The sequence below is a fragment of the Streptomyces sp. NPDC006326 genome, assembly GCF_040612915.1.
Lineage (GTDB): Bacteria > Actinomycetota > Actinomycetes > Streptomycetales > Streptomycetaceae > Streptomyces.
Window position 1 is genome coordinate 1 of sequence record NZ_JBEXRC010000006.1, and the last position, 55106, is coordinate 55106.

At 72.3% G+C, this 55106-nt stretch carries 55 protein-coding genes and 1 pseudogene (1 of these 56 running past the window's edge); 31 read left to right on the plus strand and 25 right to left on the minus strand.

Annotation, left to right across the window (positions count from 1 at the left end):
- Window positions 1–49: 49 nt before the first annotated feature.
- The 3 genes from ABZ128_RS06580 to ABZ128_RS06590 form a co-directional block, all read right to left on the minus strand.
- A complete protein-coding gene (locus ABZ128_RS06580; protein ID WP_356846413.1) occupies window positions 50–949 on the minus strand; it encodes a Yip1 family protein in 900 nt (299 codons plus the stop codon).
- Between the two features lie 192 nt (window positions 950–1141).
- Entirely contained in the window at window positions 1142–3727 is a 2586-nt protein-coding gene (locus ABZ128_RS06585; RefSeq protein ID WP_356846414.1) for a (Fe-S)-binding protein, read from the minus strand.
- A gap of 110 nt (window positions 3728–3837) precedes the next feature.
- Window positions 3838–4416 carry a sugar transferase gene (locus ABZ128_RS06590; RefSeq protein ID WP_356846416.1) on the minus strand — a complete coding sequence of 193 codons (579 nt, stop codon included), beginning with the start codon at window positions 4414–4416 and terminating at the stop codon, window positions 3838–3840.
- A gap of 270 nt (window positions 4417–4686) precedes the next feature.
- On the opposite strand from ABZ128_RS06590, the gene dnaK reads away from it, so the two are divergent.
- From dnaK to ABZ128_RS06610, 4 genes are read left to right on the plus strand one after another with little or no spacing between them, the layout of a single operon-like run.
- Window positions 4687–6534 (plus strand): molecular chaperone DnaK, encoded by a 1848-nt coding sequence (gene dnaK, locus ABZ128_RS06595; protein WP_356846417.1) that lies wholly within the window; start codon window positions 4687–4689, stop codon window positions 6532–6534.
- Entirely contained in the window at window positions 6534–7193 is a 660-nt protein-coding gene (grpE, locus tag ABZ128_RS06600; protein ID WP_356846419.1) for a nucleotide exchange factor GrpE, read from the plus strand. Before dnaK ends, grpE begins: the two co-directional genes overlap by 1 nt.
- Window positions 7194–7232: 39 nt before the next feature.
- Window positions 7233–8411, plus strand: coding sequence for a molecular chaperone DnaJ (gene dnaJ, locus ABZ128_RS06605; RefSeq protein ID WP_356846420.1), 1179 nt, complete (start codon window positions 7233–7235; stop codon window positions 8409–8411).
- A gap of 1 nt (window position 8412) precedes the next feature.
- Complete coding sequence (locus ABZ128_RS06610; protein ID WP_356846421.1) at window positions 8413–8883, plus strand: helix-turn-helix domain-containing protein; 471 nt, start codon at window positions 8413–8415, stop codon at window positions 8881–8883.
- An 89-nt stretch (window positions 8884–8972) separates the two neighbouring features.
- Here the strand turns inward: ABZ128_RS06610 and ABZ128_RS06615 are convergent, their stop codons facing one another.
- Window positions 8973–9986: a helix-turn-helix transcriptional regulator gene (locus ABZ128_RS06615; protein WP_356846423.1), complete on the minus strand. Its 1014-nt coding sequence runs from the start codon at window positions 9984–9986 to the stop codon at window positions 8973–8975.
- Between the two features lie 102 nt (window positions 9987–10088).
- On the opposite strand from ABZ128_RS06615, the gene ABZ128_RS06620 reads away from it, so the two are divergent.
- Both ABZ128_RS06620 and ABZ128_RS06625 read left to right on the plus strand, forming a co-directional pair.
- On the plus strand, window positions 10089–10313 hold the full coding sequence (locus ABZ128_RS06620) for a hypothetical protein (protein ID WP_356846424.1): 225 nt from the start codon (window positions 10089–10091) through the stop codon (window positions 10311–10313).
- A complete protein-coding gene (locus tag ABZ128_RS06625) occupies window positions 10310–10624 on the plus strand; it encodes a (2Fe-2S)-binding protein (RefSeq protein WP_356846426.1) in 315 nt (104 codons plus the stop codon). Before ABZ128_RS06620 ends, ABZ128_RS06625 begins: the two co-directional genes overlap by 4 nt.
- 167 nt (window positions 10625–10791) lie before the next feature.
- Here the strand turns inward: ABZ128_RS06625 and ABZ128_RS06630 are convergent, their stop codons facing one another.
- Window positions 10792–11205: a TIGR03618 family F420-dependent PPOX class oxidoreductase gene (locus ABZ128_RS06630; RefSeq protein ID WP_356846427.1), complete on the minus strand. Its 414-nt coding sequence runs from the start codon at window positions 11203–11205 to the stop codon at window positions 10792–10794.
- 123 nt (window positions 11206–11328) lie between these two features.
- Between ABZ128_RS06630 and clpB the strand changes: the two genes are divergently transcribed.
- Window positions 11329–13914: an ATP-dependent chaperone ClpB gene (clpB, locus tag ABZ128_RS06635; RefSeq protein ID WP_356846429.1), complete on the plus strand. Its 2586-nt coding sequence runs from the start codon at window positions 11329–11331 to the stop codon at window positions 13912–13914.
- Between the two features lie 101 nt (window positions 13915–14015).
- On the plus strand, window positions 14016–14558 hold the full coding sequence (locus ABZ128_RS06640; protein WP_356846430.1) for a YbjN domain-containing protein: 543 nt from the start codon (window positions 14016–14018) through the stop codon (window positions 14556–14558).
- 28 nt (window positions 14559–14586) lie between these two features.
- On the opposite strand, the gene ABZ128_RS06645 is transcribed toward ABZ128_RS06640, so the two are convergent.
- The 3 genes and pseudogenes from ABZ128_RS06645 to ABZ128_RS06655 all read right to left on the minus strand — a co-directional run bounded on the left by ABZ128_RS06645 (window position 14587) and on the right by ABZ128_RS06655 (window position 17570).
- The gene (locus tag ABZ128_RS06645; protein ID WP_356846431.1) at window positions 14587–15744 is read right to left on the minus strand and encodes a glycosyltransferase family 39 protein; all 1158 of its coding nucleotides are present in this window, start codon (window positions 15742–15744) and stop codon (window positions 14587–14589) included.
- 236 nt (window positions 15745–15980) lie between these two features.
- A pseudogene (locus ABZ128_RS06650) lies at window positions 15981–17171 on the minus strand (pyridoxal phosphate-dependent aminotransferase).
- Window positions 17172–17237: 66 nt separating this feature from the next.
- Window positions 17238–17570: a hypothetical protein gene (locus ABZ128_RS06655; protein WP_356846433.1), complete on the minus strand. Its 333-nt coding sequence runs from the start codon at window positions 17568–17570 to the stop codon at window positions 17238–17240.
- A gap of 319 nt (window positions 17571–17889) precedes the next feature.
- Between ABZ128_RS06655 and ABZ128_RS06660 the strand changes: the two genes are divergently transcribed.
- The 6 genes from ABZ128_RS06660 to fbaA all read left to right on the plus strand — a co-directional run bounded on the left by ABZ128_RS06660 (window position 17890) and on the right by fbaA (window position 23921).
- Window positions 17890–18432: a DUF2617 family protein gene (locus tag ABZ128_RS06660; protein WP_356846435.1), complete on the plus strand. Its 543-nt coding sequence runs from the start codon at window positions 17890–17892 to the stop codon at window positions 18430–18432.
- Between the two features lie 140 nt (window positions 18433–18572).
- Complete coding sequence (locus ABZ128_RS06665; RefSeq protein WP_356846436.1) at window positions 18573–20219, plus strand: polyamine aminopropyltransferase; 1647 nt, start codon at window positions 18573–18575, stop codon at window positions 20217–20219.
- Between the two features lie 91 nt (window positions 20220–20310).
- Window positions 20311–21231 (plus strand): SRPBCC domain-containing protein, encoded by a 921-nt coding sequence (locus tag ABZ128_RS06670; protein ID WP_356846437.1) that lies wholly within the window; start codon window positions 20311–20313, stop codon window positions 21229–21231.
- Window positions 21232–21264: 33 nt separating this feature from the next.
- Window positions 21265–22062 (plus strand): aldose 1-epimerase, encoded by a 798-nt coding sequence (locus ABZ128_RS06675; RefSeq protein WP_356846438.1) that lies wholly within the window; start codon window positions 21265–21267, stop codon window positions 22060–22062.
- Window positions 22063–22083: 21 nt separating this feature from the next.
- Window positions 22084–22623, plus strand: coding sequence for an orotate phosphoribosyltransferase (pyrE, locus tag ABZ128_RS06680; RefSeq protein ID WP_356846439.1), 540 nt, complete (start codon window positions 22084–22086; stop codon window positions 22621–22623).
- Between the two features lie 275 nt (window positions 22624–22898).
- The gene (gene fbaA, locus ABZ128_RS06685) at window positions 22899–23921 is read left to right on the plus strand and encodes a class II fructose-bisphosphate aldolase (RefSeq protein WP_356846440.1); all 1023 of its coding nucleotides are present in this window, start codon (window positions 22899–22901) and stop codon (window positions 23919–23921) included.
- Window positions 23922–24095: 174 nt separating this feature from the next.
- On the opposite strand, the gene ABZ128_RS06690 is transcribed toward fbaA, so the two are convergent.
- A complete protein-coding gene (locus ABZ128_RS06690; protein WP_356846442.1) occupies window positions 24096–25361 on the minus strand; it encodes a transposase in 1266 nt (421 codons plus the stop codon).
- 236 nt (window positions 25362–25597) lie between these two features.
- On the opposite strand from ABZ128_RS06690, the gene ABZ128_RS06695 reads away from it, so the two are divergent.
- The 4 genes from ABZ128_RS06695 to ABZ128_RS06710 all read left to right on the plus strand — a co-directional run bounded on the left by ABZ128_RS06695 (window position 25598) and on the right by ABZ128_RS06710 (window position 29484).
- A complete protein-coding gene (locus tag ABZ128_RS06695) occupies window positions 25598–26011 on the plus strand; it encodes a DUF3151 domain-containing protein (RefSeq protein WP_356846443.1) in 414 nt (137 codons plus the stop codon).
- 255 nt (window positions 26012–26266) lie between these two features.
- Entirely contained in the window at window positions 26267–27112 is an 846-nt protein-coding gene (locus tag ABZ128_RS06700; protein WP_356846445.1) for a tryptophan 2,3-dioxygenase, read from the plus strand.
- A 52-nt stretch (window positions 27113–27164) separates the two neighbouring features.
- Entirely contained in the window at window positions 27165–28403 is a 1239-nt protein-coding gene (kynU, locus tag ABZ128_RS06705) for a kynureninase (protein WP_356846691.1), read from the plus strand.
- Between the two features lie 166 nt (window positions 28404–28569).
- Entirely contained in the window at window positions 28570–29484 is a 915-nt protein-coding gene (locus ABZ128_RS06710; protein ID WP_356846446.1) for an alpha/beta hydrolase, read from the plus strand.
- On the opposite strand, the gene ABZ128_RS06715 is transcribed toward ABZ128_RS06710, so the two are convergent.
- Window positions 29409–29894 (minus strand): hypothetical protein, encoded by a 486-nt coding sequence (locus tag ABZ128_RS06715; RefSeq protein ID WP_356846448.1) that lies wholly within the window; start codon window positions 29892–29894, stop codon window positions 29409–29411. The two genes, ABZ128_RS06710 and ABZ128_RS06715, sit on opposite strands and share 76 nt — an antisense overlap.
- Window positions 29895–30016: 122 nt before the next feature.
- Between ABZ128_RS06715 and ABZ128_RS06720 the strand changes: the two genes are divergently transcribed.
- The 3 genes from ABZ128_RS06720 (at window position 30017) to ABZ128_RS06730 (ending at window position 31974) form a co-directional block, all read left to right on the plus strand.
- A complete protein-coding gene (locus ABZ128_RS06720; RefSeq protein WP_356846450.1) occupies window positions 30017–30850 on the plus strand; it encodes a helix-turn-helix transcriptional regulator in 834 nt (277 codons plus the stop codon).
- Complete coding sequence (locus ABZ128_RS06725) at window positions 30850–31089, plus strand: DUF397 domain-containing protein (RefSeq protein ID WP_356846452.1); 240 nt, start codon at window positions 30850–30852, stop codon at window positions 31087–31089. The genes ABZ128_RS06720 and ABZ128_RS06725 overlap by 1 nt, the downstream gene beginning before the upstream one ends.
- A gap of 411 nt (window positions 31090–31500) precedes the next feature.
- Window positions 31501–31974: a carboxymuconolactone decarboxylase family protein gene (locus tag ABZ128_RS06730; protein WP_356846453.1), complete on the plus strand. Its 474-nt coding sequence runs from the start codon at window positions 31501–31503 to the stop codon at window positions 31972–31974.
- A 49-nt stretch (window positions 31975–32023) separates the two neighbouring features.
- Here the strand turns inward: ABZ128_RS06730 and wrbA are convergent, their stop codons facing one another.
- Window positions 32024–32635: an NAD(P)H:quinone oxidoreductase gene (wrbA, locus tag ABZ128_RS06735; protein WP_356846455.1), complete on the minus strand. Its 612-nt coding sequence runs from the start codon at window positions 32633–32635 to the stop codon at window positions 32024–32026.
- 84 nt (window positions 32636–32719) lie between these two features.
- Here wrbA and ABZ128_RS06740 point away from each other — a divergent pair, with 84 nt between their 5' ends.
- Complete coding sequence (locus tag ABZ128_RS06740) at window positions 32720–33310, plus strand: helix-turn-helix domain-containing protein (RefSeq protein ID WP_356846456.1); 591 nt, start codon at window positions 32720–32722, stop codon at window positions 33308–33310.
- A 52-nt stretch (window positions 33311–33362) separates the two neighbouring features.
- Here the strand turns inward: ABZ128_RS06740 and ABZ128_RS06745 are convergent, their stop codons facing one another.
- Entirely contained in the window at window positions 33363–34646 is a 1284-nt protein-coding gene (locus ABZ128_RS06745) for an adenylosuccinate synthase (RefSeq protein ID WP_356846458.1), read from the minus strand.
- A gap of 184 nt (window positions 34647–34830) precedes the next feature.
- On the opposite strand from ABZ128_RS06745, the gene ABZ128_RS06750 reads away from it, so the two are divergent.
- The gene (locus ABZ128_RS06750) at window positions 34831–35649 is read left to right on the plus strand and encodes a diacylglycerol kinase (protein ID WP_356846692.1); all 819 of its coding nucleotides are present in this window, start codon (window positions 34831–34833) and stop codon (window positions 35647–35649) included.
- Window positions 35650–35685: 36 nt separating this feature from the next.
- Here ABZ128_RS06750 and ABZ128_RS06755 read toward each other — a convergent pair whose 3' ends face one another.
- The gene (locus tag ABZ128_RS06755; protein ID WP_356846460.1) at window positions 35686–36177 is read right to left on the minus strand and encodes a MarR family transcriptional regulator; all 492 of its coding nucleotides are present in this window, start codon (window positions 36175–36177) and stop codon (window positions 35686–35688) included.
- 63 nt (window positions 36178–36240) lie between these two features.
- Between ABZ128_RS06755 and ABZ128_RS06760 the strand changes: the two genes are divergently transcribed.
- Window positions 36241–37197 (plus strand): ABC transporter ATP-binding protein, encoded by a 957-nt coding sequence (locus tag ABZ128_RS06760; RefSeq protein ID WP_356846461.1) that lies wholly within the window; start codon window positions 36241–36243, stop codon window positions 37195–37197.
- The gene (locus tag ABZ128_RS06765; protein WP_356846463.1) at window positions 37194–38774 is read left to right on the plus strand and encodes an ABC transporter permease; all 1581 of its coding nucleotides are present in this window, start codon (window positions 37194–37196) and stop codon (window positions 38772–38774) included. Before ABZ128_RS06760 ends, ABZ128_RS06765 begins: the two co-directional genes overlap by 4 nt.
- Before the next feature lie 28 nt (window positions 38775–38802).
- Here the strand turns inward: ABZ128_RS06765 and ABZ128_RS06770 are convergent, their stop codons facing one another.
- The 11 genes from ABZ128_RS06770 to ABZ128_RS06820 all read right to left on the minus strand — a co-directional run bounded on the left by ABZ128_RS06770 (window position 38803) and on the right by ABZ128_RS06820 (window position 48405).
- The gene (locus ABZ128_RS06770; protein WP_356846464.1) at window positions 38803–40005 is read right to left on the minus strand and encodes a cytochrome P450; all 1203 of its coding nucleotides are present in this window, start codon (window positions 40003–40005) and stop codon (window positions 38803–38805) included.
- A gap of 61 nt (window positions 40006–40066) precedes the next feature.
- A complete protein-coding gene (locus ABZ128_RS06775; protein WP_356846466.1) occupies window positions 40067–40741 on the minus strand; it encodes a response regulator transcription factor in 675 nt (224 codons plus the stop codon).
- Complete coding sequence (locus ABZ128_RS06780; protein ID WP_356846467.1) at window positions 40738–42072, minus strand: histidine kinase; 1335 nt, start codon at window positions 42070–42072, stop codon at window positions 40738–40740. The genes ABZ128_RS06775 and ABZ128_RS06780 overlap by 4 nt, the downstream gene beginning before the upstream one ends.
- 87 nt (window positions 42073–42159) lie before the next feature.
- Window positions 42160–42840, minus strand: a complete 681-nt coding sequence (locus tag ABZ128_RS06785) for a response regulator transcription factor (protein ID WP_356846469.1) — start codon at window positions 42838–42840, stop codon at window positions 42160–42162.
- Complete coding sequence (locus ABZ128_RS06790) at window positions 42837–44144, minus strand: sensor histidine kinase (RefSeq protein WP_356846470.1); 1308 nt, start codon at window positions 44142–44144, stop codon at window positions 42837–42839. The genes ABZ128_RS06785 and ABZ128_RS06790 overlap by 4 nt, the downstream gene beginning before the upstream one ends.
- A gap of 10 nt (window positions 44145–44154) precedes the next feature.
- On the minus strand, window positions 44155–45369 hold the full coding sequence (locus ABZ128_RS06795) for an acyltransferase (protein ID WP_356846471.1): 1215 nt from the start codon (window positions 45367–45369) through the stop codon (window positions 44155–44157).
- Window positions 45362–46393: an alpha/beta hydrolase gene (locus ABZ128_RS06800; RefSeq protein ID WP_356846473.1), complete on the minus strand. Its 1032-nt coding sequence runs from the start codon at window positions 46391–46393 to the stop codon at window positions 45362–45364. Before ABZ128_RS06800 ends, ABZ128_RS06795 begins: the two co-directional genes overlap by 8 nt.
- A gap of 258 nt (window positions 46394–46651) precedes the next feature.
- The gene (locus ABZ128_RS06805) at window positions 46652–46894 is read right to left on the minus strand and encodes a nuclear transport factor 2 family protein (RefSeq protein WP_356846474.1); all 243 of its coding nucleotides are present in this window, start codon (window positions 46892–46894) and stop codon (window positions 46652–46654) included.
- The gene (locus ABZ128_RS06810) at window positions 46891–47040 is read right to left on the minus strand and encodes a hypothetical protein (RefSeq protein WP_356846476.1); all 150 of its coding nucleotides are present in this window, start codon (window positions 47038–47040) and stop codon (window positions 46891–46893) included. The genes ABZ128_RS06805 and ABZ128_RS06810 overlap by 4 nt, the downstream gene beginning before the upstream one ends.
- A gap of 119 nt (window positions 47041–47159) precedes the next feature.
- Window positions 47160–47672, minus strand: a complete 513-nt coding sequence (locus tag ABZ128_RS06815) for a MarR family winged helix-turn-helix transcriptional regulator (RefSeq protein WP_356846478.1) — start codon at window positions 47670–47672, stop codon at window positions 47160–47162.
- The gene (locus ABZ128_RS06820) at window positions 47665–48405 is read right to left on the minus strand and encodes a DJ-1/PfpI family protein (RefSeq protein WP_356846480.1); all 741 of its coding nucleotides are present in this window, start codon (window positions 48403–48405) and stop codon (window positions 47665–47667) included. The genes ABZ128_RS06815 and ABZ128_RS06820 overlap by 8 nt, the downstream gene beginning before the upstream one ends.
- A 204-nt stretch (window positions 48406–48609) precedes the next feature.
- Here ABZ128_RS06820 and ABZ128_RS06825 point away from each other — a divergent pair, with 204 nt between their 5' ends.
- From ABZ128_RS06825 to ABZ128_RS06840, 4 genes are all read left to right on the plus strand, one after another.
- Window positions 48610–49983 (plus strand): aspartate aminotransferase family protein, encoded by a 1374-nt coding sequence (locus ABZ128_RS06825; RefSeq protein ID WP_356846482.1) that lies wholly within the window; start codon window positions 48610–48612, stop codon window positions 49981–49983.
- 144 nt (window positions 49984–50127) lie between these two features.
- The gene (locus tag ABZ128_RS06830) at window positions 50128–50808 is read left to right on the plus strand and encodes a GntR family transcriptional regulator (RefSeq protein ID WP_356846484.1); all 681 of its coding nucleotides are present in this window, start codon (window positions 50128–50130) and stop codon (window positions 50806–50808) included.
- Window positions 50805–52760, plus strand: coding sequence for a glycosyltransferase family 2 protein (locus ABZ128_RS06835; protein ID WP_356846485.1), 1956 nt, complete (start codon window positions 50805–50807; stop codon window positions 52758–52760). The genes ABZ128_RS06830 and ABZ128_RS06835 overlap by 4 nt, the downstream gene beginning before the upstream one ends.
- Window positions 52761–52877: 117 nt before the next feature.
- Entirely contained in the window at window positions 52878–53528 is a 651-nt protein-coding gene (locus ABZ128_RS06840) for a hypothetical protein (RefSeq protein ID WP_356846487.1), read from the plus strand.
- Between the two features lie 66 nt (window positions 53529–53594).
- On the opposite strand, the gene ABZ128_RS06845 is transcribed toward ABZ128_RS06840, so the two are convergent.
- On the minus strand, window positions 53595–54359 hold the full coding sequence (locus tag ABZ128_RS06845; protein WP_356846488.1) for an SLATT domain-containing protein: 765 nt from the start codon (window positions 54357–54359) through the stop codon (window positions 53595–53597).
- 254 nt (window positions 54360–54613) lie between these two features.
- On the opposite strand from ABZ128_RS06845, the gene ABZ128_RS06850 reads away from it, so the two are divergent.
- Window positions 54614–54958, plus strand: a complete 345-nt coding sequence (locus ABZ128_RS06850; protein ID WP_356846490.1) for a YbaB/EbfC family nucleoid-associated protein — start codon at window positions 54614–54616, stop codon at window positions 54956–54958.
- A gap of 88 nt (window positions 54959–55046) precedes the next feature.
- A protein-coding gene (recR, locus tag ABZ128_RS06855; RefSeq protein ID WP_356846491.1) for a recombination mediator RecR crosses the window boundary here: on the plus strand, window positions 55047–55106 show its start. 540 nt of this gene lie beyond the right edge of the window; only the first 60 of its 600 coding nucleotides appear in the window; it begins with the start codon at window positions 55047–55049; its stop codon lies off the right edge, out of view.

Genomic DNA, 55106 nt, shown 5'->3' on the forward strand with positions numbered 1-55106 from the left:
GCCCGCGCCACCGGCGCGGGCCCCTCGTCCGTGTCCGTCGTGCGGGCGGCTAGATCGTGCCCAGCTTGATGATCGACAGGAGGGCGATCAGCTGGATCGCCGAGGCGCCCAGGGCCTTCGGCCAGGGCAGGTCGTGCGACTTGCTGATCAGCGAGGTGAACAGGGCGCCGGCCGCCACCCAGGTCGCCCAGCCCAGGATCTGCACCAGCATGTTGTCGCCGCTCAGGAACACCGCGAAGAGCAGGCGCGGGGCGTCCGTGATGGACATGACCAGCATCGACAGGCCCACGGTGGGCTGCCAGGCCCCGTCACCGCCCATCTGGCGGGCCAGGGTGTGCGTGACGACTCCCAGCAGCAGACCGCAGACGACGAAGGCCACACCGGCGCTGAGGACGATCGGGACGGCCTGGGAGAGGGTGGCGTTGATGACGTCCTTGCGGGCGTCGTCGAGGCCGAAGACCGCCAGCAGCCCGTACAGGAACGTCACGATCAGCGCGGGGCCCCACACGGGGTGGTCGCGCATCTGCAGGAAGGTCGGCCCGGGCCGCATCACGATGCCGCGCAGCAGCTCCTTCCAGGGCAGTCTCGGGCCGGCCGGCGCGGCTGCCCCGGCGCCCGCCTGGTAGGTCGAGCCCTGGCCGTACGGGTCCTCGCCGTACGCGAAGACCTGGGTGTGCCCCGGGTTGTCGTTCGCGTACGAGCCTCCGTGGCCGTACGGGGGCTGCGCCGCCTGCGGGGCCGGCGGCTGCTGGCCGTACGGGTCGAAGTACTCGGGCTCGCCGTGGCCTCCGGCGGTGGCGCCCTGCTGGGGCCACTGCTGCTGGGGAGGGTAGGGCTGCCCGCCGTACGGTGCCTGCTGCGGTTGCTGCTGACCGTACGGCTGCTGCCGCGGGGGTTGTTGGGGAGCGCGGTTGTTGTCCCGGCCGCGTCCGATCCTGAATCCAGCCACGTGATCGAACGTACCTGGTCCGCCGGATCCCGGTGGACGGGCGGCCGGATTATGCACCGTTTGCGGCTGACCTGTGACATCCCCTAGGGGAGGAACGGGGGGCGTCCCCGGGTCCGCCCCCTGGACCCCGTGACGCGGAACGGCCGGTCCCCGAGCGGGGACCGGCCGTTGCTGCGTCGTACGCGGGCCTGCCTACTTGGCGCCGTCGCCGGCGGTCTCCGGCTTCGCCTCGGGCTCGGCCTCGGCGGCCGGCTCCGTCTCGGCCTCAGCCTCGACCGAGGGCTCGGCCTCGGCCTCGGCCTCGGCCGCAGGCTCTGCCTCAGCCTCGGCCTCGGCGGCAGCAGCGGCAGCAGCGGCAGCCTCGGCCTCCGCGGCGGCGGCAGCCTCGGCCTCGGCGGCGGCGGCAGCCTCCGCCTCCGCCTTCGCGGCAGCCTCCGCCTCCGCCTTGGCCTTCGCTTCGGCGGCGGCCTTGGCCTCGGCCTCGGCCTCCGCGGCGGCAGCGGCAGCCTCGGCCTCCGCTGCGGCCACGGCCTCGGCCTCCGCGGCGGCAAGCGCCTCCGCGTCCGGCTCCGGGGCCTTCACCGACTCCAGCAGCAGCTGGGCCACGTCCACGACCTGGACGGACTCCTTCGCCTGGCCGTCGTTCTTCTTGCCGTTGACCGAGTCCGTCAGCATCACCAGGCAGAACGGGCACGCCGTCGACACGATGTCCGGGTTGAGGGAGAGGGCCTCGTCGACGCGCTCGTTGTTGATGCGCTTGCCGATCCGCTCCTCCATCCACATCCGCGCGCCACCGGCGCCACAGCAGAAGCCGCGCTCCTTGTGGCGGTGCATCTCCTGCTGGCGCAGGCCCGGGACGGCGCTCATGATCTCGCGCGGCGGCGTGTAGACCTTGTTGTGCCGGCCCAGGTAGCACGGGTCGTGGTACGTGATCAGCCCGTCAACCGGCGTCACCGGCAGCAGCCGGCCCTCGTCGATCAGGTGCTGGAGCAGCTGCGTGTGGTGGATGACCTCGTACTCGCCGCCCAGCTGCGGGTACTCGTTCGCGATGGTGTTGAAGCAGTGCGGGCAGGTGGAGACGATCCGCTTCGCCGACTTCGGCTTCCTGGTCGACGGGTCCTCGTCGTCCTCACCGAAGGCCATGTTCAGCATGGCCACGTTCTCCTGCGCGAGCTGCTGGAACAGCGGCTCGTTGCCGAGGCGGCGCGGGGAGTCGCCGGTGCACTTCTCGTCGCCGCCCATGATCGCGAACTTCACGCCCGCGATGTTCAGCAGCTCCGCGAAGGCCTTCGTGGTCTTCTTGGCCCGGTCCTCCAGCGCGCCGGCGCAGCCGACCCAGTAGAGGTAGTCGTACTCGGACAGGTCCTCGGCGTCCTTGCCGACGATCGGGACCTCGAAGTCGACCTCCTTGGTCCACTCCACGCGCTGCTTCTTGGCGAGGCCCCAGGGGTTGCCCTTCTTCTCCAGGTTCTTGAGCATCGTGCCCGCCTCCGACGGGAACGCGCTCTCGATCATCACCTGGTAGCGCCGCATGTCGACGATGTGGTCGATGTGCTCGATGTCGACCGGGCACTGCTCCACGCACGCACCGCAGGTGGTGCAGGACCACAGCACGTCCGGGTCGATGACGCCGTTCTCCTCGACGGTCCCGATCAGCGGGCGCTCGGCCTCGGCCAGCGCGGCGGCCGGGACACCGGCGAGCTGCTCCGCCGTGGCGCGCTCCTCGCCCTCCATCGTCTTGCCGCCGCCCGCGAGCAGGTACGGGGCCTTGGCGTGCGCGTGGTCGCGCAGCGACATGATCAGCAGCTTCGGCGACAGCGGCTTGCCCGTGTTCCAGGCGGGGCACTGCGACTGGCAGCGGCCGCACTCGGTGCACGTGGAGAAGTCGAGGATGCCCTTCCAGGAGAACTGCTCGACCTGGGAGACGCCGAAGACGTCGTCCTCGCCGGGCTCCTCGAAGTCGATCTCCTTGCCGCCGCTGGTCATCGGCTGGAGCGCGCCGAGGGCGGTCGCGCCGTCCGCGTTGCGCTTGAACCAGATGTTCGGGAAGCCGAGGAAGCGGTGCCAGGCGACACCCATGTTGGTGTTGAGGGAGACGACGATCATCCAGATCAGCGAGACGCCGATCTTGATCATCGCGGTGAAGTAGATGGCGTTCTGCAGGGCGCCGAGCGAGAGTCCCTTGAAGGCCAGGACCAGCGGGTACGAGGCGAAGTACGCGGCCTCGTAGTGGTCCACGTGGTGGATCGCGCCCTCAAGGCCGCGCAGCGTCAGGATCGCGAGGCCGATGGTGAGGATCACGTACTCGACGAAGTACGCCTGCCAGGCCTTGGAGCCGGCGAAGCGCGACTTGCGGCCCGCCCGGGAGGGCAGCGACAGCAGGCGGATGGCGATCAGCACGGCGATGCCGAGGATCGTCATGATGCCGATGAACTCGATGTAGAGCTCGAAGGGCAGGAAGCCGCCGATGACCGGCAGCGTCCAGTCGGCCTGGAAGAGCTGCCCGTACGCCTGGACCAGCGTCGGGGGCAGGGTCAGGAAGCCGATCGCGACGAACCAGTGCGCGAAGCCGACGATGCCCCAGCGGTTCATCCTGCTGTGGCCGAGGAACTCCCGGACGAGGGTGAGCGTTCGGGCCTTCGGGCGGTCCGTGCGGCTGCCTGCCGGCACGGGCTGTCCGAGCTTCACGAACCGGTAGATCTGCGCCACGGCTCGGGCGAGCAGCGCGACGCCGACCACGGTGAGGACCAGCGACACGATGATCGCGGCGAGTTGCATGGGAGGGCTCCTCGGGCGGGACTTACTAAGCGGTAACTTATTGAGTCAAGGCTTGAGATTACCCATTCTCCGCCGCGCAATGTAGGTGAGCGTGCGGTGATCTGTGTCGCTCAGGCATGCCTGTGTCGGCAGGCCGCCCGAGGGGTCCGGGCGAGGATCGCCAGATCCATCCCAAGCCAGTGGCTCTCCACATAGTGCCGGTCCAGCAGGGCCATCTCCTCCCAGGGGAGGTCGGAGCGCGCGCTCACCTGCCACAAGCCGGTCATTCCGGGCCGTACGAAGAGCCGGTCCGGGCAGTCCGTACGCGGCTGCGGGCGCGGCCCGACCAGTGACATCTCCCCGCGCAGTACGTTCAGCAGCTGCGGCATCAGGTCCAGGGCGCACCACTCCACGGCCGCCCCGGCCCGCCCCGCGCCCCGGGTGCGCAGCCGCCAGGTGCGAAACGGCCGCCCGCCGAGTCCGGCGGCCGGCTCCCGTACGAAAACCCGTCCGCCCTGGGTCGCGTACAGCAGTCCGGCGGCGAGCAGGAGCGGGGCCAGGACGACCGGGAGCAGCGCGAGGGCCCCGAGGAGGTCGCACACCCGCTTCGCCGAGCAGTCCGGAAGGGCGCTCCGCGCGGACGGCCGGGCGGGGGGACCGCCCGTCCCCGGGTCGGACGGCAGGCGCGGCGGGAGCAGGCGCAGGGGCATGGGGGCACGGTGCCAAGCGGCCCGCGGGGATCCGGTGCGCCGCGCGGCGGGGCCGCCCGCCGTCGCCCGCTCGGCCCCCTTGGCGCGTCCGCCGAGCTTCCGGGTGACGGCCCGGCCGTGGGTGCGGACCGGCCGGAATGCCTGCTCACGGCCGGGGTGAGCGTAAGGGTGGCGTAAGAGTTGAGCCACATGGACTCAGGTCTGTTGACGCGGCGGCGGCGGTACTGCATCCTTGAGTCTGTTGCACTCAAGTCAGCTGGAGGAATCAAAATGGCACGTGCGGTCGGCATCGACCTGGGCACCACTAACTCCGTCGTCAGCGTTCTCGAAGGCGGCGAGCCCACCGTCATCACCAACGCCGAGGGCGCCAGGACCACGCCGTCCGTCGTCGCCTTCGCCAAGAACGGCGAGGTCCTCGTCGGCGAGGTCGCCAAGCGCCAGGCGGTCACGAACGTGGACCGCACCATCCGCTCGGTGAAGCGCCACATGGGCACCGACTGGAAGATCAACCTGGACGGCAAGGACTTCAACCCGCAGCAGATGAGCGCCTTCATCCTGCAGAAGCTGAAGCGTGACGCCGAGGCGTACCTGGGTGAGAAGGTCACCGACGCGGTCATCACCGTCCCCGCGTACTTCAACGACTCCGAGCGCCAGGCGACGAAGGAGGCCGGCGAGATCGCGGGTCTGAACGTCCTGCGCATCGTCAACGAGCCGACCGCGGCCGCCCTGGCCTACGGCCTGGACAAGGACGACCAGACCATTCTCGTCTTCGACCTCGGTGGCGGCACCTTCGACGTGTCGCTGCTGGAGATCGGCGACGGTGTCGTCGAGGTCAAGGCCACCAACGGCGACAACCACCTCGGCGGCGACGACTGGGACCAGCGCGTCGTCGACTACCTGGTCAAGCAGTTCGCCAACGGCCACGGCGTGGACCTCTCCAAGGACAAGATGGCGCTGCAGCGTCTGCGCGAGGCCGCCGAGAAGGCGAAGATCGAGCTGTCCTCCTCCACGGAGACCACGATCAACCTGCCCTACATCACGGCCTCCGCCGAGGGCCCGCTGCACCTGGACGAGAAGCTCACGCGCTCGCAGTTCCAGCAGCTGACCGCGGACCTCCTGGAGCGCTGCAAGACCCCGTTCCACAACGTCATCAAGGACGCCGGCATCCAGCTGTCCGAGATCGACCACGTGGTCCTGGTCGGCGGCTCCACCCGCATGCCGGCCGTCGCCGAGCTCGTCAAGGAGCTGACCGGCGGCCAGGACGCCAACAAGGGCGTCAACCCGGACGAGGTCGTCGCCATCGGCGCCACCCTCCAGGCCGGTGTCCTCAAGGGTGAGGTCAAGGACGTCCTGCTCCTCGACGTGACCCCGCTGTCCCTCGGCATCGAGACCAAGGGCGGCATCATGACCAAGCTCATCGAGCGCAACACCACGATCCCGACCAAGCGGTCCGAGATCTTCACGACGGCCGAGGACAACCAGCCGTCCGTGCAGATCCAGGTCTACCAGGGCGAGCGCGAGATCGCGGCGTACAACAAGAAGCTCGGCATGTTCGAGCTGACCGGCCTGCCCCCGGCCCCGCGCGGCGTCCCGCAGATCGAGGTCTCCTTCGACATCGACGCCAACGGCATCATGCACGTCACGGCCAAGGACCTCGGCACGGGCAAGGAGCAGAAGATGACCGTGACCGGCGGCTCTTCGCTCGGCAAGGACGAGGTCGACCGGATGCGCCAGGAGGCCGAGCAGTACGCGGAGGAGGACCACCGCCGCCGCGAGGCCGCCGAGACCCGCAACCAGGCCGAGCAGCTCGTCTACCAGACGGAGAAGTTCGTCAAGGACAACGAGGACAAGGTGCCGGCCGAGGTCAAGACCGAGGTCGAGGGCGCCGTCGCCGAGCTGAAGGAGAAGCTCAAGGGCGAGGACACGGCGGAGATCCGCACCGCGACCGAGAAGGTCGCCGCGGTCAGCCAGAAGCTCGGCCAGGCGATCTACGCCGACGCGCAGGCCGCCCAGGGCGCTGCGGGTGCGGCCGGCGACGCGGGCCAGGCCAAGGCCGACGACGACGTCGTCGACGCCGAGATCGTCGACGACGAGAAGCCGAAGGGCGGCGCTGCCTGATGTCGGAGGAGACCCCGGGTTTTGAGGAGAAGCCCGAAGTCCCCACCGGCGCCACGGCTGACGACGCCGAGCCGAAGGCCGCCGACTCCGCCAAGGCGGATGCGGCGGCCCCGGCCGGGGACTCCGGAGCACAGGATGCTGCGCTGCTGGCGCAGCTGGACCAGGCCCGTACGGCACTCGCCGAGCGGACCGGGGACCTCCAGCGGCTCCAGGCCGAGTACCAGAACTACCGCCGCCGGGTGGAGCGGGACCGGATCGCCGTCAAGGAGATCGCGGTCGCGTCCCTCCTGACGGAGCTGCTCCCGACCCTGGACGACATCGGCCGGGCGCGGGATCATGGCGAGCTGGTCGGCGGCTTCAAGTCGGTGGCCGAATCGCTGGAGACCGCCGCCGCCAAGATGGGGCTCCAGCAGTTCGGCAAGGAGGGCGAGCCCTTCGACCCGACGATCCACGAGGCCCTGATGCACTCGTACGCGCCGGACGTCACCGAGACGACCTGCGTGGCGATCCTGCAGCCGGGGTACCGAATCGGCGAGCGCACGATCCGCCCCGCGCGGGTCGCGGTGGCCGAGCCCCAGCCGGGCGCGGCCCCCAAGTCCGAGTCGGCCGAGGCCGACACGCCGTCGGACAAGGACACGGATGCCCCCGACAAGGGCTGATGTTGAACCAGTAGGGGCACGAGAGGAGGGACACCGGGGATGAGCACGAAGGACTTCGTCGAGAAGGACTACTACAAGGTCCTCGGTGTCCCGAAGGACGCGACCGAGGCCGAGATCAAGAAGGCGTACCGGAAGCTCGCACGCGAGTTCCACCCGGACGCCAACAAGGGCGACGCCGCGGCCGAGGAGCGCTTCAAGGAGATCTCCGAGGCGAACGACATCCTCGGCGACCCCAAGAAGCGCAAGGAGTACGACGAGGCCCGCACCCTGTTCGGCAACGGGGGCTTCCGCCCCGGCCCGGGCGGGGGCGGCTCGTTCAACTTCGACCTGGGCGACCTGTTCGGCGGTTCCCAGCCGGGCGGCGGCGCGGGCGGCGGCTTCGGCGGCGGCCTGGGCGACGTCTTCGGCGGACTGTTCAACCGGGCCGGCGCGGGTGCGGGCACCCGTACCCAGCCGCGCCGCGGCCAGGACATCGAGTCGGAGGTCACCCTCTCCTTCACGGAGGCGGTGGACGGGGCCACGGTCCCGCTGCGGATGTCCTCGCAGGCCCCCTGCAAGGCCTGCTCGGGCACCGGCGACAAGAACGGCACGCCCCGTGTCTGCCCGACCTGCGTCGGTACCGGCCAGGTCTCCCGGGGCAGCGGCGGCGGCTTCTCCCTGACCGACCCCTGCGCGGACTGCAAGGGCCGCGGCCTGATCGCCGAGAACCCCTGCGAGGTCTGCAAGGGCAGCGGCCGGGCCAAGTCCTCCCGCACCATGCAGGTCCGGATCCCGGCGGGCGTCTCCGACGGCCAGCGGATCCGGCTGCGCGGCAAGGGCGGACCGGGCGAGCGCGGCGGCCCGGCCGGCGACCTGTACGTGGTGGTCCACGTGGACAGCCACCCGGTCTTCGGCCGCAAGGGCGACAACCTGACGGTGACCGTGCCGGTGACGTTTGCGGAAGCGACGCTGGGCGCCGACGTCAGGGTCCCGACCTTGAACGGCCCCGCGGTGACCCTGAAGCTGCCGCCCGGCACCCCCAACGGCCGTACGATGCGGGCCCGCGGAAAGGGCGCGGTCCGCAAGGACGGCACCCGCGGGGACCTGCTGGTGACGGTGGAGGTCGCGGTCCCGTCGGAGCTGTCGGACAAGGCCCGCGAGGCGCTGGAGATGTACCGCGACGCGACGGTGTCGGAGGACCCGCGCGCCGTGCTGTTCGAGTCCGCGAAGGGAGCATGACATGGACGGCCGCCGACGACAGGCCCGGTTCGGCAGCGGGGCGTACGAGCTGACCGACGAGACCCCGGTCTACGTGATCTCGGTGGCCGCCCAGCTCTCGGGGCTGCACCCGCAGACCCTGCGCCAGTACGACCGCCTGGGCCTGGTGTCCCCGGACCGGACGGCCGGCCGCGGCCGGCGCTACTCGGCCCGTGACATCGAGCTGCTCCGCACGGTGCAGACGCTGTCCCAGGACGAGGGCATCAACCTGGCCGGAATCAAGCGGATCATCGAGCTGGAGAACCAGGTCGCCGCGCTCCAGCAGCGCGTGGCCGAGCTCTCGGCGGCGGTGGACGGCGCGGCGGCCGTGCTCCAGCAGCGCGAGGCCCAGGTGCACGCCTCGTACCGGCGGGACCTGGTCAAGTACCAGCCGCCGGTGCCGGGCAACGCCCTGGTCGTCTGGCGGCCCGCGCCGAAGCGCCAGGCCGACTGAGCGCGGGCGGCTGAGCCCAAGGCGACGCACCCGACCGTTCGCTGACGCACACTCAAGGCCCCGTCCGGTCCCCGGGCGGGGCTTCGGCGTCAGTCGTTCTCGTCCTCCAGGATCCCCGAACGGGCTATCAGGAAGCCCAGTTGGGCCCTGCTGCCGCTGCCGAGGTGGCTGGCGAGCTTGGCGATGTGCGCCCGGCAGGTCCGTACGTTCATCCCCAGCCGGCGGGCTATGGCCTCGTCCACGTGCCCCTCCACGAGGAGTTGGGCGATGGTGCGCTGCACCCCGGAGATGCCGCTGCGGGTGTGCTGGTACGTCACTTCCTCCTGGAGCGGCACGGCCCGGTGCCACAGCTGCTCGAACACCTTGATGAGGTAGTCGACCAGTCCCGGGTGGCGCAGCTCCAGGGCGACCTGCCGGTCGTCGCTGGCCGGGATGAAGGCGACCGTCCGGTCGAAGATGATGAGGCGCTCGAACAGCTCCTCCAGGGTGCGCACTTCGACCTTGCCGGCCTTGAGGTGGTCGACGTAGGCGAGCGTGCCGCGGCTGTGCCGGACCGTGTGCTGGTAGAGGGTGCGGATGCGCACGCCGCGGTCGGTCAGCGGCTGGTCGCGCTCCAGGGCCTCCGTCAGTTCCAGGCTCGGGCGGGCGCCGCCGGGCTGGATGGTGAGCATTTCCGTGTGACACTCGGCGGTGGCCAGGTTGAGGGCCGCGTTGATGGGGTCGAAGCCTTCGAGCACGGTGATGGCGTGGGTGCTGGCCGGGTTCTGCGCGCTGATGGCGAGAAACGGCTCGAAAGCCTCGGACAGTTCGAGGGAGTCGCGGCGCCGGTCGCGGATCTCCCGTTCGATCGGATGCAGCCGCTGTGCGAGGGCGACCGCCGGGGGAACCGGACGGAGCGAGTTGACGTCATCAGGGTCTGGCTGCAACAACGCCAGATCGAGCAGACAAGGTGCCGTTTTCACGTCCCCACGTGCAATGCGTCCCGTGCGCAGTGCGCTGGTGTAGAGCCGCGCCCCCTCACTGCACAGCTCGGTGACCGAGTGGGGATGTGTCGCTTTTGTTCTGTTTGTAGTCAAATCTCCACCCCCCAGGGTCCTGAACATGCAAGAACATGATGCATCGTCCCTGTGGCAGCAACGTGCCTGAATGAGCCATCGTCTGACAGGCGGGGGAGAGGATTTCATCAAGTGAGGACGAAGCCGACCATGAACAAGAGAATGCTTCGCTCGGCGCTTGCCACCGTCATCTTCTCGGCGCTGGCCGGTCTGGGACTTGCCGGAGTCACCTTGGGGGGCGCCGCGGGAGGTGCCGCGGACGTGCAGGCGGCGCAGCTGGAGGACAGTGGATGGCGTGCGGCACCGCTGGACAGCGGATGGCGGTCCGCGCCCGCCGATGCCGGTTCCGCCCTTGTCGTGGAGAACGCGGGATGACCCCCGACGACCGCGGTTTCCGACGTGAAATGGCTTCCGCCTACCGATCCGGTTGGCAGTTCATCGATCTCGCCACGGCCATCCCCCACCCGGGCGACTCGTTGATGGTCACCCTGTTCGGCCAGCCGATCGTCGTCACGCGCGAGGAGGACGAGGACGTCCGGGCGTACCGCTGCCTGCGCCGCCCCCGCGGCGCGCCGCAGCCCGTCCGCTGCGAGGTGCGCTACGGCATGGTCTTCGTGAACCTTGATCAGCGCGACCACCAGCTCTTCGAACCCGATATCACCACCGCCACCCCCCGCAGTGCCTGAAGCGATTCCCCCGTCGTTGCAGATCGCTCCAGGTGCTTCCCCCACACAACGGCGCCATCGTGGACCTGACCACGGTGGCGCCGTTGTGATGTCCGCGTCCAGGGGTCGGACGCGACTTCTTCGGCCGGCCGTCACCGTCGACGGCCCGAATGAGCAGGGGCGTGCGCTCAGGCGCGTCCCATCGCCCGGTCGAGGGTGATCTCCAGGACGACCCGGTCGGGGTTGGGCGAGGGCATCCGCCCGTACCGCTCGGCGTAGCGCGCCACCGCCTCGGCCACCGAGGCCTCGTCCGTGCGGATCACCGCGCGGCCCTCCAGCGTCGCCCAGCGGCGGCCCTCCATCTGGCACACCGCGACCCGGGCCGAACCCGGTGCCGTCGCCTGCGCCGCCAGGACGTTGCGGACCTTCTTGCTGTTCTTGTTGCTGATCACCCGCGCCAGGCCGGCCTCCGGGTCGTACGTCACGCCCACCGGCACCACGTGCGGGGAGCCGTCGGGCCGGGGCGTGGTCAGCGTGCAGACGTGCCGCTCCCGCCAGAAGGCGAGGTATTCGGGCGTCGGGTTGAGTACGTCGTGGGACATGCGCCGCAGCGTATCCACGGGCGGCGGCTACCCTCACCACCTTGAGTGGAATAGACTCAACTTTGCGCACGTTGAGCTTGTCAGTATCCGTATGGAGATGGAGAGGGAGAGGAGAAGCCGCACGTGGACGCCGAGCTGACCAACAGGAGCCGGGACGCGCTGAACGCGGCCACCAGCCGGGCCGTCAAGGACGGCCACGCCGACCTGACCCCCGCACACCTGCTGCTGGCCCTCCTCGCCGGCGAGGACAACGAGAACATCACCGACCTGCTGGTCGCGGTCGACGCGGACCAGGCGGCCGTACGGGCCGGGGCCGAGCGGATCCTCGCAGGCCTGGCCAGCGTCACCGGCTCCACGGTCGCGCCCCCGCAGCCCAGCCGCGACCTGCTCGCCGTACTGGCCGAGGCGGACGCCGAGGCCGGGCGCCTCGGGGACGACTACCTCTCCACCGAACACCTCCTCATCGCCGTCGCCGCCAAGGGCGGCGCGGCCGGGGAGGTCCTCACCCGGCAGGGCGCGACCGCGCAGAAGCTGCTGGACGCCTTCGAGAACGCACGAGGAGGACGGCGGGTGACCACCCCCGACCCGGAGGGCCAGTACAAGGCCCTGGAGAAGTTCGGCACCGACTTCACGGCGGCGGCCCGCGAGGGCAAGCTCGACCCGGTCATCGGCCGCGACCAGGAGATCCGGCGCGTGGTCCAGGTCCTGTCGCGCCGTACGAAGAACAACCCGGTGCTCATCGGCGAGCCCGGCGTCGGCAAGACCGCCGTCGTCGAGGGACTCGCCCAGCGCATCGTCAAGGGCGACGTCCCCGAGTCCCTGAAGAACAAGCGGCTCGTCTCCCTCGACCTCGGCGCGATGGTCGCCGGCGCCAAGTACCGCGGCGAGTTCGAGGAACGCCTCAAGACCGTCCTCGCCGAGATCAAGTCCAGCGACGGCCAGATCATCACCTTCATCGACGAGCTCCACACCGTCGTCGGCGCGGGCGCCGGCGGGGACTCCGCCATGGACGCCGGCAACATGCTCAAGCCCATGCTGGCCCGCGGCGAGCTGCGCATGGTCGGCGCGACCACCCTCGACGAGTACCGCGAGCGCATCGAGAAGGACCCGGCGCTGGAGCGGCGCTTCCAGCAGGTGCTGGTCGCCGAGCCGACCGTCGAGGACACCATCGCCATCCTGCGCGGCCTCAAGGGCCGCTACGAGGCCCACCACAAGGTCCAGATCAACGACAGCGCACTGGTGGCCGCCGCGACCCTCTCGGACCGGTACATCACCTCCCGCTTCCTGCCCGACAAGGCCATCGACCTGGTCGACGAGGCCGCGTCCCGGCTGCGCATGGAGATCGACTCCTCCCCGCTGGAGATCGACGAGCTCCAGCGCGCCGTGGACCGGCTGCGCATGGAGGAGCTGGCGCTGAAGAACGAGTCCGACCCGGCCTCGCGCGAGCGCCTGGACAAGATCCGCAAGGACCTCGCGGACAAGGAGGAGGACCTGCGGGGACTGACCGCCCGCTGGGAGAAGGAGAAGCAGTCCCTCAACCGCGTCGGCGAGCTCAAGGAGCGCCTGGACGACCTGCGCGGCCAGGCGGAGCGCGCCCAGCGCGACGGTGACTTCGACACCGCCTCCAAGCTGCTGTACGGGGAGATCCCGACCCTGGAGCGCGAGCTCGCGGAGGCCACCGAGGCCGAGGCGGAGGCCTCCAAGGGCACCATGGTCAAGGACGAGGTCGGCCCCGACGACATCGCGGACGTGGTCGGCGCCTGGACCGGCATCCCGGCGGGCCGGCTCCTGGAGGGCGAGACCCAGAAGCTGCTGCGCATGGAGGCGGAGCTGGGCCGCCGCCTGATCGGCCAGACGGAGGCCGTGCGGGCGGTCTCGGACGCCGTGCGCCGCACCCGGGCGGGCATCGCCGACCCGGACCGGCCGACCGGCTCGTTCCTCTTCCTCGGCCCCACGGGGGTCGGCAAGACGGAGCTGGCCAAGGCCCTCGCGGACTTCCTCTTCGACGACGAGCGGGCCATGGTGCGCATCGACATGTCGGAGTACGGCGAGAAGCACAGCGTGGCCCGTCTCGTCGGCGCGCCCCCCGGCTACGTCGGCTACGAGGAGGGCGGCCAGCTGACGGAGGCGGTCCGCCGCCGCCCGTACAGCGTCGTGCTCCTGGACGAGGTCGAGAAGGCCCATCCGGAGGTCTTCGACATCCTGCTCCAGGTCCTGGACGACGGCCGCCTCACGGACGGCCAGGGCCGCACCGTGGACTTCCGCAACACCATCCTGATCCTGACCTCGAACCTCGGCAGCCAGTTCCTCATGGACCCCCTGTCCTCCCCGGAGGACAAGAAGGCCAGGGTCCTGGAGGTGGTCAGGGCCTCCTTCAAGCCGGAGTTCCTCAACCGCCTGGACGACGTGGTCGTCTTCTCGGCCCTCGGCGCCGACGAGCTCGCGCACATCGCCCGGCTCCAGATCGGCCGTCTCGCCCAGCGCCTGGCGGACCGCCGCCTGAGCCTGGACGTCACCCCCGAGGCGCTGGCCTGGCTGGCGGACAAGGGCAACGACCCGGCGTACGGCGCCCGGCCGCTGCGCCGCCTGATCCAGACGGCCATCGGAGACCGGCTGGCCAAGGAGATCCTGGCGGGCGAGGTCAGGGACGGGGACACCGTCCGGGTGGACGTGGCGGCCGACGACCTCCTGGTCGGCAAGGCCCTCTGAGCCCGGCTCTGTCCGCCCGGAGCGGATCGGGCGTGGAGGGCTGGACACGGGGTGGGAGCGATGGTGGAGGATGGCAGTATCCGCACGAAGGGAAGTACACGGTGAGCATCGACCCGGCCTCGATTCCGAACTTCGGAGGGCAGCAGCCCGATCCGCAGGCCACAGGACCGGCGGGCCCCGTCGTCCCCGACCAGGATCTGGTCAAGCAGCTGCTTGACCAGATGGAGCTCAAGTACGTCGTCGACGACGAGGGTGACCTCGCGGCGCCGTGGGAGGAGTTCCGGACGTACTTCATGTTCCGCGGCGAGGACGAGCAGCAGGTCTTCTCGGTGCGGACCTTCTACGACCGCCCGCACGCCATCGAAGACAAGGCGCAGCTCCTGGAGTCGATCGACGACTGGAACCGCCGCACGCTGTGGCCCAAGGTCTACAGCCACACGCACGACGACGGCTCCGTCCGCCTGATCGGCGAGGCGCAGATGCTGATCGGCACCGGCGTCAGCCTGGAGCACTTCGTCTCCTCCACCGTCAGCTGGGTCCGCGCCTCCATCGAGTTCGACAAGTGGCTCGTGGAGCAGCTCGGACTGGAGAAGGACATCGAATCCTCCGCCGACGGCGACGACCAGAACGGCGACGACGACTGACCGTCGTCCTCCGGCGCGCCGCACGCCGTCACAGCGGTACGCGGGCCACGAGCAGCAGATACAGCCCGTAGCCGTACGAGAGCCCGGCCAGCCCCGCGGTCACCACGACCGCGGAGCGCGGCCGGGCTCGCGCCATGGCGGCCGCGACCGGCAGCAGCAGCGGGAACGCCGGCAGCAGGAAGCGCGGCTTCGACTCGAAGAACCCGGCCCCGCCGAAGGTGATCACCAGCAGGACCGCGGTGTGGACGAGCAGCGGCAGCGGCGTCCGGTCGAGGACCAGCAGCACCGCCATGAGGGCCGCCACGGCCAGCACCGCCACCGTCACGACGGTGGCCAGCGGGACCTGCCCGCCGCTCAGCACCCGCCCGACCGAGTCCAGCGCGCCGACCCCGAAGTCGAAGCGCGAGCCCCAGCGCCGCTGGACGGTGAAGTACCCGGCGGGATCCCCGGTGCGCACCCCGACGGCCAGGACGTACGCGGCCCAGCCCGCGGGGGCGAGCAGCCCGGCCGCCCACACCTCGGGCGCGCGGGACCTGCGGACCCACAGCGCGTGCAGCGCCGTCACGGACACCGCCGCGGCGACGGCGATCCCCGTCGGGCGGGTCAGCCCGGCGAGCACCGCCAGGGCCGCGGCCCACAGCCAGCGCCCCCGCAGCAGCGCGTACAGCGCCCAGGCGGCCAGCGCCGACAGCAGCGGCTCGGTATAGGCCAGGCTCAGCACCACCGCGTGCGGCACCACGGCCCACACCGCCACCAGCAGCACCCCGACCCGGGGGCCGTACACCAGCTCCCCGACCCGGTACACCCCGACGGCGGCCACGGCCGCGGCGGTCCAGGCGACCAGCAGCGCCGCCCACGGGGTGGCGCCGGCCAGCCGCACCAGCAGCGGGTACAGCGGGAAGAAGGCGCAGTCGCTCTGCACCCAGCCGCCGTCCGCCCACATCTGGGTGCGGCCGTATCCGTGCGAGGCGATGGCGAGGTACCAGACGGAGTCCCAGGAGGACCCGAGTACCCGTACCGGGCTGCGCCCCGCCCACCACGAGCCCAGGGCGAGCAGCAGGGCCCCGGCCCCGCGTACGGCGGCGAACACCCCGAGCGCGACCACGGGGGCCGGCAGGGCCCGCACGGCGGCCGTGCGCACCTGGCGCGGACGTACGGAAGCCGACGCACTGCCCGTCGCCGTCATGAACCCCGTCTTTCAGCCGTTGGTGGAGAGAGCTTCGGGCACGCGTGAGGCCGTCCGTCGTGCTGCGGCGGGAATCGCTCCTGAACCTTCGGTGAAGAGCGTGCTCCCGGTCGGCGTCGCCATGATGGAGAAACCCTACGAGGACGTGCCGCGGCGCGCCGTCCGACGCCGCCGACCGGGTCCGCCGCCCGAAGGACCCCCGGAAGGCGCCCGGAGGGTCCCCGAGGACCGGGGTGTCAGAGCCGGCGCAGCCGGTCGGCGGCCTCCTGGAGCACTCCCGTCCTCTTGCAGAAGGCCCACCGCACCTGGGTGGCCCCCGCCGCCCGGTCGTCGTAGAAGACCTGGTTCGGGATGGCGACGACACCGCAGCGCTCGGGCAGGGCGCGGCAGAAGGCGAGGCCGTCCTTCTCGCCGAGGGGGGAGATGTCGGTGGTGATGAAGTACGTGCCCTGCGGGCGGAAGACCTCGAAGCCGGCCGCGGTGAGGCCGTCGGCGAGGATGTCGCGCTTGGCGGCCAGATCGGCGCGGAACGCCTCGAAGTAGCTGTCGGGCAGGTGCAGGGCCTGGGCGATCGCGTACTGGAAGGGGCCCGACGCGACGTAGGTCAGGAACTGCTTCGCCGAGCGGACCGCGGAGACGAGCGCGGGGGTGGCGGTGATCCAGCCGACCTTCCAGCCGGTGAACGAGAAGGTCTTGCCGGCGCTGGAGATGGTGACCGTGCGCTCGCGCATGCCGGGCAGCGAGGCCAGCGGAGTGTGGGCCCCCTCGAAGACCAGGTGTTCGTAGACCTCGTCCGTGACGACGAGGAGGTCGCGGGAGACGGCCAGTTCGGCCACGGCGGCGAGCTCGGCCGCCGTCAGCACCGTGCCCGTCGGATTGTGCGGGGTGTTCAGCAGGATGAGGCGGGTGCGCGGGGTGACCGCGGCGCGCAGTTCGTCGAGGTCGAGGGCGAACGCTCCGGCGTGCGGGCGCAGGGTGACCGGGACCCGGGTGGCCCCGGCCATCGCGATGCAGGCCGCGTACGAGTCGTAGTACGGCTCCAGGGCGATGACCTCGTCACCCGGTTCGAGCAGTGCGAGCAGGGAGGCCGCGATGGCCTCGGTGGCGCCCGCGGTGACCAGCACCTCGGTGTCCGGGTCGTAGGCCAGGCCGTAGAAGCGCTGCTGGTGGTGGGTGATGGCGGTGCGCAGCTCCGGGACGCCGGGGCCGGGCGGGTACTGGTTGCCCAGGCCCGACAGCACCGCGCGGGAGGCCGCCTCGGCGATCTCCGCAGGGCCGTCGGTGTCGGGGAAGCCCTAGCCGAGGTTGATCGACCCGGTGCGGGCGGCCAGGGCCGACATCTCCGCGAAGATCGTCGTGCCGAAGGCCGCGAGCCGGCGGTTGAGGAAGGGGCGGCTGCCGCCCGCGGGTGCGCTCATGGCGGCCATCCTGCGGGGAACCTCTGGACTTGCTCAAGTGTGCTTTGGCCGGGGTGGCCTGGGGGCATCCCCCTCTCACGCGGGACCGCGGCCCGCGAACGACCGCAGTTCGGCACCTCGGGGGAACCGGGGCCGTGAGGGGAGGGTGAGGGCGATGGTGGTCTTCGTTGTGCTGTTCGTCGCGCTGGTCATCGCAGGTTTCGTGTTCCTGGTGAAGAAGGCGTCCGGCGGGGGTTCGGGCTCCGGTTCCGGCTCCGGTTCGGGCTCTTCGTGGTGGGCGGGGGACGGCGGTTCGTCCTCCTCCTGCGGTTCGTCCTCGTCCTGTGGTTCTTCCTCGTCCTGCGGTGGATCGTCGTCCTCCTGCGGTGGCGGGGGCTGCGGTTCCAGCTGACACGGGGCAGCTGGCACCGCGTACGTCAGGGCGCCCGGCGGCGCGTGCCGCCGTCGGGCGCCCTCACGTCCGTGGGCTCCCCCGATCGGCCGTATGACGACGCGCGGGACGGACGGTGTTGAACACGTGAACTGAGTAGCCCCCGGGGGGATGTAAACCCAATCAAGTTGGGTAAAAGCGCTGTGAGTGCCGTGCCTTTCATGATTCCCTCGGTTGAGTAGACCAGTCCTCGGACCCTCCTGGACTTCCTGTGGACCCGTGCCGGTGTCCCCCCACCCGTTGACCACCGCTGGCGGGCCCCGGCCCATCTCCCTCGCGCGTTTGCGGAGCCGACTCATGCTCACGACCCTCCAGACCTCCTACACCGACACGCGTGCCGCCGACCTCGCCTGGGCTCTGGGGCGGGACCGGCTGCCCGCCCTGGCCGTACTGAACCTCGAACTGAGCGGCGCCAAGGTGGAGTTGCGCCTGCTCGGGGCCTCTCACCAGGTGCTCTTGGAGGAAGGGGCGGTGCTCTGCTCGGAGACGGTCGCCTGCATGCCCGGCAGCAGCACGCCGCTGCCGCTTGGCGTGGCGAAGCGGATGGGTGACTGGGAGTACGAGTTCGCCGCGCGGGTCGAGAAGCTGTCGCGGGGCTCCTTCGCGGGGCGGGCGCAGGAACTGCTCGCCCTGGTCGCGGACCACCCGAACGGCCTGGCCGGGACCTTTCCGGGCAGCCCGCACGCCTTCACCGCGATGCTCGCCCAGCGCCACGAGGGCCAGGTGCGCTGGCGCACCTGGCACGCGTACCCGCAGGAAGGCCAGTTGGTGGCCACTCGTACGAGGGTCGGTGTGCGGATGGGTGCGCCTGCCGGGAGCCTGGAGCCCGCCGTACTTTAGACGGCGGCGGGACAAGGCCTCTCCACGGCGCGGACCGTGCGGACCGTACCCGGCGGTTGGGCCAACTGGCTGAAACTGCAAGGAGGTTGCACCCATGTGGGTGACGGGATGCAAGTGGGCGGTGACGTACGGTTCGCTGCATGATCGACCGTTCCGTCCCGCGCCGGGTGCTCCCGGCTCCGGAGCCGCGGGGCGCGGCGACCCGTCCGGCGGCCGCCCTGCCCGTACGGCCCCGGACCGGCCGACTCCTCGTCCTGGCCACCGTGTTCGTCTGCGCCGCCTGCGGTCTGGTGTACGAACTGGAGCTGCTCGCCCTCGGCTCGTACCTCATCGGCGATTCCGTCACGCAGGCGTCCGTCGTGCTGTCCGTCATGGTTTTCGCCATGGGCGTCGGATCCCTCCTCGCCAAACAGCTGCGGACCCGGCCCGCCTTCGGGTTCGCCGCCATCGAGGCGGGTCTCGCGCTCGTCGGCGGGCTGTCGGCGATGGCGCTGTACGCGAGCTTCGCCTGGCTGGGGGAGTCCCGGCCGGCGCTCGTCGCCTTCTCCTTCGTGATCGGCGTGCTCATCGGCGCGGAGATCCCGCTGCTGATGGTGCTCATCCAGCGGATCCGCCGCCAGGACGCGGGCGGCGCGGTCGCCGACCTGTTCGCCGCCGACTACGTGGGCGCCCTGGTCGGCGGACTGGCCTTCCCCTTCCTGCTGCTGCCGGTGCTCGGCCAGCTCACCGGCGCCATGCTGACCGGCACCGTCAACGCCGTCGTCGGCGGCGGTCTCGTGCTGTGGCTGTTCCGCCGCGACCTGAGCCGGCGCGGGCGCTGGGTGCTCATCGCCTCGAACCTCACCGTGCTCGCCGTCCTCGCCTGCACGACCGCCCTCGCCGCCGACTTCGAGCGGGAGGCCCGGCGCGCCGTCTACGGGGGGGAGGTGCGCGTCGCCCGGCAGACCGGTGTGCAGGAACTGGTCCTGACCGGCCCCGCCGGCGGTTCCCCGCGCTCGCTGGACCTGTTCCTCGACGGGCGGCTGCGGGTCAGCGGGTACGACGAGTACCGGTTCCACGAGGCCCTGGTGCACCCCGCGATGACCGGCCCGCACCGCCGGGTGCTGGTCCTCGGCGGCGGCGACGGGCTCGCCGCCCGCGAGGTGCTGCGCTATCCGGACGTCGCCTCCGTCACCGTCGTCGAGCTCGACCCCGGTGTGGTCCGGCTCGCCCGCACCGACCCCGTGCTGTCCGCGCTCAACGGACGGGCCTACGAGGACCCGCGGCTCGGCGTCGTCACGCAGGATGCCTTCCGCTGGCTGCGGGGGCCGGCCGCCCGGGACCGGTTCGACGTCATCGTCTCCGACCTGCCCGACCCGGGCATCACCCCCAGCACGAAGCTGTACTCCCAGGAGTTCTACGGGCTCGCCGCGCGGGCCCTGAGCCCCGGCGGGCGGATCGCCGTGCACGCCGGGCCGATGGCCACCCGCCCGCACACGTACTGGACGGTCGAGGCCACCCTGCGCGCCGCCGGCCTGCGGACCTCCCCGTACAGCGCGGGCGGACGCCTCTCCGGCTTCGCCGCGGGCCCGGACCGCCGCAGCCGCGGGGCGACCGGGGCGCAGCCCCTGGACTGGGGCTTCGTCCTGGCCGGCCGCGACCGTGCCCCCGAGCTGCGGGTGGACCGCAACACGCCCGGCCTGCGCTCGGTGTCCACGCAGTCCCTCCAGGACGCGGCGCGCGACGCACAGCGGGCTCGGCCGGCCGGAGTCCTGCCGTCCACGCTCCCGCACCCCCGGTATTCCTGAGGACCCCCCGGTATTCCTGAGCCGCGGGCTCGCGGGATTGGTCGGTGCCGGACCGCGTACGGGAGGGGCTCACGTCGGTAGGCTCGACCGCATGGAGCATCAGGTGTTCGTTCCGGTACCGGCAGACGACCTCCGCGCCGTGCTGCGCGACCCCGCCCGGGTGGCCCGCTGCGTCCCCGGCCTCCAGCAGGACGCCGACGCCGCGTCCGGCGCCCTGGAGGGCCGGCTGAAACTGCGGGTCGGCGGGCACACCGTCACCTACCGCGGGGCGCTGGGCATCACCGAACGCGGGCCCGACCACTTCGCGGTGACCGGTGAGGGCACGGAGATCCGGGGCAGCGGCACGGTCAAGCTGTCGCTCGGGCTGCGCCTGACGCCGGTGGACGGCGGGACCCGGCTGGAGTTCACCGCCGAGGCCGCGGCCGACGGGCGCGCCGCCGCCTTCGCACCGGAGGCCACGGTGACGGCCGCCCAGCGGCTGCTGGACCGGGCCGCGCAGCAGCTGGCGGCGGTGGCCACGGCGGCGGAGCCGGTGACGGACGTGATCGCGCAGGCCGAGGAGGCCGAGGAGGCCGAGCGGGCTGCGGGCCATGCGGCCGCACCGGAGGCCGACGGGGCTGCGGAGGACGACACCGGCGAGGTCACGGCCTCGGTCTTCGACACCGAGGTCCCGCCGCCCTCCCTGGATCCGGCTGCGCCCCTGGATCCGGCCGCGGAGCGCTCCCTGGACCCCTTCCTGGAGAGCGATTTCGGCGAGCTCAGCGACTTCGGGGAACTCGATGAGCTCGGCGGCTCCGCCCAGCCCCCCGCCGAGGCCGCCCACGCCCGCCGCACCATGATCGGCCGCAGCGCCGAGGAGGTCGACCACGCACCCCCGCGCGGCCGCTACGCCCCGGTCCCGGCCCCCTCCGCGGGAACCGCCGGAGCGAGCCTGCGCTGGATCGCCCCGGCCGCCGCCCTCGCCCTGGCCTCGGCGGTCGTCGTCGGCCGCGCCCTGCGCCGCCGACGCTGATCCCTCGGCACACCACCGCCTAGGCTCGGCTGCATGAGTACGCAACTGAGCGCCGGGGGCGCCGAGGTGACCGTCGACCAGGAGAACGGCTGCCGGATCAGCAGTCTGCGCATCGACGGGACGGAGCTGCTGCGCCAAGGCCCGCGCTACGGGTGCTTTCCGATGGTCCCGTGGTGCGGCCGCACCGCCCACGGGCAGTTCCGCGACGGGGCCACCGTTCACCAGCTGCCGATCAACCAGCCGCCGCACGCCATCCACGGCTTCGGCCGGGACGCGCCCTGGCGCCGGGCCCGGGCCGGCGCCACCGACGCGGCGTTCACGTACGACCTCACCGATCCCTGGCCGTACCCCGGCCGGGTCACCCAGCTCGTCTCGCTGGACACCGACTCGCTCACCCTCACCCTGGGGGTGGAGACGTACGGCGACTCCTTCCCCGCCCAGGCGGGCTGGCACCCCTGGTTCCACCGCAACCTGGGCGCGGGCATCGGCACCGGCGAGGACGTACGCGTCGAGTTCGACCCGGCCTGGCAGGAGGAGCGCGGCAGCGACCACCTGCCCACCGGACGCCGCATCGATCCCCTTCCCGGCCCCTGGGACGACTGCTTCGGCATGCCGTACGGCGTCGACGTCACGCTCACCTGGCCCGGCGCGCTGGAGCTGAAGGTCACCAGCCGGGCCGAATGGGTGGTCGTCTACGACGAGCAGCCCGAGGCCGTCTGCGTCGAGCCGCAGTCCGGCCCGCCCAACGGCCTGAACACCCTCCCGCAGCTGGTCACCCCCGTGGACCCGCTGGAGATCTCCACGACCTGGACCTGGCGCCGGCTCTCGTAGAGCGCAATTAAGCTCGGAGCCATGACTGACGTACGCGATGCGCTTCTGCAGCAGATCAAGGACAAGGCCGTCGTGCACGGCAAGGTGACCCTCTCCTCCGGCAAGGAGGCCGACTACTACATCGACCTCCGCCGGATCACCCTGGACGGCGAGGCCGCCCCGCTCGTCGGGCAGGTCATGCTCGACCTCACCGCCGATCTCGACTACGACTGCGTCGGCGGGCTGACCCTGGGCGCCGACCCGGTCGCGACCTCGATGCTGCACGCCTCCGCCGCGCGCGGTGAGCGCCTGGACGCCTTCGTCGTGCGCAAGGCGCAGAAGGCGCACGGCATGCAGCGCCGTATCGAGGGCACCGACGTGAAGGGCAAGCGCTGCCTCGTGGTCGAGGACACCTCCACCACCGGCGGTTCCCCGCTGACCGCCGTCGAGGCCGTCCGCGAGGCCGGCGGCGAGGTCGTCGCCGTCGCCACGATCGTGGACCGCGGTGCCTCGGACGCCATCGCCGAGGCGGGTCTTGCGTACCTCACCGGCTACCAGCTGGAAGACCTCGGGCTGGCCTAGGCCGGGCAGCGTCCGCGGGCCGTGTCCACGGCCCGCTCGGATGGTCCGCGTCCACGGGCCGAGACGCCGGGGCCGGAGGTCCCGGAACTGTCTGCGTAGGTGCTGACCTGGTCTTTTCCGGTCCGTCCCGGCCGGGGGGAATGTTTCACGTGAAACGCTCCACCCGGTGCGGGTCGACTGTCCCGTCGAGTCTGGAAAGATAGGCGCGACGGCAACGTCGCCCCCAGGTCAGGGCCAGCAATCGCACACTCCCCGCACATCCAAGGAGCGGACAGATGCCCATCGCAACCCCCGAGGTCTACAACGAGATGCTGGACCGGGCGAAGGCAGGCAAGTTCGCCTACCCGGCGATCAACGTGACCTCGTCCCAGACCCTGCACGCTGCACTGCGCGGCTTCGCGGAGGCCGAGAGCGACGGCATCATCCAGATCTCCACCGGTGGTGCGGAGTTCCTGGGTGGCCAGTACAGCAAGGACATGGTCACCGGCGCGGTCGCCCTGGCCGAGTTCGCGCACGTCGTGGCGGCGAAGTACGACGTCACCGTCGCCCTGCACACCGACCACTGCCCCAAGGACAAGCTGGACGGCTACGTCCGCCCGCTGCTCGACATCTCCGCCGAGCGCGTGGCCAAGGGCCAGAACCCGCTCTTCCAGTCGCACATGTGGGACGGCTCCGCCGAGACCCTCGCGGACAACCTGGCCATCGGCCAGGAGCTGCTCGCGAAGGCCGCCGCCGCGAAGATCATCCTTGAGGTCGAGATCACCCCGACCGGTGGCGAGGAGGACGGCGTCAGCCACGAGATCAACGACGAGCTCTACACCACCGTCGATGACGCGATCCGCACCGCCGAGGCCCTCGGCCTGGGCGAGAAGGGCCGCTACCTGCTGGCCGCCTCCTTCGGCAACGTGCACGGCGTCTACAAGCCGGGCAATGTCGTCCTGCGCCCGGAGCTGCTGAAGGACCTCCAGGCGGGCGTCGCCGAGCGGTTCGGCAAGCCCTCCCCGTTCGACTTCGTCTTCCACGGCGGCTCCGGCTCCACCGAGCAGGAGATCGCCACCGCGCTGGAGAACGGCGTCGTGAAGATGAACCTCGACACCGACACCCAGTACGCCTTCACCCGCCCGGTCGCGGACCACATGTTCCGCAACTACGACGGTGTCCTGAAGGTCGACGGCGAGGTCGGCAAGAAGTCCACCTACGACCCGCGCACCTGGGGCAAGCTGGCCGAGGCGAGCATGGCCCAGCGTGTGACCGAGGCGTGCGCGAACCTGCGCTCCACGGGCACGAAGCTGAAGTAAGGCCCCGCCGCCTGATCAGGCCCTGCCGCCTGGTCAGGCCGTGCCGCCTGCCACAGGCCGAGTAGCGAAGGGCCCGGTACCCCGTCCCGAGACGGCGTACCGGGCCCTTCGTCGTGTCCGGACCCGTGTTTCCGGGGGTGTGCGCCGGCCGGGCGCCCTGGCTCGGCGCGGGGCTCAGCGAGCCGGCGTCAGCGCCGTCGCGCGGGCCCGGGCCGCGGTCGCGGGGCGGCGGACCACCCGGCGCCCGGTCGTGGGCGCTGCCGGTGCGAGCGGTGTGGCCGGTGCCGCCGGTGCGGCCGCAGGAGCCGGGGCGGGGGCGGCTCCCAGGCAGCGCGCCGCATGGGCCACCGAGGCCAGCGTGACGTGCCGGTGCCATCCGGGCAGGGAGCGCCCGGAGAAGTCCCGCAGGCCCACCTCCTGCACGCTCGCCCCCGCCGCCGCGGACACCCGGTGCGCCGTCTTCGTCATCCGCACCAGCGCGCCCGGCTCCGTCCGCACCATGTCCGTGACCCACAGCTGCGTCGGCAGCCGCCGAGCCGCCTCCCACTCGCCGAACAGCAGCACCTCGCGCCGGCGCCCCGGAGCCGGGTCCGGCACCATGACCCGCACCGCGGCCACCAGCGACGTGCGCCGTCCGCCCGGCAGCTCCGGGTCGGCCCATTCCACCGGCATCCGCAGCCCCCGCACGTTCTGCAGGATGTCCCGGGCCGGCAGGGTCCCCGCGCCGAAGCCCGGCAGCCGAGGGTCCGTCACCAGCAGCCGGGTCTCCGGGCTGATCCGCCCGACCACCGGCACCCGGGCCTCCGCGAAGCGGTTCAGCGTCGCCCGCGTCGCGATGTCACGGATGTCCAGCACCACCGGCCGCGTCGGCATCCCCGACGCCCGCACCGTGTCCAGCACGCCCGTGACCGCGCAGCCCTCGTACGACTCCTCCTCGCCCAGGCCGAACAGCCGCCACCCCACCGGCGTGACCACCCCGGCCGAGGTGAACCACATCCCGAACGCCTGCTGGCCGCGGAACATCTGACCGCGGTGCGGGTCGAAGCGGTGCCCGGCCCCCACCGAGTGCTCCCCGCCCTTGGGGATCGCCATCGGCTGCGCGACCCAGGCGTTGAGCGGGGCGGACTGCCCCAGGTACTGCGACAGCGCCGCCCGGATCGGGCGCCAGTCCCAGGTGGAGGCGGCGATGAAGTGGTGCAGGCTCTGCTCCAGGGCCGCGCCGCCCGGCCCCGTCTGCTGCGCGATGTTGCGGATCGACTTGCGGCCCTGGGCGGCGAGCAGCCCGCGGACGTACTGCCGCCCGCGTTCCCGCTGGTCCCTGCGCCGCAGGGAGGTGAACACCGCCGCGCACAGCTCCTCGGCGGCCTCCGCGGCACCGGCAGCACGGTCCCCTCGCGGTCGGACGCTCCGGTGCGGGCTGGTGATGGTGGTGGCGTTCACGACTCCCCCTTCGTCGATGGCCCTCCTACCGTCCGCCCGAGGCCCCCTTCCGGGGGAGGTGCGCCGGGCACACGGCTGGGCCGACCGGTGGTGGGGCGACCACCACCCCCCGCCCACCGCGGCCGTACCGGTGGTGGGACCACCACCCCGGCGGGGGACCGCCCGACGGGGAGAGGGGCCGGGCTACCGGGCCGGGCCGCCTGCGGGCCGTCGCCCGGATGCCCCAGACTTGATCCATGTCCATTCACGAGAACCTGCTCGGGGGCCCCGCCCCCACCCACCTCCCCGACGAGCCGGGCCGCGCGGCCCTCGCCGCGGGCACGCCCGCCGCCGAGGTGGCCGCCGCGCACCCCACCTCCTCACTCGCCTGGGCGACCCTCGCCGACGAGGCGTTCGCAGCCGGCCGCACGATCGAGTCGTACGCGTACGCCCGCACGGGCTACCACCGCGGCCTCGACGCCCTGCGCCGCGCCGGCTGGAAGGGCCACGGCCCGGTGCCGTGGGAGCACGAGCCCAACCGCGGTTTCCTGCGTGCCCTGTACGCGCTGTCCCGCGCCGCCGAGGCCATCGGCGAGAAGGAGGAGTACGAGCGCTGCTCGACCTTCCTGCGCGATTCCTCGGCGACGGCGGCGGACGCCCTCGGCGCCTGAGCGCGCATTCCGCCGGCGCCCGCGTGGTGCCTGAGCAGCGCCTGAACCGGAAGCCGGCCCGTACGGCCGGGGCCCTGCACGGGCCCCGGCCTGCCCGGGAGCTGCCCGCGTGGCCGAAAAGGCATGTGATGCCCGTCACCTCCCATTGGAGGCGGAACGGGAAGCGGTCCTATGATGCGGGCAGGGGACCGGGGCTCCACTCACCCATCGGAAGGAGCGGACCGCTACCCGGAAGCACGTGTCGAGGAGACAGCGATGTCGAACACCCTTGATGCCTCCGGAGCCGGTTCGGACACCCCGAACCTCGACTTCGACGGCACGACCCCGTACGAGGACTACGTCCAGGCGGACGTCCTCACCCACCTCCAGCACCTGCGCTCGGACGACCCGGGCGAGATGGTCTTCCTGGTGACGACCCAGGTCATGGAGCTGTGGTTCACGGTCATCGTCCACGAATGGGAGACGGCCGCGCAGGCCCTGCGCGAGGACCGCATCCCGGTTGCGATGGACGCGCTGAAACGATCCCTCCGTGAACTGGAAGCCCTCAACGCCTCCTGGCGCCCCCTGGCCCAGCTCACCCCCGCCCAGTTCAACTCGTACCGCTCCGCCCTCGGAGAGGGTTCCGGATTCCAGTCGGCGATGTACCGCCGCATGGAGTTCCTGCTGGGCGACAAGTCGGCCTCCATGCTGGTCCCGCACCGCGGCGCCCCGCGCGTCCACGCGGAGCTGGAGAAGGCCCTGCACGAGCCGAGCCTGTACGACGAGGTGCTGCGCCTGCTGGCCCGCCGCGGCCTGCCGATCCCGGCGTCGGTCCTGGACCGGGACCTCTCCCAGCGTTACGAGCCCTCGCCCGAGGTGGAGGCCGCCTGGACCGCGCTGTACGCGGACCCGGACGCGGAGCACGACCTGCACCGCCTCGGCGAGGTCCTCACGGACGTCGCGGAGCTCGTGTGGCGCTGGCGCAACGACCACCTGGTCGCCACGCGCCGGGCGATGGGCGCGAAGACGGGCACGGGCGGTTCGGCCGGGGTGACCTGGCTGGAGAAGCGCGCGACGAAGAACGTCTTCCCGGAGCTGTGGACGGCGCGCAGCCATGTCTGAGACGACGATGACCGGGACGGCCGGGACGGCCGGGACGGCGGGGACGGCCGGGATGGCGGGGACGGCCGGCCTGGAGGCCCGCGCCGCTGAACTGGAGGCGCGTGCCGCAGAGCTGGAGGCGCGTGCCGCAGAGCTGGACGCCGCCGACGGCCTCGCCAAGCTGCGTGATCGCTTTTCCCTCCCCGACGGGGTCGTCTACCTGGACGGCAACTCCCTCGGCGCCCTCCCGCAGGGCGTCGCCCAGCGCGTGGCCGAGGTCGTCGCCCACGAGTGGGGCGGCGAGCTCATCCGCTCCTGGAGCACCGGCACCTGGTGGACCGCCCCCGAGCGGATCGGCGACAAGATAGCCCCGCTGGTCGGCGCGGCCCCCGGCCAGGTGGTCGTCGGCGACTCGACCAGCGTCAACCTCTTCAAGGCCCTCGTCGGCGCCGCCCGCCTGGCCCGGCCCGGCCGGACGCAGCTGCTCGTCGACGCGTCCACCTTCCCGACGGACGGCTACATCGCCGCCTCCGCCGCCCGGATGACCGGCCTGACCGTCACCCCGGTCGACCCTTCACAGGCCGCGGAGGCGATCGGCCCGGACACCGCCGTCGTCCTCCTCAACCACGTCGACTACCGCACCGGCCGCCTCCACGACCTCCCCGGCCTGACGGCGGCGGCCCACGCGGCCGGCGCCCTGATCGTCTGGGACCTGTGCCACTCCGGTGGTGCCCTGCCCGTGGGGCTGGACGCGCACGGCGTGGACCTCGCAGTCGGCTGCACGTACAAGTACCTGAACGGCGGACCGGGTTCACCGGCCTACCTCTACATCGCCGAACGCCACCAGGCCGCCTTCGACTCCCCCCTCCCCGGGTGGAACGGCCACGCGGACCCCTTCGCGATGACCTCGGACTACACCCCGGCGCAGGGCGCCGTCCGCGGCCGGGTCGGCACCCCGGACATCCTGTCCATGCTGGCCCTGGAGGCGGCCCTCGACGCCTGGGACGGGGTGGCGGTGGAGGACGTACGGGCCAAGTCGCTCGCCCTGACGGACTTCTTCCTGGAGTGCGTGGCGGCGTACGTGCCGGCCGGCCGGGTCGAGTCGGTCACGCCGGCCGAGCACGAGCGGCGCGGCAGCCAGGTCTCGCTGCGCACGGAGAACGCCCGTGAGGTGATGGACGAGCTGATCGCCCGCGGGGTGATCGGGGACTTCCGGGCCCCGGACGTCCTCCGGTTCGGCTTCACGCCGCTGTACGTCGGTTTCGCCGACGCGGAGCGGGCGGCCCGGACGCTGGGTCACGTTTTCGGGTGACGGAGGGGTGAAACGTCACCTCACCGGGGCGGGCGGGGCTGTGGCTCCGTCCGCCCCCGCTCTTTCCGGCCACGGCCCGGCCCTCTCACGGAACGTGCTGTTCCAGCCTGATACGGTCCCGCTCTGCCGGAACACCAGTCCCACGCGTTACCGAGAGGTTGAGCCGATGACGGACCCCGCAGTCGAACGGGACGCCGCCGAGGCCGCCTCGGCCTTCGCCCACCCGCCGGTCGCCCCGGACGCGACCGCGGCGTACGGGGACCACCCGGACCAGGTGATCGACTTCTACGCGCCGCGGACGGAGCCGGCGTCCGGCTCGGCCCCGCTGATCGCGGTCCTGCACGGGGGCGCATGGCGCGCCCCGTACGACCGGCAGCACGTGACGCCGCTGGTGGACTTCCTGGCGCGGCGTGGTTTCGCGGTGGCCAACATCGAGTACCGGCGGGGGAGTTCCGTACCTCAACAGCGTGCCGATGGTGCGGGTGGGGAGGGTGCAGGCGCCGAGGGGCCGGTGGCCGGGCGGTGGCCGGAAACCTTCGACGACGTCGCCGCGGCGATGGACGCCCTCCCGGAGCTCGCCTCGGCAGCCCTGCCGCAGGCCGACGTACGCCGTACCGTCCTCACCGGCCACTCGGCGGGAGGTCAGCTCGCGCTGTGGGCGGCCGCCCGGCACGTCCTCCCCGCGGACGCCCCGGCCGGCTGGAGGCTGCCTTCCCCGCCGCTGCTGCGCGGCGTGGTGGCGCTGGCCCCCATCTCGGACTTCGAGGTGGCGGAGGAGCTCGGCGTGTGCGGCGGCGCGTCCGCGCAGCTGCTGGGCGGCCAGCAGCACTGGGCGCAGCGGGTGCCGTACGCGGACCCGGCGGCCCTGCTGCCGACCGGCATCGCGACGGCGGTGGTGCACGGGCGGGAGGACATCGTGGTCCCGGCGAAGGTCGCGGAGTCGTACGTGGCCGCGGCGGCGAAGGCCGGGGAGACGGTGGGCCTGACCCTGCTCGACGGCGTCGGTCACTTCCCGCTGATCGACCCGGCGGCGGACGCGTGCGCGGTGGTGGCCGAGGAGATCTCGCAGCTGGCCTGGTAGAGCCCGGCGGCCCGGTAGAGCAGCAGTGCGTGCACGAACCGGTCCTGGGAGGTCGGCGGGCACCGCCAGGCCAGGGGCCAGGAGCCGTCCCGCGCCGGGACGGGGATGTAGGTGGTGCGCCGCGGCCCGGAGCTGAGCCGGGTGAACCCGGCGGGCCAGACGCGGTAGGCGGCGCTGCCCACCGGGACGAGGAAGTAGACCGGCCGCCGGCCGTTGGCCTGGGTGATGATCGGCCCGGGGTCACCGGCTGTGAGCGTGACGAGGAGGTCGGCGAGGTTCCGTCCCATGTCACCGTCTACGCGTACGGCGTCAAATAGCACTCCTGCCTTGCGCATTCCGATGCCGGTGGCTGGAATCCAGGTGGGGGTGGGGGAGTTGGGTGCGGTGATGGTGTGACTTTCTGTGTTCATGCCTCAAGGGTGACGGCTCGCGTCTAGCGTTTCCAGAGCGTGGGCTCTACTGCCGAATCGGTAGTAACTCAGGCTGCGCTGGTTGAGTCTGGTTGAGTCCGGTTGAGCGGGGTGGTTCCTCCATGGCCAAGGCAGCCAACAAAGAGACGGCGGGTGGGGTGACCCGTCTGGTGTCTCACCTGGCAAGGGCGTTCAGGGAACGGGAGAACCTGACACAGAAGGAACTGGGGGCGATGCTGGGGTACTCAGCGGCAGCCGTCAGCGCGGTCGAGACCTGCGCCCAGCCGGCCAGTGACGAGATGCTGGCCAAGATGGAGGCTGTGATCGGCGCTGGGATGGGAGTCTTCGAGGTGGCGCGGGAGCTGGTGCGGCTGGACAGGTACCCGCTGCAGTTCCAGGATTTCATCCTGCTCGAACAGAATGCGCTGACCTTGTGCTCATTTGAACCGCAGGTGATCTACGGGATTTTCCAAACCGAGGCCTATGCACGTGCACTGATCGCCGGTGGTTTCCCCGTCCTCTCGGATGGGCGGGTCAATGAACTGGTTGAGGCACGGATCGCACGTACGGTACTTTTCGATCGGGACCCCGTCGCGCTCATCGAATTCATCGTGGACGAGTCCGCACTCCACAGGGTCATCGGGAGTAAGGCCCTTATGAGGGAGCAGTGTCGCCACCTGGCTCAGCTGGCCCGGCGCCGCAACGTGACCGTGCAGGTGCTGCCGCTCGATTGCGGTCTGTTCGGCGAGCATGCGGGTGTGCGTGGAGGTATGCATCTGGTCGAAACCCCGAAGCATGAGCGCCTCGTCTACATGGAGGCTCAGGACGAGAGTTTGCTTATCAGCGATCCGACGAAGGTAAGCACCTACTCCCAGCGCTATGCGAAGATCCGCGCACAGGCCCTGGGTCCGCGTGAGTCGCTGGACCTCATTGAGCGGTTGGCGGGAGATCCGTAATGACCAACACCCTTCAGTGGTTCAAGTCGAGCTACAGCGATGACGGCGGTGGCAACTGCGTCGAGGTGGCGTACGAGTGGCGAAAGTCCAGCTACAGCAGCGACGCGGGGGGCGCCTGCGTCGAGGTGGCTTCGTGTGCGCACGCCGTGCACGTGCGGGACTCCAAGAACCTCGGGCCCGCCTTCGCGGTGGCCCCCACCGCCTGGGCCGAATTCGCCGGCTGGGCGGCGCGGCGCTGAGCCGTAGACGCGCTCACGGCATCAGAGAGGGGCTCCCGTCCCCCGGGGGCCCGGTCAGTCCGAGTGTCATTCCGGCGCGGCGGCCGGCCTCAAGGGCGCTCCCTGCGGTCGCGTCGCTGCGCGATGTCGCTTCGCTCCACCCTTGACCCCGGCCACCGCCCCGGAACGCCACAGACTGTCCGGGCCCCCGGGGGAGGGGCGGGGGCGGGCAGGGCGACAGCCCGTCCGTGCCTGCTGTCCGCTCCTCCCTGGCCGCTGGTGCTCGCTGCCCGCGCATCCGGTTGCACTTGCTGCCCTGGTCGGGCGTCTGCGGCCGCCTGTCACGGAGTGACGCAGGTCACGTTGGGGGCTGTCACATTCCGCGGGGCTGGTCGGTCATGTGTGTGTAGCCATCGACCAGAGGAGCACACCATGGATGCCCGTTTGAACGTCTTCGGCAGCCCCACCGCCGGCAAGGTGCTGAAGCACTTCGTTTCGGCAGGCAAGGCGCTGGGGGACTCGACTCTGCCGCTCGCGACCCAGGAGCTCGTGAAGATCCGTGCCAGCCAGATCAACGGCTGTGGCTTCTGTCTTGATATGCACACCAAGGACGCCGCCGCGGCCGGTGAGACCTCGGTGCGGCTGCACCTGGTGGCGGCGTGGCGGGAGGCCACGGTCTTCACCGACGCCGAGCGGGCGGCGCTGGAGCTGGCGGAGCAGGGGACCCGGATCGGGGATGCGGCCGGCGGGGTGAGCGATGAGGCGTGGGCGAACGCCGCCAAGTACTACGACGAGGAGCAGCTTGCCGCTCTGGTGTCGCTGATCGCCCTCATCAACGCCTTCAACCGGATGAACGTCATGATCCAGCAGCCCGCGGGCGACTACCAGCCCGGCCAGTTCGGCTGAGCCGCGGGGGCCCGTCCCGTGGGTGTGCCGCGGGACGGGCGGCCCGGGGTCAGACGAGGTCGGTCGTGGCCGCGAGGCGGGCGGCGAACGTGGCGAGGCGCTCGCCCTGGTAGCGGGCGGCGGCCAGGGTCTCCTCCGTCACCTTGCCGCTGCTGCCGGGGTGCGAGGTGCCGTAGGGGTTGCCGCCGGCGCTGAAGACGGCCGGGTTGGTGAAGCCGGGGGCGACGATGACCGAGCCCCAGTGGTGGAAGGTGTTGTAGAGGGCGAGCAGCGTGGACTCGTTGCCGCCGTGGGCGTTGTGCGCGCTGGTGAAGCCGGTGGCCGGCTTGTCGGCGAGGGCGCCCTGCTGCCAGAGGCCGCCGGTGGTGTCGAGGAACTGCTTCAGCTGGCCCGCGATGTTGCCGTAGCGGGTCGGGGAGCCGATGGCGTAGGCGTTGGCCCAGCTGAGGTCGTCGAGCGTGGCCACCTCGATCTCCTTGGCGGCCTCGACGTGCTCGCGCCACGCGGGGTTGGAGTCGATGGCGGCGTCGGGCGCGAGCTCGGGCACCCGACGCAGGCGGACCTCCGCCCCGGCCTTCTCGGCGCCCTCGGCGACCGCGCTCGCGAGGGCGTGGACGTTGCCGGTGGACGAGTAGTAGATGACTGCGACCTTGGCGCTCATGGCATTCCTTCGGTAAGTGGATTGCTATCCGGATATTAAGCGGATAGGAATCCGGTTTGCAAGGGGGTCCGGTAACCTCGGTCCATGAGCCGCATCGAACTCCCCGTCGCGGGGCAGGCCCCGCCCGAGCGGGCGGACGCCGCGCGCAACCGGCGCAAGATCCTGGACGCGGCGGCGCAGCTGGTCGCCGAGCAGGGGCCGGAGGCCGTCAGCATGAACGCCGTCGCGCACGCCGCGGGGATGGGCGTCGGGACGGTCTACCGGCGGTTCGGTGATGTCAGCCAGCTGCTGTACGCGCTGCTCGACGACGACGAGAAGCGCTTCCAGCAGGCCTTCCTGAGCGGGCCGCCGCCGCTGGGGCCCGAGGCGCCGCCGGAGGAGCGGCTGCGGGCGTTCCTGCACACGCAGGCGGAGCGGCTGGTCGAGCACCGCGCGGTGATGGCCGCCGCCGAAGCGGCGGCGCCGGGCGCCCGGTACGACAGCGGGGCGTACCTGACCATGCACACGCACGTCACGATGCTGGTACGGCAGACCCGTCCCCAGGCGGACGCGGCGGTCATGGCGCACCTGCTGCTGGCGCCGTTCGCGCCGAGCCTCTTCGAGCACCTCACGGTGAACCGCGGGGTGTCGACGGAGCGCATCAAGGGCGCGATCGACGCCCTGCTCGGCATCTGATGACGCCGGAGGGGCGGTGCGCAGGCTGCGCACCGCCCCTCCGGGGGTTCTGCTAGAGGAACGAGTTGATCTCGATCGTCTCGGTGCGGCCGGGGCCGACGCCGATCGCGGAGATCGGGGCGCCCGACATCTCCTCCAGGGCCTTCACGTACGCCTGGGCGTTCTTCGGCAGGTCCGAGAAGGTCTTGGCCTTGGTGATGTCCTCGGACCAGCCGGGGAGGTTCTCGTAGATCGGCTTCGCGTGGTGGAAGTCCGTCTGCGAGTACGGGAGCTCCTCGACGCGCTTGCCGTCGATCTCGTACGCGACGCAGACCGGGATCTCCTCCCAGCCGGTCAGCACGTCCAGCTTGGTGAGGAAGAAGTCCGTCAGGCCGTTCACCCGGGTGGCGTAGCGCGCGATCGGCGCGTCGAACCAGCCGCAGCGGCGGTCGCGGCCGGTGGTCACACCGCGCTCGCCGCCGATGCGGCGCAGGTCCTCGCCGTCCTGGTCGAACAGCTCGGTCGGGAACGGGCCGGCGCCGACGCGGGTCGTGTACGCCTTGAGGATGCCGATGACGCGGCTGATCTTCGTCGGGCCGACGCCCGTACCGGTGCAGGCGCCGCCCGCGGTCGGGTTCGAGGAGGTGACGAAGGGGTACGTGCCGTGGTCGACGTCCAGGAGGGTGCCCTGGCCGCCCTCGAAGAGCACGACCTTGTCCTCGTCCAGCGCGTTGTTGAGGATCAGGGTGGTGTCGGCGACGTAGGGCTTGATCTGCTCCGCGTACTGGAGCATCTCCTCCACGATCGCGGCGGCGTCGATCGCGCGCCGGTTGTAGAGCTTCGCGAGGAGCTGGTTCTTGCCCTCCAGCGCCGCCTCGACCTTCTGCTGGAGGATCGACTCGTCGTAGAGGTCCTGGACGCGAATGCCGATGCGGTTGATCTTGTCCGCGTAGGTCGGACCGATGCCGCGGCCGGTCGTACCGATCTTGCGCTTGCCGAGGAAGCGCTCGCCGACCTTGTCGAGGGTGACGTTGTACGGCGTGATCAGGTGCGCGTTGCCGCTGATGAGCAGCTTGGAGGTGTCGATGCCGCGCTCGTTCAGGCCGCGCAGCTCGGAGAGCAGGACGGCCGGGTCGACGACGACGCCGTTGCCGATGACCGGGGTGCATCCGGGGGAGAGGATGCCGGAAGGGAGAAGGTGCAGTGCGTACTTCTGGTCGCCGACGACGACCGTGTGGCCGGCGTTGTTGCCGCCCTGGTAGCGCACCACATAGTCAACGGATCCACCGAGCAGGTCGGTGGCCTTTCCCTTGCCCTCGTCACCCCACTGAGCTCCGAGCAGCACAAGAGCGGGCACAGGCGTACACCTCTTCCGGATGGGGCATGTCCAAGGTCAGGGGGCGTACGACGATGTACACCGCAGGCTGAGCCGTCGGACCGGTACCCCGGAATAGACGAAGGCCCTGGCGCAATAGCGCAAGGGCCTCTTGCACAAAGATGCTACCCGAGGAAGGACCGAGGTGTCGGCTCCAGAGCCCACCATGAGCCATGCGGGCGCGCCGGTCGGCGGCCTGCTCGTGCTCGTCGACCCGGTCGCCCGCCGTCTTGACGGTGAGTCCGTGCGGATCGCGAAAGATGTCCTGTCGGCGGGGGCGGCGGCGAAAATCTGCCTCCCGGATTCGCCTGAGGAGTTTGCGCGGGCGCTCGCCCGTCGGGGCCATCGCAGGCCGGTGATCGTGGGAGACGACCGGGCGCTGGTGCGGGCCGTGGGCCTGCTGCACCGGGAGCGGGGGCTGGGCGAGGGGGCCGTGTCGCTGGTGCCGGTGGGGCAGGCGGGGTCGCTGGGGCTGGCCGGTTCGCTGGGTGTGCCCCTGTCGGCGGTCTCGGCGGCCCGCTCGGTGCTGGACGGGTGCGTCCGGGCCTGCGACCTGCTGGTGGACGACAGCGACGGGGTGGTGCTCGGCGGCATCCGCATCCCGCCGGCCGGGTCGGGGCTGCGGGCTTCGGGGCGGCCGTCGGTGTGGAGCACGTACCGCTCGCTGGTGCGGACGCTGGTGCCGGTGCCCGCCGGGGGCCAGCGGCTGCGGGTGGAGGCGGACGGGGTGGTGCTCGCGGACGTGGACCGGCTGGTGGAGGGCGTCTCGCTGGTCCCGCGGCCGGCGGGCGGCTCCGGCGAGGCCCTGGTGGAGGTGGTCGTCCGCGCGGGCGGCTCGGCCGTCAGGGCGCGGGCGGAGTCGGTGACGGTGTCGGGCGCGGACTTCCGCTACCGCGCGGACGCGGTGGTGGCGGGCCCGGTGCGCCGGCGCACCTGGACCCTGCGCCGGGCGGCGTGGAGCCTCACCCTCCCGCTGCCGCGCTGAGCGGGCGGGCGGCGCAGGCGCTGTCCACGGCCGGGCTCAGGAGAGGTCCAGTGTGGCGCGGTGGGCGCGCCAGCGGTCCATCAGGCCCAGCAGTTCCCTCTGCATGAACTCGAAGAAGGCCGCCGTCTCCGCGACCCGCGCTCCCGCCGGGGTGTGGGCGCCGAGGCCGGCCGCGCCCTCGCGCAGCGTCTTCTCCCACAGGCCGAGAACCTGGTCCCGCCGGGTGAAGGTCTCGTACCAGAGCTCGTCGTGGAGGACGTACCGGTCCCGCCGGGAGCCCGGCTCCCGCTCCCGGCTCACCATGTTGACCTGCGCCAGGTACGACACGGCCCCCGACACCGCCGCCGGGCTGATCTGCAACGCCTCGCCGAGCTCGGCCGAGGTCATCGCCCCGTCGTCGCTCGCCAGCAGCCGGGCGAAGACGCGCGCCGCCATCCGCTGCATGCCCGCATCGGTCAGCTGACCGGCAAACCGCTCCACGAAGCGGGAGACCGCTTCCTCGTCCCGTACGTCCAATGTCTCCGCCACGTCTGAGACTTTACGTGATTCCCGAGCTTCACAAATTTGTGAAAGTCGCGTACGTTCAGAAAAATGACGAAGGCAATCAGCGTCGCCGGACTCCACAAGGCGTTCGGCCGCACCCGCGCACTGGACGGGCTCGACCTCTGTGTCGCCACCGGCGAGGTGCACGGCTTCCTCGGTCCCAACGGGGCCGGCAAGTCCACCACCATCCGCGTCCTGCTCGGCCTGCTCCGCGCCGACACCGGGACCGCGCTGCTGCTCGGCGGCGACCCCTGGGCCGACGCCGTACGGCTGCACCGCCGCGTCGCCTACGTCCCCGGCGACGTCACCCTGTGGCGCAACCTCTCCGGCGGCGAGGTCATCGACCTCTACGGGCGGCTGCGCGGCGGCCTCGACCCCGACCGCCGCGCCGAGCTGATCGAGCGGTTCGACCTCGACCCGACCAAGAAGGGGCGTACCTACTCCAAGGGCAACCGGCAGAAGGTCGCCCTGGTGGCCGCCTTCGCCTCCGACGCCGAGCTGCTCATCCTCGACGAGCCCACCTCCGGCCTCGACCCGCTGATGGAGGAGGTCTTCCGGCGCTGCGTGGCCGAGGCGCGCGCCGCCGGGCGCACGGTCCTGCTCAGCTCCCACATCCTCAGCGAGGTCGAGGCCCTCTGCGACCGGGTCAGCATCGTCCGCAAGGGCCGCACGGTGGAGACCGGCACCCTGGCCGAGCTCCGGCACCTGACGCGCACGACGATCAGCGCCGAGCTCGCCGGCCCGCCGAACGGCCTCGCGCAGCTGCCTGGGGTGCACGACCTCCGGGTGCAGGGGCGCAAGGTGCGGCTCCAGGCCGACACGGACAAGCTGGACGCCGTACTGCGCTCGCTGGCCGGGTCCGGGGTGCGCGCGCTGACCTCGGCGCCGCCCACCCTGGAGGAGCTCTTCCTGCGGCACTACGCGGATGAAGGCGGCGACGGCCGCGGCGACCACGGCCGCGGCGGCGACGGCGCCACGCCCGGCACGACGGGCGCATCCCGATGAGGGGCCAACTCGCCGGCACCGGCACGCTGCTGCGCCTCGCCCTGCGCCGCGACCGCGTCGTGCTGCCGGTCTGGATCACGGTCGTGGCGCTGATGGTGCTCAGCCTGCCCGCCGCACTGGAATCGACCTACGGGACGGCCGTCGAACGGGCCCGGCTGCTGGCCACGATGAGCACCAACGGCTCGCTCCGTGCCCTGTACGGGCCGGTGTTCGGGGACTCGACCGGTGCGCTGACGGCATGGCGGGGCGGGGTCTTCGCCGGGCTGCTGGCCGCGGTCATGAGCCTGGTCGTCGTGGTCCGGCACACGCGCGAGGAGGAGGAGACGGGCCGTCAGGAGCTGATCGGTGCCGGTGCGGTGGGACGGCGTGCGCCGCTGACGGCCGCACTGCTCACGGCGCTGGCCGCCAACGGCGGGACCGCCCTGCTGGTGACGGCCGGACTCGCCGGGCGCGGCGCGGGCGGTGCGGCGGCCCTCGGGCTCGGCATCGGCGCCACCGGCCTGCTGTTCGCCGCCCTGGCCGCCGTCGCAGCGCAGCTCACCGAGAGCGCGCGGCTCGCCAAGGGGCTCACGGGCGCGCTGGTCGGCGCGGCCTTCGTGCTGCGTGCCGCCGGCGACGCGGGGAGCGCCTCCGGCGGGAGCGTGCTGACCTGGCTGTCGCCCCTGGGCTGGCTGGAGCACGTACGGGCCTTCGCGGCCGAACGCTGGTGGGTGCTCGGCCTGTTCGCCGCGGCCGTGGCGGTGCAGGTGGCGGCCGCGTACCTGCTGGCCGGCCGCCGCGACCTGGGCATGAGCTTCCTGCCGGCCCGGCCGGGGCCGGCGCGGGGCCGGCTCGGCAGCGCGGGCGCGCTGGCCTGGAGGCTCCAGCGGGGCAGCCTGATCGGCTGGAGCCTGGGGTTCCTCGCGGCCGGAGCGGTGTTCGGCGCGATGACGGACGGCGCCGCACAGCTCGTCGGCGACAACCCGCGGACCCGCGAGATCATCGAGCGGATGGGCGGGCAGAGCGGTCTCAGCGACGCGTTCCTCGCCGCCATGGCCGGGATGCTCGGCATGGTCGCGGCCCTCCACATCGTCTCGGCGGTGCTGCGGCTGCGCGGCGAGGAGGCCGGGCAGCGCGCCGAACCGCTGCTCGCGCACGCGGTGGGCCGGCTGCGCTGGGCCGCCGGGCACCTGGCCGTGGCCTTCGGCGGCTCGGCGCTGATCCTGCTGCTGGGCGGGCTCGGCCTGGGCGCGGGCCACGGGCAGGACACGGGCGCGGCCATCGGCGCCACGCTCGTCCAACTCCCGGCGGTCTGGGTGATCGGAGCCCTGGCGGTCCTGCTGTACGGGACCGCCCCCCGGTACGCCGTGGCCGCCTGGGCGGTGGCGGGGGCGGCGCTGGCCCTCGGCTGGATCGGCCCGGCGCTGCACCTGCCGCAGGCCGTACTGAACCTCTCGCCCTTCGCCCACCTGCCCAGACTGCCGGGCGCACAGGCCCTGGCCTGGGCGCCGCCGACGATCCTGACCCTGCTGGCGGCGGTCCTCCTGGTCGCGGGCCTGACCGCCCTCCGCCGGCGGGACCTGAGCGCCCAGGCGTAGGGAGGAGGATCCCCCGACCCGGCAGGGACTAGAACTCCACCAGGAGCTCGCGCAGACCGCGGATGACGTAGCCGTCCTGCCACTGCGGCTCACGGACGAGTCGCAGGGGCGGGACCCCGGGGGCGAGGAGCGCCCCGAAGGAGGCCGTCAGCTCGCGCCGGGCCAGCGGCGCCCCCAGGCAGTAGTGGATCCCGGCGCCGAAGCTGAGGTGGGGATTGTCCGCCCGTACGAGGTCCAGCCGGTCGGGGTCCTGGAACCGTGCGGGATCGCGGTTCGCGGAGCCGAAGAGCAGCGCGACCTCGGCTCCGCGGGGGATGGCCGTGTCCCCGATCTCGATGTCGTCGAGGACCCAGCGCTCGAACATCTGGAGCGGCGTGTCGAAACGCATGAGTTCATCCACAGCTGTGGACAACTTTTCGGGACGGGCGCGGAGGCCGTCCAGCTGCTCCGGGTGGCGGAAGAGCGCCCACCAGCCGTTCACGGTCGTGTTCACGGTGGCTTCGTGCCCGGCGTTCAGCAGCAGCACGCAGGTGGAGATCATCTCCTGTTCGCTGAGCCTGCCCCCCTCGTCGTGGGCGGCGATCAGTGCGGAGATCAGATCCTCGCCCGGCTCCTTGCGGCGGTCGGCGATCAGCTCCCGCAGGTAGGCGCTGAACTCCACGCTCGCCCGGACCGCCCGCCGCGCCGTCTCCTCGCCGGGCCGCAGCTCGAACATCCCGCAGATGTCCGCCGACCACGGCCGCAGCAGCCCCCGGTCCGCCTCCGGAACACCCAGCAGCTCCGCGATCACCGCCACCGGCAGCGGCTCCGCCACGGCGGTGAGCAGGTCCCCGCCGCCGTCCGCGAGGAGCCGGCCCACCAGCTCCCCGGCGAGGCGCTCCACTTCGGGCGCGAGCCGCTCCACCGTGCGCGGGGTGAACGCCTTCGACACCAGCCGCCGCACCCGCCCGTGCGCCGGGTCCTCCAGGTCCAGCAGGCCGTTGCCGTTGAGCACGTGGAACGGCTCGTGCTCCGCCGGCGGGGCTTCCCGCCCGAACTCCTCGTGCGAGAAGCGGTGCAGATAGGTCCGCCCGAGCCGCCGGTCCCGCAGCAGTGCACTCACGTCCGCGTAGTGCGGCACCAGCCACTGCCCGGTGGCCTCGGACCAGATGGCCCGGCCCTGCTCCCGCAACTCCCGGTAGGCGGGGTAGGGGTCGGCGACGAACGCGGCATCCCACGGATCAAAGCCCATCCCCGCACTCTAGATCCCGCCGGTCGCCCCCGGTGGTCCGCCGGTGGTCCCTTCTTCCCTCCTATGCCGGGGTCACCAGCCGGGTCTCGTAGGCGAAGACCGCCGCCTGCGTGCGGTCCCGCAGGCCCAGTTTCACCAGGATGCGGCTCACATGCGTCTTGATCGTGGACTCCGCGACGATGAGCCGGTCCGCTATCTCCGCATTGGACAGCCCCTGCGCGATCAGCACCAGCACCTCCGTCTCCCGCTCCGTCAACTCCGATATGCCCCCCGCGTCCACGAGCCTCGGGGCGGCCGACAGCTTCGAGAACTCCAGGATCAGCCGCTTGGTGACCGTGGGGGCCAGCAGCGCCTCTCCGGAGGCCACCACCCGGACCCCGTCGGCCAGTTGGCGGGCCGAGGCGTCCTTGAGCAGGAAGCCGGACGCCCCCGCCCGCAGCGCCTGGTACACGTACTCGTCGAGGTCGAAGGTCGTCAGGACCAGCACCTTGGTGTCCGCCGCACCGGGAAGCGCAGCCGCGGCGACGATCTCCCGGGTCGCCTCCAGGCCGTTCATCACGGGCATCCGGATGTCCATCAGCACCACGTCCGGCCGGAGCTCCGCCACCCGGGCGACGGCCTCACGGCCGTCCACCGCCTCCCCGACCACCTCGATGCCGTCCATCGCGTTCAGCAGGACGGAGAACCCCTCGCGGACCATCATCTGGTCGTCGACGATCAACACCCTGATCGTCATGCCGGCTCCCGCACGCTCTCCGCAGCCGCGTCCTGCCGGCCCCGCACCGGTATGAACACCGCCACCTCATACCCGCCGGCCGCCGTCTCCCCGGCCGTCATCTCCCCTTCCAGCATGGCCACCCGCTCGCGCATCCCCGTGATCCCGTGCCCGGCGCCCTGGGACGGGCGCACGTCCCCGGTCGCCGTCTCATTGACGATCCGTATCCCCAGGCCGCCCAGGACGTACGACACCTCCACCCCGGCCGGCGCCCCCGGCGCATGGCGCAGGGTGTTGCTCAGGGCCTCCTGGATGATCCGGTACGCCGACAGCTCCACCCCCTGCGGCAGTTCCCGCACCGCGCCCGTCACCGTCTTCTCCACACGCAGACCGGCCTCCCGCACATTGGCCAGCAGCCCGTCCAGCGAGGCCAGCGTCGGCTGTGGGGCGTCCGGCGCCTCGTCGTCCGCGGACCGCACCACGCCCAGCACCCGGCGCAGCTCCGTCAGGGCCGCCACCGCGTTCTCCCGGATGGTGGCGAAGGCGGCCTCCAGCTCCGCGGGCGGGTTCTTCACCCGGTAGGGCGCGGCCTCCGCCTGGATCGCCACCACCGACATGTGGTGGGCCACCACGTCGTGCAGCTCCCGGGCGATCGTCGTCCGCTCCTCCAGCAGGGTGCGGCGGTCCCGCTCGACGGCCGTCACCTCCTGCTGGGCGCTGACCTCCTGAGCGGCCTCCTTGCGGGTGTTGCGGACCGTGACCACCAGCAGGGCCACCGCCAGGACGAAAGCCATCGGCCCGACACCGGCGGACTGCTCGCCCCCGACGACCACGGGCACCAGGAACCCGTACGCCAGAGTGATCAGCCACATCCAGCCGGCCGCCCGGGGACGGGTCCGCAGGGCCACGATGGTCACCGTGGCGAGATAAGAGACGAAAGCGCCCGGCAGCCACGGCCAGGTGGCGTCGCGGGGGCCGGCCAGCGCCAGCACCGTCGTGGCCGCCAGCGCCGCCCAGAACGCCCCCACGGGACGCACCAGGGTCATCAGCACCGGGGTGGCCGCGATCAGCCCGAGCACCAGGGCGGCGGGCGGCCACACATAGACGTCGGAGACGGCCGCGGTCGGTATCACGATCACCGCGGCCAGAGCGACGACCGCATGCGGCAGATACGCCGCGCGCGGCCGTATCCGCTTCGGCAGCCTCCGCGTCAGCGGCCCGTCCGTCCGGATCGGCGGCAGCGGCCGGTAGGTGAAAGCGTCCGTGATCAGATCCTGGCGCAGGCTCTCGAACAGGCCCGAAGCGAGCCGGAACTCGGGTGTGCGGGGGGTCGCCCCGGGGGTCTCGGTCATATCCACACCGTAGGCCGCCCCCTCCCTCGACCGCGTCGCCGCTGAAGGGGATTTCCCGCCCTCCCTCTCAGGTACTACCCGCGGCCCTCAGTACCCCGCCGGACGGACCAGGCCCGTCTCGTACGCGAACACCGCCGCCTGCGTGCGGTCCCGCAGGCCCAGCTTCACCAGGATCCGGCCCACATGGGTCTTCACCGTCTGCTCGGCCACGACCAGGTGCCCGGCGATCTCCGCATTGGACAGGCCCTGGGCGATCAGCGACAGCACCTCCGTCTCCCGCTCGGTCAGTTCGGCGATCCGCGCCTTCGACGGTGCCCGCGGCGCGCCCATCCGGGAGAACTCGGTGATCAGCCGCTTGGTGATGTTCGGTGACAGCAGTGCCTCCCCGGCGGCCACCACCCGGACCGCTTCCGCGAGCTGGTCCGCCGATGCGTCCTTGAGCAGGAACCCGGAGGCCCCGGCCCGCAGCGCCTCGTACACGTACTCGTCGAGGTCGAACGTCGTGAGCACCAGCACCTTGACGGTGGCGCCGGGCGCGCCCGTGAGGACGGAGGTGGCCTCGATGCCGCCCATCCCGGGCATGCGGATGTCCATCAGGACCACGTCGGGGCGCAGTTCGGCGGCTCTCTTCACCGCGTCGGCGCCGTCCACGGCCTGGCCGACGACCTCGATGTCGGGCTGGGCGTTGAGGAGGACGGTGAAGCCCTGCCGGACCATCATCTGGTCGTCGGCGATCATCACCCTGATCGGGTCGGCCGGAGTGCTCATGCGTCCTCTTCGGTTCTCGTCTTCGGCTCGGGATCCATCGGGAGCACGGCGCTCACCTCGTACCCGCCGCCGGGGCACGGGCCGGCGGCCAGCTCGCCCCCCAGCATGCCCGCCCGCTCACGCATCCCCAGCAGCCCGTGCCCCGCTCCGGGCGAGGGCGGGGCGGGCCGGGTCGGCGCGGTGTTGGCCACGCACAGGTGCAGCTCGCGCGGCCCGTACGCGATCCCGACCTCCACCCGGGAACCGGGCGCGTGGCGCAGGCAGTTGCTCAGCGCCTCCTGGACGATCCGGTACGCGGTGAGCTCGACGCCCGGGGTGAGCGGCCGGCGGATCCCCGCGATCTCGGTGGTGACGTCGAGCCCGGCGCTGCGGACGTTCTCCACGAGACCGTCGAGCTCGGCGAGGGTGGGCTGCGGATGGTGGGGGCCGGCGGGATCCCCGGGGTGCTCGGAGCGCAGTACGCCCAGCACCCGGCGCAGTTCGGTGAGGGCCTCCAGGGCGTTCTCCCGGATGCCGGCCAGGTTCTCCTTGAGTTCCTCGGAGGGGTTCTCCACCAGGTGCGGGGCGACCTGCGCCTGGATGGAGATCACCGACATGTGGTGGGCGACGACGTCGTGCAGCTCGCGGGCGATCCGGCTGCGCTCCTCCAGCAGGGTGCGCTGGGCCCGCTCCTCCTCGGTGAGGGTCTCCTGCTCGACGAGCTTCGTGCGGGCCAGCCGGGTGGCGCGCAGCGCATAGCCGAGGAGGCCGGCGAAGCCGAAGAGGAGGGCGGCCGCCGGGGAGCTGCTCGTTGCGCCGTCGGGAGGGGAGAGGGCGTCGACCAGACCGCTCAGGACGATGGAAAGGCCCACCACGGCGACGGTCACCCGGGGCGGCACCCGCAGGGCCACCAGCAGCAGCACCGTCGCGAAGGCGAAGAGGCCGCCCGGCATCCAGGGCCAGGTCTGGCCCTGGCCGATGTGGTCGTGGATCTGCCAGGCGGCCAGTCCGGCCGCGGCCAGGGCGAGCCACCAGGCGGCGATCGGGCGGAACAGCCCGAGCAGAACGGCCGCACCGGTCAGGAGGGAGGCGGCGATCGTATTGCCCGTGACGTGGTAGACGTCCGTGAGCTGCACGGTCGTGAGCACCCCGAACAGCACCGCGAGGTACCCCACCGCCACGTGCGGCAGCCGGGCCAGCCACCGCGGCCGGGACATCCTGGGCAGCGGGTCCCGCCGGAGGGTCAACAGCTCCCGGACGAGCGGGCGTCGGGCGGCCCCCGCTGCGGGCCCGGCGGGGCGTGCTCTCTGCTCGGTCACGGTCACGCCGTCCACCCTAGGCATGGTGGACCGCCAGGTCGGAGGCCGCCCGGGGCCGGGGAGGGGCGCCGGTCGTCGCGGCCGGCCGGGTCGGCGTCTTCTGCTCCGGCCGCCGACGCGCCTGCTCGTACGTACGGAACGCGGCCCAGCAGACCGCCAGTACGGCGGCAAAGAGCGGCAGCCAGAGCAGCCGGGCGGCTATCCACCGAGGGGAATCGGGCACGGTGTGCAGGCCGGGCAGGTCGGCGGGGGCCAGCAGACCGAGGGCGGTGACGGCCATCATCGCCGTCTGGTGCCACAAAAAGACCGTCATCGCGGACAGGTTGACCAGCGCCACCTTCGCCCAGGCGCGGGGCCGGCGCATCACCGCGGCCAGCGGCTCGCGCAGCAGCAGGGCCAGCCCGCACTGGGCGAGGCCGAACATCCCGGCCGCCAGCGTCGGCGGGTTCAGATTCGACACCGCGGCCCCGGGAACACCGACCATCGACGCCGGATACCCGCCCCAGACCACCAGCGCGGCGGTGGCGGCCACACCCCCGCCCAGCAGAACCACGGCCGGGGCACGCCGGGCGAAGGCACCCCGCGACCATGCGGCGCCGAGGGTGAAGGGGACGAGCCAGCCGGCGGCCACATTGATCCAGCCGGTCCACTCGGGCGCCCCGAGCCCGAACCGCCCGAGGTCCACGGCGGCCACCACGGCCAGCGGCCACACCGGGTGGAGCCGGGCCACGAGCGGGGTCGCGGCGGTGAGCGCGGTGAACACGAGGAGGAACCACAGCGGGGACAGGACGAGCCGCAGCAGCGTCCGGACGGTGCCGATTTCCGCCCCGCCGAGCAGCATCCCGCCCGCCGCGACGGCCCACAGGGCGAGCACGGCCGTGACCGGCCGGAACAGCCGGGCCAGCCGCTGCCCCACCCACGCCCCGTACGACACGCCGCGCTCCCGGGCCGAGGCATGGCCGCGGGCGGCGACATGGCCCCCCACCAGGAAGAACACGGACAGCGTCTGGAACACCCAGGAGACCGGCGCCAGCCAGGGCATGTGCGCCAGCGGACTGGTGGTGCTCAGACCGCCGTTGGCGGTGGTCAGGGCGGTGACCAGCCAGTGGCCCAGCACCACCCCGAGGATGGCGAAGGCGCGCAGGGCGTCCACCGTGCGGTCACGGTCGGCCGGGGTCGCGGCGTCGACCCGGTCCGCGAGCACGGACCAGCGGGCGCGGAGCTTACGCACGGGGCACCTCCGGGAGAGCGGTGGCGGCGGCAGTGGTGTCGGCGGTGCCGAGGACGATGCGGGCCAGGCTGTCGAGCGACGCGGTGCCCGGCTTCAGGTAGTCGCTGTGGCCGCCGGGCCCGGCGGCGAACACCCGCGCCCCGAAGGCCGGGTCGACCGGATCGGTGCCGAAACCGATCCCGCCGAGCCGGACATGGGGCACGTGGCCCACCCAGTCGGCGCCACCCCGCCCGGCCCAGACCCGCGCCCCGGTCGGCAGATCGGCGGCGGATCCGGAGCCCGTCCCAGGACTGCCGAACAGGACCATGTCGGTGACCTTCGGGCCGGTCGGGGTGCGGGCGCAGACCACCGAGCCATAGGAGTGGCACAGCAGGGAGAGCCGCGCCTCCGGTGCGGTGCGCTGGGCCAAGCGGGCCAGGAACGGGCCCAGTTCACCGGCGCCACGGTCCGCCCGGTCGGTGGTCAGGACCGTGGTGCTGACCGTGCCGGGGGTGTCGTACCCGAGCCAGGCGACCACGGCGGAGCGCGGATGCTCGGCCTGGAGGCGCTGCTGCAGGGCGAGAGCCCCGGCACGGAACCTCTGGTAGGTGTCCAGGGTCGTATCGGAACCGGGCACCAGGACCGTGACCCGGTCGGCGCCGTCCACATCGCCGAACACCTCGACCGCCCGGCCCCGGCCCCGGCCGTCGAAGGCGAGGAACCGGGCCGTCCCGCCGGCCTCCATGGCCCGGAGCTTCGCGGCGCGGCCCGTACGGCCCGCGTCCTGCGCCATGCGGGCCGCCTCCGCGAGATCGGCCAGGTGGGCGGCGTACAGGACCGGGGCGGGGGCCGACTCCGAGACCGCCGCAGGCGCGGGGGCGGGGACGTCGGGGGAGGCGGCAGCGGAGACCGGGACCACGACGGCCGCGGCGACGAGGCCGGCCAGCAGGGTGCGGCGCAGACGGCCCAGGGCACGTCGGGGGCCGCGGGGGCGGCGCGCGGCGTCCTGTACCTCTGCCTCGCCGAATCCTTCAGGGCGGCTCATCGCGGTCTCTCTTCCTTCGCTCGGTCCACAGGAGCCGGCGCTCGTCGCGCCTTCTCTGGTCTCGAAGTTAGGAATTGAGGTGCCCCGTCGGCGTCGTGCTGCGGAGCCGCCTTTCCGTATGGCTCTCAGGTATGACAGGGCATACCTGAGAGGGAGCCGTCAGCAGGGGAGTTCATTCCATGGAGGGGGTCCCCCGGGCGGTCGACGAGGACCTCGCCCGCAACACCCGCCCGCAGCACCCGCCCGCAGCACCCGCCCTCAGTCCGCCGCGAGGGGTTCGACGTAGCCCGCCCACCAGCGGGGTGCCGGATCCTGCCCGGGGCTGGTCCAGTACTCCCGGGCCCCGACGATCTCGCCGTCCCGTACGGTCCAGAGGGAGACGGCGCGGTAGACGACGTGGTCCTGAGGAATCTCCACCTCGGTGACGACGAGGTCGCCGTCGGCGAGGATGCGCAGCAGGCTGACGGATCTCTCGTCGGAGAAGGCCTCGTCGCTGTTCACGCGATGAAATTGGCGCGGCCGATGATCCGTTCGCCGCTGACGGGCCATTCGATGACCGCGTCCTCGGCGATGAGCCGGGCCACGCCGGCCCAGTCACGGGCGTCTATCCGCTCCCAGAGTTGTGCCACTACCTTCAACGGCTCCATGGGCCGCAGTCTGCGACGGGTCCGTCAGACGCAACAAGCTTTGCTTGCAGGCTTATTGACTTCGACACAATGCGGTGCGTGCGCCACCGGGTGCCGGCTCGTCCCCCCTCCGCCCCGGCTCACGCCCCGTCCTGATTCCCCTCCGGATCCCTCTCGGGAATCCCCGTCAGGGTGTCCAGTACCTGGGCCAGACGGTCCAGGGTGCGGACCGTTTCCGCGAAGGCCTCCTCGCCCAGCGCCTCCGCCAGCCGGTCCGCCAGGGCCGCGTGGGACGGGCCGATGCGCGCGACGGCCGCACGGCCCTCCTCCGTCGGGCGCAGCAGCTTCGCGCGGCGGTGGGCCGGGTTCGGTACGTACTCCGCCAGGCCCTTGGCCACCAGCAGGTCCGCGATGCGCTGGACGCTCTGCCGCGTGATGCCCATGACCCGGCCGATGCCGGCCACCGGCAGCGGCTCCCGGAGCACCGCGCCCAGCACCTGCCACCACGCCGCGGTCAGCCCGGCCGGCCGGGCCAGCTCCTCCGAGAGGGCGAGGAAGCGGCCGTTCAAACCGAAGATCCCGAGCGCGGTACGGCTCAGCAGGTCCTGCCGGGCCCGGGTGGAGAGGGCCGCCGCGCCGCGCGGTTCAGGCATCGCCCCGCTCCGAAGCGGCCATCAGGACCGGGTAGGCGCTCGGGTCGGAGTCGTGGAACAGGCGGTACCAGGCGTCCAGCACCTCCGGCTCGTAGACCCCCAGCCGGGCGAAGACCTCCCGGGCGAAGGCCACCGGTTCCGTCGGACCCGCCGTGATCAGGTCGCCGTCCGTCACGGCGTCGGCCTCGACGTACCGCTCGGCCCCGCCGTAGCCGGGCTGCTGTGCCAGGTAGAAGGAGGCGGCGCTGGTGTGGGCGTACCCGTCCAGCAGCCCCGTCCGGGCCAGCCCGGCCGTCGCTCCGCAGATCGCCGCGACCGGGACCCCGGCCGCCAGGAACTCCCGGGCCTTGGCCGCGAAGGGGGCCAGCTCGTCGCCCGCGTCCCACAGTGAGGCGCCCGTGAGGATCAGCAGTGCCGAGTCCTGCGGGGCCAGGTCCGCGAGGGCCAGGTCGGGCTGGATGCGGACGCCGCCCATGGTGGTGACCGGCCGGTCGGCGGCGGGGCCGACCGTGCGGACCGCGTAGCCGCGCTGGGTGAGGTGGGCGGTGGTGTGGCCGGTCTCCCAGTCCGCGTACGTGTCGTAGACCGCCAGGTGGACCGTCGTCCTGGCGCTCGTCCCCGGGCCCGCAGCCGCGGCTGCCGCCGTCTCCGCGGCCGCCCCCTTGGCCGCGCCCGCCGCGCTCGCTGTCGCCGTCGTCGCCGTCGCCGTCGCCGTCGTATCCGTCGTCTTCATCGTCCTGGCCTCCCGTCCGCCGGAGCTCTCCGACCAGCGGAGCTCTCGCAGCCCTCCGCGCACCCCGATATGACAGCAGACTGTCATTACGTCAGCGTGCTGTCAATGGTGACAGCCCTCGGCGACAGACTGCCGAGGCCCGGCCCCCACCCCCATACAATCCGCCGATATCCCTCCTCACCTGCGCACTTTTAGCGTGGCCGCATGACCCCTCACGTCGCCTCCGGCGCCACCGGCGCCAGCGGCGCGGCCGTCAAGGCCGCCGACCGCGCCCACGTCTTCCACTCCTGGTCCGCCCAGGCCCTGATCGACCCGCTCGCCGTCGCCGGGGCCGAGGGCTCGTACTTCTGGGACTACGACGGCAAGCGCTACCTCGACTTCTCCTCCCAGCTGGTCAACACCAACATCGGCCACCAGCACCCCAAGGTCGTCGCCGCCGTACAGGAGCAGGCCGCCCGGCTCTGCACCCTCGCCCCCGGCTTCGCCGTCGACGTCCGCTCCGAGGCCGCACGCCTCATCGCCGAGCGCACGCCGGGCGATCTGGACAAGGTCTTCTTCACCAACGGCGGCGCCGAGGCCGTCGAGAACGCCGTACGGATGGCCCGTCTGCACACGGGCCGCGCCAAGGTGCTCTCGGCCTACCGCTCCTACCACGGGGCCACCGCCGCCGCGATCAACCTGACCGGCGACCCGCGCCGCTGGCCCTCCGACACCGCCGCCGCGGGCGTCGTGCACTTCTGGGGCCCCTACCTCTACCGCTCGCCCTTCCACGCCACCACCGAAGCCGAGGAATGCGAGCGCGCGCTCGCGCACCTCGCCGACACCATCGCCTTCGAGGGTCCGGCGACCATCGCCGCGATCATCCTGGAGAGCGTGCCCGGCACCGCGGGCATCATGACGCCGCCGCCCGGCTACCTCGCCGGCGTCCGCGAGCTCTGCGACCGCCACGGCATCGTCTTCATCCTCGACGAGGTCATGTCCGGCTTCGGACGCACCGGCCGCTGGTTCGCCGCCGAACACTGGGACGTCACGCCCGACCTGCTCACCTTCGCCAAGGGCGTGAACAGCGGCTACGTCCCGCTCGGCGGCGTCGCCATCTCCGCCGCGATCGCCGACACCTTCGCCACCCGGCCCTACCCCGGCGGTCTGACGTACTCCGGCCACCCCCTGGCCTGCGCCGCCGCCGTGGCCACCATCAACGCCATGGAGGAAGAGGGCATCGTCGAGCACGCCGCCCACCTCGGACAGAACGTGATCGGCCCCGCGCTCGCCGAGATCGCCGAACGGCACCCCTCGGTCGGCGAGGTCCGTGGCCTGGGCACCTTCTGGGCCGTGGAGCTCGTACGGGACAAGGAGACGCGCGAGCCGCTCGTCCCGTACAACGCGGCCGGTGCGGACAACGCGCCGATGGCCGAGTTCGCGGCGGCCTGCAAGGCCTCGGGCCTGTGGCCGTTCGTCAACATGAACCGGACGCACGTGGTCCCGCCCTGCACCATCACCGAGGCCGAGGCGAAGGAGGGCCTGGCCCTGCTGGACGAGGCGCTGACCGTCGCGGACCGGCACACCACCCGCGTGTGAGAGCCCGGAGCCGGCCCCCGTCCGGACCACGGACCCCGTCCGGACAAGGGCCGGCATCCGCCGTATAACGGCTCTCACACGATCGGTTTCAGCCGCCCTGCCTGGCCTATGGTGTCCGAAGTTCTACGGAGGAGACGGACCCCTATGCCAGGCAGCGGCGCTGTCACCCGCAACACGCTTCGCCAGCAGATCGCCGACGCGCTGCGCGACGAGGTGCTCGCGGGACGCCTGCCGCCGGGCACCGAGTTCACCGTCAAGCAGATCGCCGAGCAGTACGAGGTCTCCGCGACGCCCGTGCGCGAGGCGCTCGTGGACCTCTCGGCCCAGGGACTGCTGGAGCTGGTGCAGCACCGGGGCTTTCGCGTGCGCGTGTACTCCGTCGACGACTACCGGGGGATGATCGAGGCCCGTACGCTCGTCGTGGACGGGATCTTCCGGCAGCTCGTCGAGCGCGGCATCGCACCCGGCTCCGGCGAAAGGCTGGTGTCGGTGCGCCGTCGGGCCGAGGAGGCGTGTCGGGCCGCTCAGAGCGGTTCGCTCGAAGTGCTGATCGGCTACGACCTGCGCTTCTGGAGGGAGCTGAGCGGGCTGGTCGGCAACATGTACATCTCGGAGTTCCTGCACCGGCTGCGCGTGCAGTGCTGGGTCTTCGCCGTACCGCACCTGAAGGCGGCAGCCGATCCGCACGCCGGGCTGTGGTCCGGCCACAGTGAGCTGGTCGAGGCGGTGACGCGCGCGGACGCCGACGAGGTACGCCGCCTCGTGCACGCCTACAACCAGCACGGCCTGGACTGGGCCGCCGGGCTGCGGACGGCGGGCGCATGAGCGACGTGAGCGACGTGAGCGGCATCAGCGACACGAGTGGCATCAGCGGCGCGACTGACGTCAGCGGCGTCAGCGACGTGAGCGGCGGGGACCGCTTCGACGGCGGCCGCACGGCGATCCCCGGACCCGCCAGGCCGGCCCGGCCCACCACCACTGCCACCACCACCACCACGACCACCACGACCGCCGCCGAAGCCGACCCGGGTCCCGGCCGCGCGGCCACCGGCCTGCTGCGCCGCAACGCGGGCGGCCTGGCCGTCGTCCTCGCCTTCCTCGCCCTCTCCCTCTACGTCTTCCACGGCCTGTGGGCGGACCTCGACGGCCGCTACCTGAACGACGCGCTCCAGGACCAGAACCAGTGGGAGTGGTTCGTCGGCGTCACCACCGACAACATCACCCACCTACGCAATCCGCTCTTCACCCGGGCCCAGGGCATGCCCGACGGCGTGAACCTGATGGCCAACGCCACCATGCTCGGCCTGACCGTCCCGCTCATCCCGGTCACCCTGCTCTTCGGCGAGACGGTCACCTTCGCGCTGGTCCTCACGCTCGGCATGGCCGCCAGCGCCTGGACCTGGTACTGGCTGATCCGCCGCCGCCTCGTGCACAGCCGCTGGGCCGCCGCGGCGGGCGGGGCGCTCGCCGCCTTCGCGCCGCCGATGGTCTCGCACGCCAACGGCCACCCGAACTTCGTGGTCCTGTTCATGATTCCGCTGATCATCGACCGGGCGCTGCGGCTGTGCGAGGGCCGCGCCCCGGTGCGCGACGGGATCGTGCTCGGCCTGTTCGCCGCGTACCAGATCTTCCTCGGTGAGGAGCCGCTGCTCATCGCCGCGCTGGGGATGCTGGTCTTCTGCCTCGCCTGCCTGCTGGTCGACCGCCGGCGCGCCCTCGCCGCCGCGCGTCCGCTGGGCCGCGGGCTGGCCGTCGCCCTCGCCGTGTGCCTGCCGCTGCTGGCCTTCCCGCTGTACTGGCAGTTCCTCGGCCCGCAGAGCTACCACTCGGTGCTGCACGGGGACAACGCGGGGAACAGCCCGCGGGCCCTGATCGCGTACGCCGCCCGCTCCCTCTTCGGCGACCCCGAAACGGCGGGCCGGCTGGCCCTGAACACCACCGAGCAGAACGCCTTCTACGGCTGGCCGCTGCTGGCCTTCGGTGCGGCCGTGTGCGTGTGGCTGTGGCGGCGCCCGGTCGTCCGGGCGCTGGCGATCACCGGCTGCGCGGCGCTGCTGCTGTCACTGGGGCCGCGGGTGCCGGTGCCGCGGACGGACGTGGTGCTGCCGGGTCCCTGGCGGCTGATGGTCGAGCTGCCGCTGTTCGAGTCGGTGATCGAGGGGCGCGTGGCGATGGTGTGCGCGCCGGTGCTGGGCGTGCTGCTGGCGCTGGCGCTCGACCGGATCGTCCGGATGCGGGCGCGCGAACTGCGCACCCTCGGGCTGCTGGGGGCGGCGGCGGCGCTGGTCCCGGTGCTGCCCCTGCCGCTGACGGTGCGCGAGCGGACGCCGGTGCCGGAATTCATCACCTCGGGGGCGTGGAAGCCGTACCTGCACGAAGGGGAGGCGCTGGTCCCGGTTCCGCTGCCGGACCCGGGCCAGGCGGACGCACTGCACTGGCAGGTCGAGGCGGACTTCGGCTTCCGGCTGGCCGGCGGCTACTTCAACGGCCCCTGGGGGCCCGAGCGGATCGGGATCTACGGGGCGACGCCGCGGCACCTGTCGAACCTGCTGCGGGACGTCCGCTACGGGGCGCAGCCGCCGGAGGTCACCGAGCAGTGGCGCGAGCAGGCCCGCCAGGACCTGGCGTACTGGAAGGCCGGCGCGGTGGTGCTGCCGGTCCAGGACCGGGACGCGGAGCTGCGGGAGCTGCTGACCCGGCTGCTGGGGTCCGAGCCCGAGCAGGTCCGGGACGTGTGGGTCTGGCGGGTGGGCCAGGGCGCGCCGGCCGCCAGGTGATCCGGAAGACAGGCCGGGGGGCCGGGCTTCGCGGGCCAGGTTCTGCGCAGCCCTTCGCTGAGGGTGTTCGGCGCACTACGCTGGCACGATCGGCGGCAACGACTGATCGGAGGCCGCGTGGCCTGTGACCTGTGGCTCGTCCCCCTTGTCGATGTGCTGTGCCACAGCCCCGACAACCCCTTCGCGGAGGAGATCGCCGCGTACGACAAGGCGCTGGGCGAGGCCGGACTGCCGTCCGTGCCCGTCTTCGCGTACATGCCGGGCCTGAGCGGGGACGTGGCCCCGGTCGCCGGCTTCGACTACGACGCCCTGCACTTCCTGCGCCGGGCGTACCTGCTCCAGGTCTGCGGACTGCCGGTGACGCCGGTGGACGAGCTGGGCGGGGACTACGAGCAGCTGCTGGAGATGTTCGAGGCCACGGCCCAGCAGTCGCACCTGGTGTGGCACTACGACCACGCCGGTGCCTACGTACCGGTGGACTTCGCGGCTCCCCTGGCCAACGAGGAGCTGCTGGCCGGGGGCGGTCCGCTGGGCTCGGCCCAGGGCCTGCTGCGGGAGCTGGGCTTCGTGGCGCCCGCGATCGGGATCGACCCGGCCAATCCCCCGGCCGCCCCAGCGCCGCCGGGGCGGCCGACGTCGCTGGAGGAGCCGGCGGGGCCGATTCCGTACGACTCCAGTCCGTTCGCGCGTGAGCGGCACGTCTGGCTGGGCCTGCACGCGGCCGCCACCCGGAGCCTCGCCCAGGGCTCCATGATCATTTTCAGCTGAGCCCACCAGCCCGGGCCCGGTCGAGCGGGCCGGACCCGGGCCGGCGAGACGGCCCGGGCCGGAGGATCAGCGCGGCTGCTCCGGGGGCCGCTGGCGGGGCATGTTGGGGCGGGTGCCCGGCGGAAGCGGGAAACGAGCCGGCGGAAAGCCCGCTTCCGGGCGGGAGGAGGCACCCGACACGGACTGCATCACCAGCGGCGCCGGACCCGAGCCGAACTCCACCATCCACTCCGCCGTCTCGGACCGCACGAGCTCCGTCACGTCCTCGGAGAACCGCCGCAGCACCGTCAGGCACCGCTCCGCCGCCTCGCTCGCCGTGCCCTCCGTCGGCCCGAGCACCTCGCGCACGTTCTCCGAGGCCCAGTCGAACTGGAGCGTCTGGAGCCGCCGCTGCACCGCCTGGGCCGTCGCCACGTCCCGCATCCAGCCCGAGGTCATCCCGAAGAACCGGTCGCAAGCCAGACAGGCCGCGCCCAGCAGCAGCGAGAGGTACCCGTACGAGGCCGCTCCCCGGGCCGAGCCCGTCACCTCCAGCAGCGGCATCGAGGCGCCCACGATCACCCCCACCGCCGCGCCCACCCGCAGGATCCGCGCGCCCCGGCGCTTCCAGGCCCGGTCCGACAGGTACCACTCCGCGGTGCGCAGCGCATCGGCCTCGACCCGCCGGTAGAGCTCGTCGAGCCGCTCGGCGGGCTCGCCCCAGTCGCCGAGGGGAAACGGTCCACCGGTCAGATCGCCCGCCGCCATGGGTCCGCTGCCCTCCTCCCGGGACCCCCGGGGATCCCGGGGGTCCCGAGGTGGCCCCTCGGGCTGCATCTCCGGCTGGCTCACCCGGCACTCCCTCTGCCTGCGCTGACGTGTGGTGGTGCGCGTGTGCGCAATGATGCGCATGCTCTTCCTACCTTCGAATGGCGGCCCATGGGCAGGGATTCCCCGGATTTCCGCCCGCAAGGAGGTCTCCATCAGGTACGCGCATCTCCGTTCTCTCACTCGAAAGAGTTGGTCCTCTCGGCGTAGGGCGCTGCGCCCGGGGAGCACGTAGGCTCGGATTGACCGAGCGTCCCGATGTACGGAGTGAGTGACCTGTGATTCCCGGTGGTGGTCAGCCCAACATGCAGCAGCTGCTCCAGCAGGCCCAGAAGATGCAGCAGGATCTCGCGGCGGCCCAGGAGGAGCTGGCGCGTGCCGAGGTCCAGGGCCAGGCCGGCGGCGGCCTGGTCCAGGCGACGGTCACCGGTGCCGGCGAGCTGCGCGCGCTGGTGATCGACCCGAAGGCCGTGGACCCCGAGGACACCGAGACCCTCGCCGACCTGGTCGTCGCGGCGGTCCAGGCGGCCACGGAGAACGCCCAGGCGCTCCAGCAGGAGAAGCTGGGGCCGCTGGCGCAGGGGCTCGGCGGCGGGAGCGGTATCCCCGGCCTGCCGTTCTAGCCCGGCCCGACGACCGGGAGACGGCCCCGACCGCTCCCGGCACCCCGACCCGACACCCCCGCACTGAACACCGAAAGAAGGCAGTCCGTTGTACGAAGGCGTGGTCCAGGACCTGATCGACGAACTGGGCAGGCTGCCCGGCGTCGGG

Excerpts from the sequence above, each read along its gene's own strand:
- ABZ128_RS06585 (WP_356846414.1), bottom strand. The coding sequence starts at position 3,727 with ATGCAACTCGCCGCGATCATCGTGTCGCTGGTCCTCACCGTGGTCGGC.
- ABZ128_RS06590 (WP_356846416.1), bottom strand. The coding sequence starts at position 4,416 with ATGCCCCTGCGCCTGCTCCCGCCGCGCCTGCCGTCCGACCCGGGGACG.
- dnaK (WP_356846417.1), top strand. The coding sequence starts at position 4,687 with ATGGCACGTGCGGTCGGCATCGACCTGGGCACCACTAACTCCGTCGTC.
- grpE (WP_356846419.1), top strand. The coding sequence starts at position 6,534 with ATGTCGGAGGAGACCCCGGGTTTTGAGGAGAAGCCCGAAGTCCCCACC.
- dnaJ (WP_356846420.1), top strand. The coding sequence starts at position 7,233 with ATGAGCACGAAGGACTTCGTCGAGAAGGACTACTACAAGGTCCTCGGT.
- ABZ128_RS06610 (WP_356846421.1), top strand. The coding sequence starts at position 8,413 with ATGGACGGCCGCCGACGACAGGCCCGGTTCGGCAGCGGGGCGTACGAG.
- ABZ128_RS06615 (WP_356846423.1), bottom strand. The coding sequence starts at position 9,986 with ATGTTCAGGACCCTGGGGGGTGGAGATTTGACTACAAACAGAACAAAA.
- ABZ128_RS06620 (WP_356846424.1), top strand. The coding sequence starts at position 10,089 with ATGAACAAGAGAATGCTTCGCTCGGCGCTTGCCACCGTCATCTTCTCG.
- ABZ128_RS06625 (WP_356846426.1), top strand. The coding sequence starts at position 10,310 with ATGACCCCCGACGACCGCGGTTTCCGACGTGAAATGGCTTCCGCCTAC.
- ABZ128_RS06630 (WP_356846427.1), bottom strand. The coding sequence starts at position 11,205 with ATGTCCCACGACGTACTCAACCCGACGCCCGAATACCTCGCCTTCTGG.
- ABZ128_RS06645 (WP_356846431.1), bottom strand. The coding sequence starts at position 15,744 with ATGACGGCGACGGGCAGTGCGTCGGCTTCCGTACGTCCGCGCCAGGTG.
- ABZ128_RS06660 (WP_356846435.1), top strand. The coding sequence starts at position 17,890 with ATGCTCACGACCCTCCAGACCTCCTACACCGACACGCGTGCCGCCGAC.
- ABZ128_RS06665 (WP_356846436.1), top strand. The coding sequence starts at position 18,573 with ATGATCGACCGTTCCGTCCCGCGCCGGGTGCTCCCGGCTCCGGAGCCG.
- ABZ128_RS06670 (WP_356846437.1), top strand. The coding sequence starts at position 20,311 with ATGGAGCATCAGGTGTTCGTTCCGGTACCGGCAGACGACCTCCGCGCC.
- ABZ128_RS06675 (WP_356846438.1), top strand. The coding sequence starts at position 21,265 with ATGAGTACGCAACTGAGCGCCGGGGGCGCCGAGGTGACCGTCGACCAG.
- pyrE (WP_356846439.1), top strand. The coding sequence starts at position 22,084 with ATGACTGACGTACGCGATGCGCTTCTGCAGCAGATCAAGGACAAGGCC.
- fbaA (WP_356846440.1), top strand. The coding sequence starts at position 22,899 with ATGCCCATCGCAACCCCCGAGGTCTACAACGAGATGCTGGACCGGGCG.
- ABZ128_RS06695 (WP_356846443.1), top strand. The coding sequence starts at position 25,598 with ATGTCCATTCACGAGAACCTGCTCGGGGGCCCCGCCCCCACCCACCTC.
- ABZ128_RS06700 (WP_356846445.1), top strand. The coding sequence starts at position 26,267 with ATGTCGAACACCCTTGATGCCTCCGGAGCCGGTTCGGACACCCCGAAC.
- kynU (WP_356846691.1), top strand. The coding sequence starts at position 27,165 with ATGGCGGGGACGGCCGGCCTGGAGGCCCGCGCCGCTGAACTGGAGGCG.
- ABZ128_RS06710 (WP_356846446.1), top strand. The coding sequence starts at position 28,570 with ATGACGGACCCCGCAGTCGAACGGGACGCCGCCGAGGCCGCCTCGGCC.
- ABZ128_RS06715 (WP_356846448.1), bottom strand. The coding sequence starts at position 29,894 with ATGAACACAGAAAGTCACACCATCACCGCACCCAACTCCCCCACCCCC.
- ABZ128_RS06720 (WP_356846450.1), top strand. The coding sequence starts at position 30,017 with ATGGCCAAGGCAGCCAACAAAGAGACGGCGGGTGGGGTGACCCGTCTG.
- ABZ128_RS06725 (WP_356846452.1), top strand. The coding sequence starts at position 30,850 with ATGACCAACACCCTTCAGTGGTTCAAGTCGAGCTACAGCGATGACGGC.
- ABZ128_RS06730 (WP_356846453.1), top strand. The coding sequence starts at position 31,501 with ATGGATGCCCGTTTGAACGTCTTCGGCAGCCCCACCGCCGGCAAGGTG.
- wrbA (WP_356846455.1), bottom strand. The coding sequence starts at position 32,635 with ATGAGCGCCAAGGTCGCAGTCATCTACTACTCGTCCACCGGCAACGTC.
- ABZ128_RS06740 (WP_356846456.1), top strand. The coding sequence starts at position 32,720 with ATGAGCCGCATCGAACTCCCCGTCGCGGGGCAGGCCCCGCCCGAGCGG.
- ABZ128_RS06750 (WP_356846692.1), top strand. The coding sequence starts at position 34,831 with ATGAGCCATGCGGGCGCGCCGGTCGGCGGCCTGCTCGTGCTCGTCGAC.
- ABZ128_RS06760 (WP_356846461.1), top strand. The coding sequence starts at position 36,241 with ATGACGAAGGCAATCAGCGTCGCCGGACTCCACAAGGCGTTCGGCCGC.
- ABZ128_RS06765 (WP_356846463.1), top strand. The coding sequence starts at position 37,194 with ATGAGGGGCCAACTCGCCGGCACCGGCACGCTGCTGCGCCTCGCCCTG.
- ABZ128_RS06770 (WP_356846464.1), bottom strand. The coding sequence starts at position 40,005 with ATGGGCTTTGATCCGTGGGATGCCGCGTTCGTCGCCGACCCCTACCCC.
- ABZ128_RS06775 (WP_356846466.1), bottom strand. The coding sequence starts at position 40,741 with ATGACGATCAGGGTGTTGATCGTCGACGACCAGATGATGGTCCGCGAG.
- ABZ128_RS06780 (WP_356846467.1), bottom strand. The coding sequence starts at position 42,072 with ATGACCGAGACCCCCGGGGCGACCCCCCGCACACCCGAGTTCCGGCTC.
- ABZ128_RS06785 (WP_356846469.1), bottom strand. The coding sequence starts at position 42,840 with ATGAGCACTCCGGCCGACCCGATCAGGGTGATGATCGCCGACGACCAG.
- ABZ128_RS06800 (WP_356846473.1), bottom strand. The coding sequence starts at position 46,393 with ATGAGCCGCCCTGAAGGATTCGGCGAGGCAGAGGTACAGGACGCCGCG.
- ABZ128_RS06810 (WP_356846476.1), bottom strand. The coding sequence starts at position 47,040 with ATGGAGCCGTTGAAGGTAGTGGCACAACTCTGGGAGCGGATAGACGCC.
- ABZ128_RS06815 (WP_356846478.1), bottom strand. The coding sequence starts at position 47,672 with ATGCCTGAACCGCGCGGCGCGGCGGCCCTCTCCACCCGGGCCCGGCAG.
- ABZ128_RS06820 (WP_356846480.1), bottom strand. The coding sequence starts at position 48,405 with ATGAAGACGACGGATACGACGGCGACGGCGACGGCGACGACGGCGACA.
- ABZ128_RS06825 (WP_356846482.1), top strand. The coding sequence starts at position 48,610 with ATGACCCCTCACGTCGCCTCCGGCGCCACCGGCGCCAGCGGCGCGGCC.
- ABZ128_RS06830 (WP_356846484.1), top strand. The coding sequence starts at position 50,128 with ATGCCAGGCAGCGGCGCTGTCACCCGCAACACGCTTCGCCAGCAGATC.
- ABZ128_RS06835 (WP_356846485.1), top strand. The coding sequence starts at position 50,805 with ATGAGCGACGTGAGCGACGTGAGCGGCATCAGCGACACGAGTGGCATC.